At 55.4% G+C, this 57,671-nt stretch carries 27 protein-coding genes (1 of these 27 running past the window's edge); 6 read left to right on the top strand and 21 right to left on the bottom strand.

Translation table 11 applies throughout. From position 1 onward, the window contains the following. Positions 1-2,656 carry the 5' portion of a decarboxylase gene (locus LAO76_24725; GenBank protein ID MBZ5494141.1) on the bottom strand. It extends 155 nt beyond the left edge of the window, so 2,656 of the gene's 2,811 nt are visible here — the first part of the coding sequence; the start codon lies at positions 2,654-2,656; the stop codon falls past the left edge of the window. 33 nt (positions 2,657-2,689) lie between these two features. Further along, entirely contained in the window at positions 2,690-4,171 is a 1,482-nt protein-coding gene (locus tag LAO76_24720; protein ID MBZ5494140.1) for a porin, read from the bottom strand. A gap of 224 nt (positions 4,172-4,395) precedes the next feature. Here LAO76_24720 and LAO76_24715 point away from each other — a divergent pair, with 224 nt between their 5' ends. Both LAO76_24715 and LAO76_24710 read left to right on the top strand, forming a co-directional pair. Further along, the gene (locus LAO76_24715; protein ID MBZ5494139.1) at positions 4,396-4,656 is read left to right on the top strand and encodes a hypothetical protein; all 261 of its coding nucleotides are present in this window, start codon (positions 4,396-4,398) and stop codon (positions 4,654-4,656) included. A 23-nt stretch (positions 4,657-4,679) separates the two neighbouring features. Next, on the top strand, positions 4,680-5,156 hold the full coding sequence (locus tag LAO76_24710; GenBank protein MBZ5494138.1) for an FUSC family protein: 477 nt from the start codon (positions 4,680-4,682) through the stop codon (positions 5,154-5,156). Positions 5,157-5,318: 162 nt separating this feature from the next. Here LAO76_24710 and aspD read toward each other — a convergent pair whose 3' ends face one another. From aspD to LAO76_24665, 9 genes are all read right to left on the bottom strand, one after another. Continuing rightward, positions 5,319-6,953, bottom strand: coding sequence for an aspartate 4-decarboxylase (aspD, locus tag LAO76_24705; protein ID MBZ5494137.1), 1,635 nt, complete (start codon positions 6,951-6,953; stop codon positions 5,319-5,321). Between the two features lie 27 nt (positions 6,954-6,980). Next, complete coding sequence (locus LAO76_24700) at positions 6,981-8,738, bottom strand: aspartate-alanine antiporter family protein (GenBank protein MBZ5494136.1); 1,758 nt, start codon at positions 8,736-8,738, stop codon at positions 6,981-6,983. A gap of 154 nt (positions 8,739-8,892) precedes the next feature. After that, positions 8,893-9,741 (bottom strand): polyphosphate kinase 2, encoded by an 849-nt coding sequence (gene ppk2 / locus LAO76_24695; GenBank protein ID MBZ5494135.1) that lies wholly within the window; start codon positions 9,739-9,741, stop codon positions 8,893-8,895. A gap of 22 nt (positions 9,742-9,763) precedes the next feature. After that, positions 9,764-11,401 carry a SulP family inorganic anion transporter gene (locus LAO76_24690; protein ID MBZ5494134.1) on the bottom strand — a complete coding sequence of 546 codons (1,638 nt, stop codon included), beginning with the start codon at positions 11,399-11,401 and terminating at the stop codon, positions 9,764-9,766. Positions 11,402-11,507: 106 nt separating this feature from the next. Then, entirely contained in the window at positions 11,508-12,479 is a 972-nt protein-coding gene (locus LAO76_24685; protein MBZ5494133.1) for a DUF2950 domain-containing protein, read from the bottom strand. A 34-nt stretch (positions 12,480-12,513) separates the two neighbouring features. Next, a complete protein-coding gene (locus LAO76_24680) occupies positions 12,514-13,785 on the bottom strand; it encodes a DUF3300 domain-containing protein (GenBank protein MBZ5494132.1) in 1,272 nt (423 codons plus the stop codon). Positions 13,786-14,143: 358 nt separating this feature from the next. Continuing rightward, complete coding sequence (locus LAO76_24675) at positions 14,144-14,482, bottom strand: STAS domain-containing protein (protein ID MBZ5494131.1); 339 nt, start codon at positions 14,480-14,482, stop codon at positions 14,144-14,146. A 395-nt stretch (positions 14,483-14,877) separates the two neighbouring features. Beyond that, on the bottom strand, positions 14,878-16,635 hold the full coding sequence (locus LAO76_24670; GenBank protein ID MBZ5494130.1) for an OmpA family protein: 1,758 nt from the start codon (positions 16,633-16,635) through the stop codon (positions 14,878-14,880). A gap of 312 nt (positions 16,636-16,947) precedes the next feature. After that, on the bottom strand, positions 16,948-19,575 hold the full coding sequence (locus LAO76_24665) for a SpoIIE family protein phosphatase (GenBank protein MBZ5494129.1): 2,628 nt from the start codon (positions 19,573-19,575) through the stop codon (positions 16,948-16,950). 171 nt (positions 19,576-19,746) lie between these two features. Here LAO76_24665 and LAO76_24660 point away from each other — a divergent pair, with 171 nt between their 5' ends. Then, on the top strand, positions 19,747-20,289 hold the full coding sequence (locus LAO76_24660) for a hypothetical protein (GenBank protein ID MBZ5494128.1): 543 nt from the start codon (positions 19,747-19,749) through the stop codon (positions 20,287-20,289). A 455-nt stretch (positions 20,290-20,744) separates the two neighbouring features. Here the strand turns inward: LAO76_24660 and LAO76_24655 are convergent, their stop codons facing one another. Both LAO76_24655 and LAO76_24650 read right to left on the bottom strand, forming a co-directional pair. Beyond that, positions 20,745-22,046, bottom strand: a complete 1,302-nt coding sequence (locus LAO76_24655) for a DUF2254 domain-containing protein (protein ID MBZ5494127.1) — start codon at positions 22,044-22,046, stop codon at positions 20,745-20,747. A gap of 9 nt (positions 22,047-22,055) precedes the next feature. After that, entirely contained in the window at positions 22,056-23,747 is a 1,692-nt protein-coding gene (locus LAO76_24650; GenBank protein ID MBZ5494126.1) for an aspartate-alanine antiporter, read from the bottom strand. Between the two features lie 240 nt (positions 23,748-23,987). On the opposite strand from LAO76_24650, the gene LAO76_24645 reads away from it, so the two are divergent. Further along, complete coding sequence (locus tag LAO76_24645; GenBank protein ID MBZ5494125.1) at positions 23,988-24,941, top strand: alpha/beta hydrolase; 954 nt, start codon at positions 23,988-23,990, stop codon at positions 24,939-24,941. Positions 24,942-25,183: 242 nt separating this feature from the next. Beyond that, positions 25,184-26,434: a hypothetical protein gene (locus tag LAO76_24640; protein ID MBZ5494124.1), complete on the top strand. Its 1,251-nt coding sequence runs from the start codon at positions 25,184-25,186 to the stop codon at positions 26,432-26,434. A gap of 162 nt (positions 26,435-26,596) precedes the next feature. Here the strand turns inward: LAO76_24640 and LAO76_24635 are convergent, their stop codons facing one another. Continuing rightward, on the bottom strand, positions 26,597-29,203 hold the full coding sequence (locus LAO76_24635; GenBank protein ID MBZ5494123.1) for a lantibiotic dehydratase family protein: 2,607 nt from the start codon (positions 29,201-29,203) through the stop codon (positions 26,597-26,599). A 104-nt stretch (positions 29,204-29,307) separates the two neighbouring features. Here LAO76_24635 and LAO76_24630 point away from each other — a divergent pair, with 104 nt between their 5' ends. Beyond that, positions 29,308-31,641: a M28 family peptidase gene (locus LAO76_24630; protein MBZ5494122.1), complete on the top strand. Its 2,334-nt coding sequence runs from the start codon at positions 29,308-29,310 to the stop codon at positions 31,639-31,641. Positions 31,642-31,646: 5 nt separating this feature from the next. Here the strand turns inward: LAO76_24630 and LAO76_24625 are convergent, their stop codons facing one another. The 7 genes from LAO76_24625 to LAO76_24595 are packed head-to-tail and all read right to left on the bottom strand — an operon-like array spanning position 31,647 to position 57,633. After that, positions 31,647-34,175, bottom strand: coding sequence for an ABC transporter permease (locus LAO76_24625; GenBank protein MBZ5494121.1), 2,529 nt, complete (start codon positions 34,173-34,175; stop codon positions 31,647-31,649). 57 nt (positions 34,176-34,232) lie between these two features. Continuing rightward, a complete protein-coding gene (locus LAO76_24620) occupies positions 34,233-35,507 on the bottom strand; it encodes an MFS transporter (protein ID MBZ5494120.1) in 1,275 nt (424 codons plus the stop codon). Positions 35,508-35,555: 48 nt separating this feature from the next. Further along, on the bottom strand, positions 35,556-36,332 hold the full coding sequence (locus tag LAO76_24615) for a putative thioesterase (protein ID MBZ5494119.1): 777 nt from the start codon (positions 36,330-36,332) through the stop codon (positions 35,556-35,558). Positions 36,333-36,351: 19 nt separating this feature from the next. Continuing rightward, on the bottom strand, positions 36,352-36,567 hold the full coding sequence (locus LAO76_24610; GenBank protein MBZ5494118.1) for an MbtH family protein: 216 nt from the start codon (positions 36,565-36,567) through the stop codon (positions 36,352-36,354). 16 nt (positions 36,568-36,583) lie between these two features. Then, a complete protein-coding gene (locus LAO76_24605; protein MBZ5494117.1) occupies positions 36,584-49,483 on the bottom strand; it encodes an amino acid adenylation domain-containing protein in 12,900 nt (4,299 codons plus the stop codon). A 3-nt stretch (positions 49,484-49,486) separates the two neighbouring features. After that, positions 49,487-50,710: an LLM class flavin-dependent oxidoreductase gene (locus tag LAO76_24600; GenBank protein MBZ5494116.1), complete on the bottom strand. Its 1,224-nt coding sequence runs from the start codon at positions 50,708-50,710 to the stop codon at positions 49,487-49,489. Between the two features lie 2 nt (positions 50,711-50,712). Next, positions 50,713-57,633, bottom strand: a complete 6,921-nt coding sequence (locus LAO76_24595; protein ID MBZ5494115.1) for an amino acid adenylation domain-containing protein — start codon at positions 57,631-57,633, stop codon at positions 50,713-50,715. Between the last annotated feature and the right edge of the window lie 38 nt (positions 57,634-57,671).

Raw genomic sequence — 57,671 nt, 5'->3', positions numbered from 1 at the left:
CAATGGTCTCAGCGGTAATGACCTGGCCGGGCACCATGATCGGGAACCCGGGCGGGTATGGGATGACGAAGTTGGCCGAAACCAGCGCGGGGCCTTCCTTGATGCGCCGGTCAATCTCCGGGCTGTTGAGCTTGAGGTGTTCGCATTGCTCTTCCCTGTAAGCGCCAAAGAAGCCGGCCCGCATGTTGCCTTCACTGGTGATGCTGGCGGGATTTTCGCGCAGGCTGTCATGGAAGCAGCTGAAATTCGGGAGATCAGGCACGTCTTCCATGAGCGACTTCACGCGCGCCGCAAAGACCTCACGCTCATCCTTGCCCGCTTCCTTCAGCTTCTTCTCGATTGCCTGTGAGATGGTGACCAGAGTCTTGATCAGGTGGGCCACGTCACTCCGGGTGTTGTTGATGTTGGTTTGGAACAGCACGCTGTTGCGCGAGGTTTTATTCAGTTGAATGTCATACTCGGCGGCAAGCATGTTCTTGAACTGCGTGCCGTCGTAGCCGGCAGTGCCGCACACCAGGGTGAGGCGTGTGACGTCCAGCGCAAACTCATCTTCGCGCAGGGCCTTGATTGCCGTTGTCCAGTTTGCGCCGGGGGTGAGGTAATCCACAAAGCCGGAGTTGCGGAAATCTGAAGGGATCATTTCATCCGCGCCCAGAAAGTGGAAATACTTTGAGATTAGCGGATGAGAATTGACTTCACGCCGCAGATCAAGCGCCAGTTGGATAGCGCGGTTGACGAGCTCGTAACCTTCCAGCTCCATCTGCCGCCGCGCAATGTCCAGTGAAGCGATGATCTGCTGGTTCGGCGACGTGGAAGCATGCGTGAAAACCGCTTCATGGAACTGCTCTTCCACGGTGTGATAGTCCTGGTCTTTCACCAGCACCATGGACCCCTGGCGCAGTGACGACATTGATTTATGCGTGGAGTTGGTCTGGTAAACGCGTAGACGCACCTTGTCTGGATTGGCCAGCAGCCGCGTCTTCAGCAGCGTTTCATCTTTGGGATTCAGATCGCCGCCGAGCTTCTTTACCTGTTCGAGGTACGCTGCGCGATACACCGGGTCCTTGAACTTCTTTTCCAGAATCGCTGCCGCGCCCATGGCAGTGCGACGGCGATAGAAAGGACTGAAGCGCGCAAAACCGAACCAGGCTTCATCCCACAGGAAGATGAGATCAGGCTTGATCGCCAGGCACTCTTCCATGACGCGCTCCACGTTGTAAATCTGGCCGTCGAACGTGCAGTTGGTGAGGACGAGCATTCTCGCCCGATCAAGCTTGCCTTCCGCCTTCAGGTCAAGCAGTGCTTTCTTGATTGTGCGCAAGGGCACCGCGCCGTACATGGAGAACTGGGTCAGCGGATATGCCTCAACGTAAAGAGGCAGAGCACCGGAAAGGACCGCGCCGTAATGATGCGATTTATGGCAGTTGCGGTCCACGAGCATGATGTCACCAGGACCGAGCAATGCCTGCTCCACCATCTTGTTCGATGTGGATGTGCCGTTGGTGACAAAAAATACATGGTCGGCCCCGAAGGCGCGCGCAGCCATTTCCTGGGCTTTCTTGATATTTCCGGTCGGCTCCAGCAAGCTGTCAAGACCGCCGGTGGTTGCGGACGACTCCGCCAGGAAAAGATTCAGGCCATAGAACCGGCCCATGTCGCTGATCCAGTTTGATTTGAAGATCGACTTGCCGCGCGCAACCGGCAGCGCGTGGAAGGTCCCGATAGGACGCTGCGCGTATTTTTGCAGGTTGTCAAAAAACGGCGTCTCGAAGCGGTCGGCAACGCCATCCAGGATGCTGAGATGGAGTTCAAGCGGTTCTTCAACCTGGTAGAAAATTCGCCGCAGGCACGTGGCTTCAGGATTGCCCGCGATCTTTTCCACTTCGCGATCGCTCAGCAGATAGATGTCCAGCTCAGGACGAATCAGCTTGATGCCTTGTGCGAGCGAAAGAGCCAGCTCCGGTGAAGTGACATCAATGCCGGTTGCGGCAAGATGATTGGCCAGGAATTCACGCAGCACAGGACTGTTGTGCGCGGACGGGAACGGAATGCCTTCTGAAATGATGACCGCTTCCAGACCTCCGTTCAGGATTGTTCCCAGCACAGCATCTTCAAAGCTGCCAACAAATACGGTTTCATACACGAATGAGTCTTGTGACCGGCGCAGCTTGCGAAATTCCTCTTTGAAAGCAGGCCACGTTTCAGGGCGCGCAGCCGAAACAATCAGGACTTCAAAATAAGGCTTGTGCGAAGTATTTCCATCGCCGGTGATGGGCAACTTCTCACTGATGCTGCCCGGAAATATTTCTTCACTTTCCCAGTCGGCGGCGTTTGTCCGATAAGAGTGTGTGAGCAGCGCGGCGCTGATGGCCTGCACCAGCCTGACCGTGCCCGTGACATCGCCTTCAGAAATGCGCTCTCTCACGACGTTCAATAGCGCGGGGCCGGGATAGGCAAAGAACTCTTCCCACTGCCGCAGTTCGACGAAAATAGCCACCACGTTGGCGCGCTTGGCTTCCGTTGCCGAATTCTGCAGCTTCGCTGCTTCCCACGCACGCGCGGCGCTGAGCAGTGTGCGCCACCGGTCATGACGCGCTTCCGCCACGGTGAAAAACTGGTCAAGCCGGACGTTCTGTAAGTTTGTTGTGTTACTCATAATTGCCGTCCATTCCTTTTCTGAGCGGATGCTCTACTTGTTGGAACTTTTCAGTTGCATGAAGTTGTACTTTGCGCTGATTTGAATTCTGGGCGCGTTGCCCGTGCTGTTGTCTTTGTTGACCCGCCAGCCATAAAGAAATTCTGTGCCAAAGCTCAATTGCGGGATCGGGCTCCAGATCAGGTTCGTCGCGCCGTATTCGCTGCGATGAAACGTTGATGGGGTTTGTGCGGCGGTGTTTTCAGACTGGAGAAAACCATACACCACCGACGAACGCAGCTTCGGCAGCCAGAAATGCTGGTACCCGCCATAGGTGCCAAACATCGGCACGGCTTCAAGGCGGGGATCCTGTAGGCTGATCACGGCAGCATCAATGCCCAGTCCTGACGAGTCATTGATATACCGCGCAATGCCGTTGCCATATGCGCCCTGGTAGGTGAGGTTGTCTTTGCCGATCTTAAACAGTCCGGAAAGATTGAGGCCCCATCCAAAAACGGAATCGCTGCGTCCGTCGGGCAGGAAGGCCGAGATATCGCGCAACAAGGCGGCAAGTTGCACATGGCCGAAATCCATGTCGTGGCGGAATTGCACGGTCCCATCCGGGCTGGGGGTGTTGGGCGAAGCTTTGAACTCAGGGGTTGAGAAGGCCACATCAGAGCTCGGCTTCTCAATGGAAATGCTGGTGGTGGTTGTCTTGCCGAGGCGGAAGGTATACCGCATCATCGGATTACGAATGAATACCTGGCTGTTTGGACCTTGAAAATCCAGCGTATCCGGACTGGCGTCAATATCCATGAAGTTGGAGAAGGTCTGGCCGATCAGAAGATTTTTTCCTTGCGCATAGGCGTGGCGCAGACGCGGCGTGGTGGAGCTCGATCCGAAGAAATCCACTTCAAGGAAAAACCTGAGTGTTCGCGCTGTTTCTGTGGGCACAAGGAAATCCACGTTGATGCGGCTGGGACGGACCGAGATCGTCGAGTTATTTACGTTGGCAGGCGCAGGAATGGGAATGCTGGATGGGATGAACCGTTCCTGGTCGCCCGCCGGCCTTGGATCAAAAGTAACGTCGCTCTTGGCATAACCGCCGATCTTCATGAACGTTTTTGTTCCGGGCAGGCGGAAATAGCCGGGATATTTGGGATCCAGAGGCGCATTGTCATACCGCGGCGCTGCCACCTGGTCCTGCGAACTTGTCTGGTAATCCAAAGTAGCTTTACCGGCGGTCTGTTCTGTTTTTATGTCCTTGGAGGCTTCTGAAACTTTCGTTTCCTGCTGCGTATCCTGGCCGCTGGAGGCTGCTTGCATTGCGGAAGGTTGCGTAACGGAATCGGTTCCCGCCAGTTTCTTGATCTGCGCCTGGAGTTCCGCTACCTGCCTCTGTAAAAGGTCCACCTGCTGCTGCAAAGTTCCAGACTCGGATCCCGCTGTCGTCGGCGCTTGCGCAAAGCTGGTGTACGGGACCGCGATAAACAATGAAATAAAGAATAAGAACATTGCGAGTCGAAGTGCTTTCATAACCCTTCCTTGATTGAGGGCAAGTCGCCCCAGCCTGCACAAATTAAAGATAGAAACCGCGATAAATCGCAGTTGAGCAGCAGCTTATGCCGCACGCCAGGGCCGAGAAACTGTCAAAACTACCAGTCGTCTGGCCCCATGAAGGCGTGTAACTTCAAACTTGCCGGGACGCAACGCCTATTGGCTGGAGTATTCCGATTTATCTGACAAGGATGGCGGGACCGATGGCTGACCGAATTCGAAAAAACCGCACGCAAGAAGCAGAGTGGCAGACGGATGCGTTCGTTTGGAGAGCGATTCGCTATTTGGACTCTGCTACCGATTACCGGGAATACCTGCCCGGTGATCAACACACCGCACCTCTTGCACAGAGCGATTTCGTTGTGCTGGATGACAGTTCCGGCTTCGATTGGCGCGGGCTGCGCGACCTTGCTCTGATCGCACTTCTGGTTACGATCATCCTGCTGCTGGCTCTGCACAATTGACCACGAAGCCTAGAACGGACAACGTGAAATTGCGCAAGCTGACGGGCGCATTTCAAGTTGCCATACGTGCGGCGCTGGCCGCCGGCATCTCCGTGCTTCTGGCTCAGCTCTGCAGATTTGAACATCCCATCTACGCGCTCATCGCAGCGGTCATCGTGACCGATCTTTCGCCCGCCCGGACAACCAAACTCGGTCTGCAACGGCTGGCGGCTACCGTAGTTGGAGCTTCATGCGGCGCAGTCGCGGGAACGGCGCTGGGCGCGGCTGCATGGGCCATTGGCCTGAGCATCTTCGTCGCCATGGCCACATGCCATCTCCTGCGGGCTTCTGACGGAGCGAAAGTTGCGGGCTATATCTGCGGCATCGTTATGATCGCTCACGGCACGCATCCGTGGGTCTATGCTTTTTTTCGACTGATAGAGACCTCGCTGGGCATCGGTGTGGCGTGGCTGTTGAGCCTGGTGCCCAAGCTGATTCACGTTGAGGAACCCGGCAGCTAACTTCCGGAATCAACAAACCAGATATGAAAAAAAGGAAGCGGACTGAGGGTTTTTACGCCTTGCGTCCGCTTCCACTGTTTTCGAAAGTCCGCCCGGCTAACAGGTGAGGAGAAACCGAGCGTAATTTCGAAACATCCTTAAACGCCTCTCCTTGCCGGCTACCTAGGTGGTCAATGCCGGTTCGTGCACCTCTTCACGGTGCTTTGAGGCCTCAAATGCGTCGCGATAGCCGCGCGCGATCGCCCGAACGCCGCGCCCGATTTCCTCGTACACCTCGTCGGGCAGGTTGGCCAGCGAGACGCGCAGCGACCAGTCTGGCGCCTCAAATCCGCCGCCGTTCAGAAGCACGATCCCGTGGTCCTCAGCCAGACGGAAGGCGAGATCGAGCGGATGGACGTTTTTCTTAAGGTACTCAACAGCTTCCGCACCGATGTTCTTGCGCGCCCAGAACTCAAAGTCGATCAAGCCGTAATAGGCGTCATAGAACGGGTTCGGAGGAAGTTCAAGCCCCAGGCCCTCAAGCAGGGACGTAACGCGCCGATAGACAATTTCGCGGCACGCTGTTTGATACCGTTTCTCCGTGTCCATCAGCTCGGTCAGGGAGAACAGGCTCATCATGACCTGCTGCGGCAATGAGAGCCCGGCAGTGTGGTTCAGCGCCACGTCGCGACTATCCGCCACGATGCGGTCAATCAGCTTGAGTTTGCGCGGCTCAAGAGTTATTGGGCCGTAGCGTTTGTCGAGCGCGCGAAGCTCAGTATCCGGCAGCTTCGCGATCATTTTGTCGAAGATGTTGTCTTCGTGGATCGCGATAACGCCGAGCCGCCAGCCAGTTGCGCCGAAATACTTCGAATAGGAATACACGCCAATGGTGTTTTGCGGCAGCTCGCCCAGCAATGACCGGAAACCCGGGACCAACGTTCCGTAGACATCATCGGTCAGCAGCATGAGGTCAGGCCGCTTGGTCTTGACCAGGTTCGCGAGCTTGGCGATCGTCTCCGGGCTGAGCGCAACGCCGGTTGGATTGCCGGGATTCACCAGGAAGAATGCTTTGATCTTTGGATCTTCCAGCTTCTTGAGCTCCGCATCGGTGAACTGGAAGCGGTTCTCCTGAGGGGCCTCAATGTTAATGATGTTCAGGGCATAGTCTTCGAGATGCGGCATCTCGATGTAAGGCGTGAAGATGGGCGTGCCCAGCGCGATTGTGTCGCCGGGAACCAGGAGACGATTGGCTTTCAGCGATTTAAAGATGTAGCACATTGCTGCTGTCCCGCCTTCAACGGCGTAGAGGTCGAACTTGCCAGCGGGGCGCGGATCACCACACATCGCCCACATCAGGTACTCATGTGTGATGCGCTCATTGTGGACCAGCATACGGTCAGGGACCGGATAGTTATCGCCAATGATCGAGTCAACAAGTTCGTGGACGAAGGCATCCGGCTCAAAGCCGAAGTTCTTCACTGCAAACGGTACCATCGCCGCCAGAAAAGATGCGCCTGGCATGTCGGTATGCTTGGCCAGCCACGTCTCAAGACGCGCAGCAATGCCCTGGGCTTGCGGCATGCCGCCGATGCCCGCGGGATGCTCCATCACGCGTTTGCTTTCGGTGATGGCAAACTGACCGAGCAGGAAATAGCCCTCGCGCGGCGTGGTTGCTATCCAGTTGGGGTTGCCGCGACCGGCGTTGAGGAACGCCGACTGCGTAGTCCGGGATGTCTTTTTGGCGAGCTTGATCAACTCGTCCTTGATCTCAAACGGGCTCAGTGTTTCAAAGCTGCGAAGATTTACGAGATCCATGGTTTTTCTCCTCGGTCATTTCCAAAGTCATTTGGCCAGGAGCATGATGAGCACCATGCCCCAGATGGTCAGCAGCGTGTTCCCTACTGCGTAAGTTACTGTGTATCCCAGCGCAGGCACCTGGCTCTCACCCTGATCGCAAACCAGGCCTAGCGAGGCCGTTGTGGTGCGCGCCCCGGAGACGATGCCCAGCAAGAGTGCATCGTGGAAGCGGAAGAGGTATTTGCCGACGGCCATCCCCAGAATGAGCGGTACCGTTGTTGCCAGAGCGCCCCACAGGAAAAGACCAATGCCCTGCGTCTTTAAACCATTCACGAAGCCAGGACCGGCTGAGATGCCGACCACGGCTATGAAGATATTGAGGCCGACGGAGTTCATGAACCAAACCGTCGATGTGGGAATGCGCCCGAACTTTGGATGCACGGAACGCAGCCAGCCGCAAACGAGTCCGGAGATGAGCGCGCCGCCGGCAGTTGAAAGGGTAAGCGGTATCCCGGCTACCTTCCAGACCAGTGCGCCGATCAGAGCTCCGACTGCGATTCCCGCGCCGATGAATGCAACATCAGCAACGTCAGTGGCGCGATCCGGTACGCCCAGCATTTTGATGGTGGTGTTGGTGTCCTGGGTGCGGCCGACCACGGTAACAATGTCACCGCGAAAGATTTTTGTATTCGGCAGAATCGGAATCGACGTGGCAACCGCGCCGCGCACGATCTTCCGCAGGAAGACGCCGCGAGCGCCAGGCGACTCGGCAAGCTCAGCAAGAGTCTTGCCGTCCACTTCTTTATTGGTCACATACACGTCCACGCCTTCTACCGGAACGGCCAGCAATTCGGGATCGTCAACTTCAATTGCGACTGAGCTGGCAACGCTTGCGATGTCGCGTGAACCTGCCACGGCGACCAGCTTCGCGCGTTCGCCAATAATGTTCACCAGCGCTTCGCGAGCGCCCGCAACCGCTACCACGTCGCCTTCCCGCAATACGGTGTCCGCGTTTGCTTCTTCAATGACTCCGTTACGGCGTATGCGCTGTACGAACAAACGCGCACCGGGAAATAGCGCCTCAGCCTCAATGGCGCGGAGACCAACCGCTTTGCCTCCCGGCTGTACACGGAATGCACGCACTTCCCAACGGCGCCACGCAGTACCGGGTCCGCCAATCTCCTTCTTGCCACCCTGCTTCTCTTCGTAATCTTTGCAGGCTTTCTTGAGATCAATGCGGAACAGCGCCGGACCAAGCAGTGCAATCACCAGCGCGGAGCCCACGGTGCCAAACAGATAGCTCACCGCGTAGGCAACCGGCATGGAATCGAGCAGCTTTTTAGCGCCGTCACCGGGAAGACCTAATCGGTTGATCGCATCGGTTGACAGTCCCATGGCAGCGGAAATGGTTTGTGACCCCGAGTACAACCCTGCTCCAAAGCCGAGGTCATAGCCCGCGATCTTGACGATCGCGAAGGGAACAGCCAGGCAGAACACACACTGAACGACCGCGAACAAGGCTTGCGGCATGCCATCCTTAGCGACACCGCGAACGAACTGCGGCCCAACGGCATAGCCAACGGCAAACAGGAACATGAGGAAGACCGTCGCCTTTAAGGGCTGCGAGATCGTGATCCCAAGCTGCCCAATGATGACGCCAGCCAGCAGAGTGCCGGTGACAGCCCCCAGGCCAATGCCTTTGAAAGTGAACTTGCCTACGTAGTACCCAATCGCGAGCGCTAGAAATATGGCAATCTCCGGGTACTGGCGGAGCGTCGCAGCAAACCAGCTTAGTATGACCATATGTGCCTCCTTGCTATAAATAGGTGACGCCTGCGGTCCCGCAAGATCAACCGAAAGGCGTTACGACTGAAGCATAGCGAGGGCGAGAACCCAGATCGACTGTCAGATGTAACAGTTTTCGTTTCGCATGGTGTGAGAACCTGCCCTCTCCTGATCAGAACTTCTCCGGCACGTATTTGTACGGATAGTCCAGTTCACGATAGCCACCCGCATCCTGCCGCTTGGGCAATTTCACCTTGTCTCCAGGGAGCTCTTTATACGGAATCTGTTTCAGAAGGTGGGAAATAATATTGAGGCGCACGCGCTTCTTGTCATTCGCGTCAGCCACGTACCAAGGAGCAAACGGCGTGTCGGTATTGGAAAACATGTCGTCCCGCGCCCGGGAGTAGTCATACCAGCGGCTGTAGGACTTCAAGTCCATGGGCGAGAGCTTCCAGATTTTTCGTCCGTCGTCGATCCGCGATTCGAGCCGTCGAGTCTGCTCCTTGGCGCTCACTTCCAGCCAATACTTGATCAGAATGATGCCGGAATCCACCATGGCCCTCTCAAACAAAGGCACCACGCGCAGGAATTTCTGGACCTGCTCGTCAGTGGCAAAGCCCATCACCCGTTCCACGCCCGCGCGGTTGTACCAGCTGCGGTCAAAAATGACGATCTCTCCTGCCGCCGGAAAGTGCGGCGCATAGCGCTGCACGTACATCTGGCTTTTTTCGCGCTCGGTCGGCGCGGGCAATGCCACCACGCGGAAGATGCGCGGGCTCACGCGCTCAGTAATTGCCTTGATGGTTCCGCCCTTTCCCGCGCCATCGCGGCCTTCAAACACCACGCAGACCTTGAGCCCTTTGTGTACGATCCACTGCTGCAGCTTCACCAGTTCCTCATGTAGGCGGCAAAGCTCTTTTTCATACTGTTTTCTTTTCAGCTTCTTGTGTGCGTGAGCTTCGCCTTCATGGCCGTTCCTTGGCAATTCAGCCACCCTGCCGTTGTGTGCTTCGGATTTCATAGCGTCACCTCATGTCGTTGTGTTAAGCGGCCCCCTGGCCACGCGCGGGAGCAGGTTTTGTCTGCTCGTAGCGTTCAACCGCCCCTTGCAAATTCAAGAACATCCGTTCCCGGCCCAGCTTCTCGCCAAGCTTGGAACGCGATACTGTCGCGAACGCGTTGGGATTGAGCGCGGCAAGCCACAGAGTGATGCCGTCGCGCTCAAGTCTCTCGTCGGCTTCGGCTAGCATCTTCAGCGCGGTGTATTCGATGTCGAAGATCGCGCTGCAATCAATCGTGATGACAGACGGCTTCGCTTGTTCGATCAGCGGCCACATTCTGTCGCCGATGCGCTGTGCATTCGCAAAAAAGACCCGGCCCTCAACTCGCACAATCAGCAGCCCGGGCCATGTCTCATCATCCGGGTGCTCTGGTGAGAGCGGCCTGAATACGTGAGTATTGCGCTTGCGCCCCACCGCATACACCGGCGGACTATAAGCCTGTTGAGCAAGAGCAAGCACGGAGGTGATGACCGCCACCAGGATTCCGCGCAACGTGCCCAGCAGCGCGACGCCCGCAAATGCAACCACAGCCCAATAGAATTCCGTCTTGCGCACGCGGGCGATCTCACGAAACTCGCCAAGCTTGATGAGTCCCACAGAATAGACGACGACTACGGCCGCCAGTGTGGCATTGGGCATCATGCCAATCAGCGGCGCTAGTAACAGAAGCGTGGCAAGCGCAACTGCGGCGGTAACGAGTTCAGCCATCTGTGTATGTGCTCCTGCGCTGCGATTGACGGCTGTCTGCGTGGTGCCTCCGCCGGCCGGCATGGCGCCGAAAAAACCGCCTGCAATATTCGCGGCCCCAACGGCTAGCAGCTCCTGGTTCGGAATCGGGCGCGGCTCTCCCGCTTTGGCGAATGCGCGCGCCGCGGCAATGCTTTCAGTAAAGCTCATTAAAGCAATGCCAACAGCGCCGGGCCACATATCTTCCAGGAGCGCGAGATTTGGCCACATCAAGGATGGAAGCTGGCGCGGGATTGCGCCCACCGTCTCTACTCCCATGTGCTGGAGTCCAAGCAAGGCAGAACCGGCAATGCCCACAGCCACGGCGATCAGCGGCGCGGGCGCTTTCGGCGCGAACCGCTCCAGCGCAACCATCAGCACGATCATGGCAAGGGCAAGTAACAGCGTTATCCGCGATGTCTGGGGCAGGTGCTGGATCATTGCCAGAATGTCTCGAAAGAAACCCGTCTTCGTGATATGGAAACCAAGCAGCTTGGGGACCTGGTCCACCACAATCACCAAGCCAATGCCGGCCTTGAAACCAGCAAGAACAGGGTCGGAAATAAAGTTGGCGATAAAGCCAAGCCGAAGGACCGACGCCAGCAACAGCATCGCGCCAACCAGAACCGCTAGAGTTGCGCCGGCTGCGATCAACTCTCCGGGCCCGCCGTTGGGCGCCACCTTTCCCAGTTCAGCAGCGGTAAGGATTGCGATTGTCGTTGTTGTGCTGACACTGAGCGGTCTTGATGTGCCCAGAAGCGCGTAAATCACCATGGGCACAAAGACCGTGTACAAGCCGACTTGTACCGGGAGTCCGGCGATGGTGGCAAACGCCATCGCTTTGGGAATGACAACCGCGGCCGCTACCAGCCCGGCGATAACGTCTGCGCGCATCCATTGCCTTGGATAGTCGCGCAGCCACGTTATGCCGGGGATAAGGCCGCGTTGGCTTGCTTCACCAGTCAATTTCAAGTGTCCTGGAGACCTTTACAGTCTCTGTTCAGAGCGCGTCCTGGGTTTCCTGCCAACCCTTGTCTGGGTTGAACCGGTCCATCTCTTTCACGATGTTGAGAGAGTTTGGTCCGAGGTCCTTCTCAAGCACGATGCCATACTGGTTCACGATAAAGGTCTTCACACCAGTCACCCGGTATTCAGCCGGGACAGCCACCAGCGCAAAACCGCCAATCATGAATCCATGGATCATGTAATCGAGTTTGCCAAGAGCAGCGTTCGGGCCTTGGCCGTTCAGGATTTTGAAATAGTAGCCATGGTAAGGAGCTGCCTTGTCCGTGTAACCCTGCTCAATAGCACGTGCGATGCCTTCGCTGATAGGCCCGCCCGGTGTGCCGTCTTCGTTCTTCCAGCACAAACCATCGTGCTTTCCGGGAGTACTGATGATCTTTTTGGCATACTCATGAAGAGTTGAGTCGTCATGGAGCGTGGAGACGTATTCCTTTTGCGCCTCTACATATCCATGCGCGATTTGGATAGCATCGAGTTCATTGGCTCCAATGCGCCGGAAGAGAATCTCTTTCCGGCCAGTTTGGGTATCGAAGAACCACTTTCCCTGTCTGAGGACAATCGGGATCGGCAGCGGCCATTGATCGTTCCCCACCAGCAGAGTGGCTTTTGTCTTTTCCACGCTGACCGTGTTCTTTTCATGAGCCTTCTCGATAAATTCCTGCGCTTTGGCCTTGTCTGCAACCGGGTCGGCGGACGCCACAAAGTCTTTGCCCTCAGGGCCAAAGATTTCGAGCAATGCCGGCACATCATAGCTCTCGGCCGCTTTGATCAGCGCGTCAGCAGCGAGTTGTGGAGTTGCAAACGATCTCTGGTTCACTGGCGCAGAAGTACTGGGCAGCAGATGTTTCACCTGCCCTTGTGCCCACACGGTCGAAGAGCAGGAGAGCACTGCCAGCAGAAGCCCGAGAAGGACCGTACGTAGTTTGATATTTAATTGACGCGATTTCATTTTTTCCTCCTTGATTTATCCTTCTTTGGTCAGGCTATCTCCGCCTTCCCCCGCCGCCACGGCCACCGCCGCCACGGAACCCGCCGCCACCACGAGAGCCACCAAAGCTGGAAGAACCCCGTGAACTGCTGGCCCTGGCCGCGCTCCGGCTTGACGAACCGGAAAAAGCGCTGCTGTTTCTGGATCCCATATTTCCGCTTGAAGTTTGTCTATTGCCAATGCGATCTCCGCCGCCACCCCAGTTACCGGTAGGTGAAGCCGATGGTCTGTTCGTGATTCCGCCGCTGTTAAAGCCTTTCCCGGCTCCTCCAAGATTTCCCTGGTTCTGGCGCGCCGCAGATTGCCTTTGGCCCATGTTGTCTCCACGAGCAGCGCCACCGTATTGCTTGGCAGTGGCTCTGTTCCCATAAGGGGCGCCGCCACGATGCTGCGGGTTGTGTTGCCAATTATTATTTGCGCCGCCATATCTGTTCCCGGCATTGGCGCGCTGGCTGTTGTAGTGGTTCACGTAATTGTTGTTGCGGTTGATGTTGATGTTGTTGTTACCGCCCCACCCGGCGTTCCAGCCCCATCCGCCGCCGCCCCATGCCGCGCCGATTGCCATTCCCACACCAAATGAAAGCAGCCTTCCTCCCGTCGGATAATAAGGAGGATATGCAACGGGCGGGTATGGATAGTAAGGCGCACCCCAGATCGAATACGGATCGTAATAGGGTACATAGGCGACTTCCGGACTGGCAGGCTCGATCACAACCACGGTCTTGTTCTCGATAACCTTGGTCTCCACCGTCTGTTGTTCCGTGGTCTTCAACACTCCTTTTTGCGTGGCCTTGGCGCGCATGCGCTGGACTGCTTCCATCACGTCATTCTGCTGCGCCAGAAAGGCATTGCCCAGGTTGTCCGTCCAGGCGATGTTGTCCGACAGTAGCTTTACAACATCGGGAAAAACGGCCATTGCCTGTATGCTTGGATCCCAGTTCTGTTTCAGAACGGCATCTGTCAGCGCCTTGTCTTTCAGGCCTTTGTTCTGTTCCAGCCATTGCTGAAGCTGTACGATTTCCAGCGGATAAGTACAGGCGACGAGGGTCTGGCTGAGCAGCGGATCTGGATAGAGCGCAATCGGAGCCACCAGCGAATCCAGTTGATCGTTGGATATCTTCGCGTCCTGGCTATCTGAAGTCGCTGCGGGCTGCTGTATCGCCCACGACACCGTACTCACGAGCAAAATCAGTACGGCACAAGTAAGAGCGATAAAATTTCGAACGATCTGGTTTGGAGCTCCGGATCGAGTTTGTGTAGGATTCATCACGAACTTCCCTTCTCAATAGCCTGTTGATTTCTTGCCCTTTTGGTCCTCTGAGCGGTTGGTGGCGACCAGTCTTTATGACGGAAACGTGCAGTGCACTCTTCCGGGCTATTGTCCATTCAGATTCTTTTCCGAAACGTGGATCTCTTCAACTGGCAGAACTAACAGTTAGGTAGGTCATCTCCGGTTAGACTCGGCTTGAAGGATAAACAACGCCGGCAAAAGCGACCGCCGACAGGGAAACCCATGCGGTCCGCCAAAATTTGAAACAGAGCACACCCTTGATCAAAGGGTGGCACTGCCGCTCGCGCGCGATCGCGAGACAGATGACCTTTGCGAGCCGGCAGATTAGAGAAGCCTAATTAAACGCGCTGATCGCCGTAGCTTCGTCGTCCTTGATATCGAAAACGGTGTAGAGCTTGGTGATCTGGAGCAGATCTTTGACTTTCTTGGTTAAGTTGAGCAGCTTCAAGTCGCCACCCTGCTTACGCACGGACGTGAAGGCGCCAATCAATTCGCCGATGCCTGAGCTATCAATGTAGGAGATATCGCCCAGGTTCAGCAGGATCTTCTTGTCTCCTTTATCCAGCAGGTCGTGGATTGTTTCGCGGAGCACCACTCCACCTTCACCCAGTGTGATACGGCCGCTCATGTCCACCACCGTTATTCCATTGACTTGTCGACTGCTTGCATTCATGGCATTCCTCCCCGGCATTTGCCGCGTTGCGGTTCCCCCAATAACTTTCGAGAGGCGAAGTTATGAGACAACTCTTACCTTAAATTGCAATCCGACGCACTACCACTGTCACTAGTAACAGTGCCCCCTCGTTCCTGACGAGTCACAAATGCTTTTCACGCACACTCCCCTTTGCTCTCATTGGAAAACCACTCTAAAATGCGCAGGCTTCATGGGCGAGCGGCTCGCAGTCTTAACCATCCTGATGGGAGTGGCGGTTTGTGATGGGAAGAAAACGGCACCAGGAAAAAATACCAGGGCGGAAGCGATTGCTCCGCCCGGTCGCCTGGTGCCGATCTATAAAGTCGATCCGGCCTTCTCAGGGCTTGCGCCGGGAGAAGGCCGGACGTTCGTCGCTATTGCTGTCCTGCCGCGGCAGTCGCACCAACTGGTGTGCTTACCTTCTCGACAGTACGCAATCCCTTGAAGCCGTTGCTTTCAAGGATCTTCGCTTCTTTGCTTCCTCTGGCAGGAAATACTTGCTTGGAGTCCTGCACAGGTTTCGTCGTAGGAATCATTGCAATGTCCACACGACGGTTATAGGCATGCACCAGGGCATCGGTTACCTTGCGATGCATCCCAGCGGCATCTTCCAGGGCCTTCACCGCAGCTTCTTCCAGCTGCGGTGTTTCTCCCTCTGGCACCACTTCTATCTTTGCTTCCGCGATGCCAAGAGCTACGAGAGCGTCTTTTGCGATTTTCCCGCGGCGCTCGCTCAGGGACTTGTTGTAATCATCGCTGCTGCGATGGTCCGTATGGGCCGTCAGCTTCAATTTCGCGTCAGGATCATACTCCAGGAACTTCTTAAAGCCTTCCACTGCCTCTTTAAGAATGTCGTTCTGACTGTTCAGCAATCCGATCTCCGGACGCTTCTCCGTTGGATATGCGGTCGGGAAAAAGATGCTGGTAAGCGGGACCACGGGCAAAGGCTCAATGGTGCCGGAGATGTGGACTGCAGCCAGGCTCTTGTCAGAGCCGCCGCAATTATTGCTGGCTACCAGGATATAAGTCGCCATTTCATCCACAGTGCCAACGTCGGTTTTCTTGGGCGCCGCAGGTACGGTCTTGTCACCATTGGTGGTGACCGATCCCAGCGGATCAAGGGAGGCCGTCTGAGCATTGGCGGCGGTCCAGGTCAGGGTCGAATTGCCGGGATCAATCACTTTGTCGTCAATCCGGCGATAGTGAACTTCGGTCGGCGATGCCTTCAGTGCTGTTTGCACTGTTGGGTCAACGTGGACTGTGGCTGTATGGGTCACAATTCCGCCGGGGCCTTTGGCCTGGAATGTGTAGGTGGTGGTCTGCGTGGGCGAATCCGTCCGCGAACCGTTCAGTGCCACCTGCGCCTCTGGTGATGCGGCAATAGTCACTTCGGCCGCTTCAGTGGAAGTCCAGGTCAATACTACGGGCTCACCACATTTAATGTCGTTCTTGTCTGTGGTAAAAGTTCCCGTTACCGGAGCAACGGTGATTCTGGCGCTGTTCGGTCCCGTGTGGAACCGGCTTAGCGACTCTTTGTGGCCTGCCTTGTCCCAATCGTGGTATGAGGTTGTATTGGAATCAACATGCACTACAACGCGCTGGTTGTTCTTTACCTCAATCGACTGTGTGAAAGCCGGCTCTGTTTCCTTGGGATTCACAATGAACAGCTTGTACGTTCCAACCGGGACCACGAGCTTCTGCGTACCCATTACCTTTTCATTGTTCATCTCATCGACATAGCCAACAAAAAAGTCTGGCTTCATTTCATTGAGGAAAACCGCGGCCTTGTCATTGGCGTTGCCTTCAATCTGGATGCGTCCCCATGGGCCGCTTACGTTGGCTCCAGACTTTTCCAGGCGGGCCACGATCTCAGGATTTTTTCCCGGCTGCAGCGTTACTGTTTGTACCTGCGGCGTATAGCCATAATTGTAGACGCCGATCGTATGCTCACCGGCGGTTAAAGTAATGGTCTGGCTGCGATGTGCGAACGGCTGCCCGTCCACAAAGATGTAAGCTTCTGGCGGACCGACTCTTACTTTCACGGTCGCCATATCTTGCGCCATTGCAAATGTCATGCCGAAAGCAAGAAACACAGCAACAGCAACGAAGCGACGAAATCCTGTGTGATACATTTACGAACCTCCTGCCGGTCCGACGAAGCGTGCGCTTCATCGGCGGTTATTTTCAATTGAGAAATTTTTCTGATCCCTGGACGGCATGAAAACCGTCTCCACCTAAGGATGGGCTGTGGCGAGGCTGAGGGATACTGGCAAAAGTACCAGTTGGGATATGACGAGGCCCGCAGCGCGAAAGTGTGGAAGCTATCTCTTCTTTTTCTTCTCGTGACTTGGCTAGAACCCAGCGAAATTGGCCGCTATACAGGAAAGTACTTCCCAATCTAAGAGCCGTCTTAATTAAGCTCGTGCCTTGGCCTAACGATGCCGTTATTTGCAGATCGCTATGATAGTAGTCAAATCGTCAGCCTGCTCGCCCGGGGCGAACTCCTGAACAGACTGCAGTATCTTGTGAAGCGACTCAGAAGAATGAAGGCCATGGCTCTGCCTCAACAATGAGATCAGGCGCTCCTCGCCAAATTCTTCTTCGTTGTGATTTGCAGCTTCAGTAACACCGTCCGTGTAGATTGCCAGAATATCGCCTGGAAACATCTGTATTTCAGCGACCGAACATTCCCATGGCTCAAAAAGACCCAGAACAGTTGCGGTCGCATTCAGTCGTTCGACTTCCCCGCTGGCACGCAACAGGAGAGGCGGATTGTGTCCACAGTTAACGTACAGCAATTTGCGGCTCGCATCGTCATAGACACCAAAGAACACGGTAGCGTAGTGGGTTACCTCAGTGTTTTGGACGAAAAGATGATTCACGGAATGCAGAAACCGGGGCAGTTCACGATCTGCTCCGGGATACAAGCTGCGCAGGCTGGCCTGCAAATTGGCCATTAGCAATGCGGCAGAGATTCCTTTGCCGGAAATGTCCGCCAATACAAATCCCACCCGCCCCGGCCCGAGATCGAGAAAATCATAGTAATCGCCGCCCACTGCGCGTGCCTGAATGCAGGCTCCTGCATAATCCAGAGTAGCCAGCGGAGGAGATTGCTGCGGCAATAGTTTGCTTTGCACGGCGCGCGCGATCTGCAGCTCTTGTTGCGCGCGGCGATCAGCATCAATGCGTTCCGCAATTTTTTCCGCCATTGCGATGCTCTCCAGCACCAGACCTGTCTGGTCCGCAACCGAGCCAAGTAATTCCTTGTCCTCGTGCGAATAAGGCTCCTCAGACCGTTTTGCGCCGAGCACAATCAACCCCAGCAAATCTTCACCGCGAGAGAGAACTGGCACCAGACATTCAGGCCGTAAAGTCGCGAGAGCGGGAATCAAGGCGCTGAAATCGCCATATTCCAATGCATCGATCGGCTGCTTGATTTGCAAGAGATGATTTGCAGAAAGCGACTGCCCGGCGATTGCAGGCAAAGGCGGCGTTTGTGGCGGAGGCTGCAGGTTCGACTGCGAATCACGCAAATAAACTGCAATCATGCGGGGATGCAGCGCCAGTTCGAGCTCCTTTTCTATCAACTGCGGCAGTTGCTCCCTGCTCTGGATGCTGCGAACGCTCTGCGCGAGTTTCTGCAGGATCACGCGGGCATCATACGAGCCGCGGAAGAATGCGCGATCAATCCGCTCCGCCGTTCGGCGGACACCTGGAGCAGAGATCCATGCCAGGGCAATACCAAGGCTGGTGCCGATAGACATGGCCAGACCAGGCCGCATTTGAAACAACCGAGAGAGCGCAATCCCCAGAACTACGTTCACTGACAAACCCATCAGCAGCAGCAGAAATGCGAACCCACGCCGTACCAGAACGTAACGCGCGCTTTGTTTCAGGAGCACCGGAATTTCCAATACCCTGTACCTCACCACCGCATACGCAAAAGAAAGCGGGAACAGCGTGAGGAATATCACGTCAATAAAATCCAGCCAGAATGGAACGCGGATGTTGCCGAAATCTGAAACAAGTTTGACCAGGGTGATTGGCCCCATGCCGACAAGTGTGCCCCACGTGATCACCCTGAACTTGCGTTTTGCCTCAGGATCAGATGTGCTCAGCCCGCTCCAGCACAGCGAGACCAGCGTCAACACCAGCGTGCCGTAGATGTACGCCAGCGTTCCATATTGCGCTGCGTTGGCCCCTGCAATCCTGGAAATCGCTGACCACGGCTGTGGGTGGCCTACCGGTATGCCTGGGACCGCAATTACCACGGCCAGCAATCCAAGCAACCATTTCAACCATGGCGCCCGTCGATCGAGCGGAGATCGTTGCGGGAAACCTGCGAAAAACAGGTAAAACGTAAGAGCCAGCACGCCAATAAAAATGGCCCGATACGCAAACATAAATGCCTGCAAGCTTGCGCTCATGGCCACAGTAGACGGCGGTAAAGGAGAAGCGGCAATCAATCCTGCGCAGAGGACAGCCAGCAGCCACGCATTGCGATCTTGAAGGCGCAGAAAAAGCACCGCCAGTCCCACCACCAGAAAGACTATGGGATATGAACCAACCACCTGCTCGGCGATCCCATGGATAGAGCCTGGCGTGGCGACGGCGCGAAATGTCGCTGTGATATTCAGAGGCGCTTGCTGGCCCGGCCGGCGGATCGTGAGAGTCACTGTTTCGCCGGGGCGGCGATGCAGCCAGGTTTTTTGAAACAAGTTCGGATCAGCCGTAGCCAGGCTCGTGCCATCAATGGCAATAATTTCGTCGTGGACCTTGATCCCGGCCCGCTCTGCCGGACCGCCGGGATAAAGGTTGATGATCTCAATGCTGTCTGTAACCGGAGAAGAAGTCTTTGTGTCCAGCCCGATCTCAGCATCGAAGTCCCAGCGGACGTAATACATCCATACAAAGCTGTAAGTTAGAGTCGCAGCGGCAAAAAGCAATCCTAAGACGATCAGGAGAGTCTTTTGAATGAGCGGTTTCGCTTGTGTGCCATTGCGCGGCAAACCCGTCGCGTTCATGGGCGTGACTTCGCGTTCAACTGCCGGTAGCGAGCTGCTTTGGGCCATCTCTGACCCGAATTATAAGCACATGGATAAAATTTCGGGCCTGTCACCTTTAACAGTTACTGTCCGGACATTGCAACCCGAAAATGGGAATACGAGTGTCCGTACTTGTGAGCGTTGGTTTAGTCAGGAGAAAAGGAGAGAAAAATGTTTTCCCGAATGAAATCATATTTTATGAGTTGGTTGATTTTAGTTGTGGTGATGGTCATTACCGGCGGCCACGCAAGCGACCATCAAACCATTCAAGCTCAGGCCTTTGGGACCTCAACCATGGCAGGCAAGACTTTCGGCGTGACCATTACTATCGAGGAATACTCGACCCCAGCCGATCAGAAAGCCCTCATTGATGCTTTCAACAGCGGCGGCCATGACGCGATGATGAAGGTCCTGAGCAAAATGAATTCCAAGGGTCGCGTGAGGCTTAGCAGCGGCGGCGTTGGCTATCAGATTGTATACATCAGGAACATTCAGACTCCGAACGGCCGCACCATCCGCCTTCTCACAGACCGGCCTATCGGCATTGGGGAGGCAATGTTCAACACTCGCAGCGAGGACTACGACCTTTCTATTATTGAAATCCAACTGGGCGACAGCAAAGGAAAGAAGTCAGGAAGCTTGATTCCAGGCTGCCGGATTAAGCTGAACAAGAAAAATGAGATCGAGATTGAAACCTATCATGCTTCGCCCTGGCGGCTGGCCGGGATCATGGAGCGATAAGCGGCATTTCGGGATGAACAAGGGAACGCTCGTTCCCTTGTTGCTTCCTGGATGAATGGACGAACATTGAGGCACGACTTACAAGAGAACTTGCTATGGCCCGTCTCTCCTCGGTCTTGGTTCTAACGGCGTCGCTTCTGCTCGCTGCCTGCGGAGGGGTCTTTGTCGCTTTCGTTTCCCATCCCAGATTCCCTCTTCAAGCGTCAGTGGCATTGTGATCGTCGTGCACCTTGAAACGTGAATGACAGAGCCGGTCAACTTGTCACACTTACCGCAGTGACACTTTCAAACGGAGGGCTCTCCAGCAACGTCAATTTCTGCGGTGATCAGCAGAGCCAATTCCCGCTGAACCGCTCCGTGCGGGCGAACTTCAACACGGGAACCGTATGCTCTAATCTGGTAAGTGTGGTGAGCCTGTAGTTGAGGGCCGATTCGCTTTAGCAGAAAACCACACGCTACGCCTTCGTGGCAGTCCGTGTGATTCCCAGCCCCTGGCGATCTTCCATGGATGCGCTGAGCTTCTCCTCTGCGTCTTCAAATGAGCGGCTGATGCTTGCCTGCATCCGCTGTTGCCAGTACTTAAGACCGGCATGGCGCTCAACCGGTAAAACTGTAAGCAGATCGGCGACGAGCGCTTTCATCCTGCGCATGACCTGAACACTCTTTGCGCCACACGAAAGGATCTCCTCGAAGGCGAGATGCAAAAAGTCATTCCACGATGGGAATGGGATCACCAGCCTTACCCGCCCGGAATCATCTTGAAATGAGTCAACTTCCAATCGCCGGCCGCCTAGACGCAGCAGAAGATCGCCAATCTGGTCCAGCGCCTGCACCGCCGTCGTTGGATCATTGATTGCCGGAGACAGCGCCTTGATGGCGATATCCACCAGCAGCCGGATCGCATATTTTGGGTCCTGCTCAAACGTGCGTTCTTCTCCCAGTTCAAGCGCGTTACGGAGCGCTTTTTCATCCACCCGATGCTGCGCGCCGAAAACATGCAGCAGAGGCATTCCCTCCAGCACTGTGTCGCCAACCGCCGCCACTACATCAATGCGCCCGTCGCAGCTCCTGGCCAGTTGCACCAGTTGCTCCAACGCGACCGCCTCTAATGACAGAGGATGCCCACGATGAAGCAACGTTTGTGCCGACAACGATCTGGTGTAATTATCCGGCTGCGGCGTGACTGAAGACGATCCGAGTGGCTCGTATAAAGTTTCAATCACATTGCGTCCCTGGTCACCCGTGAAGATCAGCATGCGGTTGATCTGGAGCATCCCGATACGATTGATAAGACCTACGAACATTCCCACGCTCGCAAGCAGCAGCGCGATCACAATCCAGGCGCTGAAGAATGGGGCCTTGCCGGACCCGCCCCGGTCCAGCCATGCCAGCGCGGAGATTGCATAGAGAAACGTGGCGCTGAAAATGCCAAGTGCGTGTGACACAACAGGATCGCGGGCAACCCACAGGACCAGGCGAGGCGAATAAGCGGTTGCGCTGAACTGTACCATGACGAACGCCAGCGAGAATACGATTCCGGTAAGCGCCATCATTCCTGAAGCGATGGAAGAATAGATGGCAATTGCGGAATTGACCGTGAACGCAGCGGCCATATGCGGAAACAGCCGGTTTTCAACACGCGGGAAGATGAGTCCGGCGAGAATCGCGGCCACAGCATACACCAATGGAATGAGCCACGGTCCCAGGCGGGCTTTGCGAGTTTTGCTGAGCATGCGCATATCAGTTGGAAACTGCATCTATGGCCATCAACTCAACAGGGCGATGATGAGCGTTCCGCACGTCGTAAGCAGAATGTGGCCGAACGCCACTGTCCCGGAATAACCCAGGACCGCTACTGGGCTTTCCGATTTCTCCTGCACGGCGGCAAGGCCCGCTGTCATGGTCTGGGCGCCAGCCAACCCTCCAAGCAAAAGAAGGGGATTGAGCTTGAGCACATAGCGGCCAAACAAGAGTCCCAGAAGCAACGGCATGAGGGTGACAACTGCGCCGCCCAGAAGCAGCACATATCCAACATCTTTTAGCGAAGCGAGAAAAACGGGACCTGCTTTGAGCCCGATCATCGCCACGAACGCCGCAAGCCCGATAGAACGCATAAAGAGGACGGCTCCTTCCGGAATGCGCCCGAACCATGGAACCACAGATCTGCCCCAACCCACCAGCAAGCCGGCGAGCAACGTTCCCACGCTTGTGCCGAGGTTAATTCTCAAATGCCCTATGGGAATAGTGATGATGGCTCCCACAAAAACGCCGGCGGCAATGGCAAGCCCCAGCGTCCCAAGGTCGCTTTCCTGTACCGGGTTGATCGTGCGGCCGGCGATCTTTGCAAAAGCTTCTACCGCCGGCTCTGTTCCGGTCACCTGCAATGTGTCACCGCGCTCCACCGTTGTGTTCAAACCAACTGGAATAGGCTCTGAGTTACGAGTAATTCCGCGAAGCATAACCGCACGTGTCTCATCAATCGTCGCGACGATCTCCTGGAGCGTCTTTCCCACCAGGCGCTTCCCTGTCACATAAATGTCGAATGAAGCCACTGGAATATCCAACAGCTCCGGATCGGCAATTTCTTGCGCGGCCGTTCCTACCACGTTCACCAACACGTCGGTCTTGCCCAGCAGAGCTACCCGATCTCCTGCCTGGAACACGGTGGCCGGGGCCGTGGCAAAGACTTCACCGCCGCGCCGGATGCGCTCGGCAAAGATGCGTGAACCCGCTACTCCACGTTCAGCCTCTGCAACGGTTTTTCCCACAATCTTGCCTCCCGCGGCAATCAGGTATGCGCGCATCGCAATCGGCTGCCATGCCGGGACGACCCCGAGTTTGGTACGTTTCATGCCAAGGCTCGTTTCAACCTTCTTTGCTTCTTCGCGCAGGTTGACTCTAAGCAGCTTCGGTCCCAGGCTGCTGCAAAACCAGATCAGCCCGGCGGTGCCAAAGATGTAACAGACCGCGTCCGCAACAGCGATATGACTAATGAGCAGCTGTTTCTGCGCATCACCCATGGCGAGCCCACGAATGGCTTCACTGGCAGTGCCGATCGCAGGAGATTCCGTCAATGAGCCTGAGAGCACGCCGGCGGCGAAGCCGAGATCGAGTTTCAAGACGCGCGCTACAACGTAAGCCGTCATGAGGCCGACGAATGGCATGAACACGCCCAGCACGCCCCATCGCCATCCGTCTCCTTTCATGCTGCGGAAAAAACTTGGCCCCACGGAATAGCCGATGCCAAATAGGAACAGAAGAAAAAGGATGGACTTGGCCGTATCGGAAACAGGTACGTGGAAGAAATTGCCAATGAGAATTCCACCTAGCAGCGATCCTGTTACGGCGCCTATTCCGGCGCCACGGAACTTCAGGCCACCAATCAAATATCCCAGGCCAATCGCAAGATAGACAGCCATTTCCGGATACTTCTCAAAGAGATGTCCAAGCCATTCCATACGGCCTCCAAAGCCAGCAGACTGCCAAAGGATGTTGCCGCCCTAAGTTTGTTGGGGGAGAAATCCATTTATCCACGCTCCACTGTGCCTTTACCGAGCTTTAGGGGGAACTAGTACTTTTGACAGTTCTGCTGGTCAGGCCCAGGGCGAATGCTGCTGAACGTCGGTCGGAAAATCCATAAAGCAAATGGGCCGCTCTACCTTTATCATGGCGCAGTAGTCATGATAGAAAAGCCTACGATGAGCCGGACTTCCAATTTCACGCTGACCACTCCAGATGGCATTGATCTGTTTGTCTACTGCTGGCTTCCAGCGGAGCAACCGAAGGCGGTGGTCCAGATTGCGCATGGCCTGGCAGAGCATGCGGGACGTTATGCGCGTCTGGCGGACGCTCTCACCTCAGCAAGCTACGCGGTATATGCCAATGACCATCGCGGTCACGGCAGAACGGTGAAATCAGCGGACGATCTGGGCTTTTTTGCGGACCGCGACGGCTGGCGAAAATGTGTGGACGATATGTGGCAGCTCAATCGGCATGTTGCCGTCACGCATCCCGGATTGCCGATTGTAATGCTGGGTCATTCCATGGGATCAACCCTAGCGGAGCAGTTTATGGGAGACCATGGCGATGTGCTGGCGGGAGCAGTGCTTTCAGGCGCCAATGGAAAGCCCACATTTCTGGCTAAAATCGGCGGCGCTGTTACGTGGGCAGAGCGCGTTCGGCTGGGACGGCGAGGAAAAAGCAAGCTGGTCCAGTCGCTCACCTTTGATGCCTTCAACAAACAATTTGCGCCCACAAGAACGGCGTTCGATTGGCTGTCGCGAGATCCGGCGGAGGTGGATAAATATGTTGCCGATCCACTGTGCGGATTTTCCGCGACCGTGCAACTTTGGATTGACCTGCTCAGCGGATGGGCCACAGTGTCGCGCAGGCCCCATCAAAACCGTGTGCCAAAGGCATTGCCCGTGTATCTGATTGCTGGCGGGCGCGATCCGGTGAGCGGCAACACCCGCCAGTTAGGGCCGTGGATGGCCGAACATCGCGCCGCGGAGCGCGTGAATTTGACGCACAAGTTCTATCCTGACGCCCGCCACGAGTTATTCAATGAGACGAACCGCGATGAAGTGACTGGTGATCTGATCGGCTGGCTGAATAAGGTTGTTGTGAAGTCTGCTGGCAGCGCTGCGGAGTAATACAAGTCTCGCGCACATTCTTACGCTTTGTCCGTAGCACCTGGCGCGCATCTATGAGTGAAGATCGCGCTGAAATAACCATCGGATCCAGGAAGCCCTGGTCTTTCAAGCCGCACCGAAACCTATAACTTTTGACAGTTCCTCCATGGGCTGGTTTCTCCTATTTTTGTAAATAACGGAAACCAGAACATGGTGGCGTACGCCCCGTTAGAAGGCAGGAGATTCAGCACAACGGAGAGTGCATGACAATATCTGAAAAAACGGCTCGTTGGGCAAGCCGCGCCGTCGTGCTTCTGCTGTTGGCAGTCTGCGGATGCGGTAGCTCTCCCAGGATCGTGGTGGTTTCTCCGCAAGCGAATATTGCATTCACGTCTTCGCGTTCGCTCAACGGCATTGACCAGGCCAATTCAGCTACCAACATATGGCTCACGGATTCCACGGGTGCCGCGTTAAAACCGTTGACCGCACTCACCAATGGTTCGTCCGCTTCGCCGGCGTGGTCTCCCAATGGCGCCAAGATCGCGTTTGAGTCATTTCGGGCCCTGGACGGAAGCAATCTGGCGATCCCGGCAGCAAACATCTGGGTCATGAATGCTGATGGCTCCAATGCAATGCCGCTGACAAGACTTAATGCCGAAACCGTTTCAAGCACTCACTCAGCCTGGTCGCCTGACGGAAACAAGATCGCCTATGACTCCACGCGCGCACTTGATGGGCGGAATCTCGCGATAAACAGCGTGAATATCTGGGTGATGAATGCTGATGGAACTGGCGGGGTGCCGTTGACGACGCTCAGGGCCACCGCGGCGTCCAGCGTTTCTCCCGTGTGGTCGCCTGACGGAAAGAAGATTTTGTATACGTCTTCGCGCGCGTTCAACGGATTTGATGTTGCGATTGCCGTAAGAAATATCTGGGTGATGAATGCCGACGGAAGCGGTTCGCAACCCTTAACAACGCTTACTGCTGCTTCAAGTTCCGATCCGGCGTGGTCTCCTGACGGAACAAGAATTGCGTATATGTCAGCACGCGCTCTCGACGGCAGCAACGATGTGGGCGCAGCCAACATCTGGGTGATGAATGCCGATGGTTCCGGCGCAACGCCGCTGACCAGAATTACAACTGTTTTCGATCTGACCACGGTGTCTCCGCTGTGGTCACCGGATGGCCGCAAGATTGCCTATGTGTCTTCACGCGCGCTGGATGGCAGCGATAATGGAAGCAGCATGCTCAATATCTGGGTGATGAATAATGATGGTAGTAACCCCCGGCCTCTTACCAGGTTGATCGCGGCTTCCAGCTATCAGCCGGCCTGGTCATCGGATGGCAGCACAATATTGTTTTGCTCAACGCGCGCGCTCGATGGCAGTGACGCTTCCACTACCTATGGAACATTGAACATCTGGATGATGAACAGCGACGGCACAGGCGCTAAACCTCTGACCAGAAGCATCGCTTCTGGAGCCGACAGCGCCGGCCCGCAGTTGAAGCCCTAGCACGCGAAATACTGCCTAATATCTTCTTTGCACGACGTGTCGTTGAAATGCTGGCGCAAGAATTTGATAGCGACGTGAAATATGACTCCTTCTCTGTTTCGAGTAACGGAGCATAGACAGATTGCAAAATGAAGAGTCCAAAGCCAGCATCATTAAGAGCAGCTAGCAACCCGAAAACAATGGCGGATCGAACCCGGCATGCTTTTGCCCGATCGCGGACAACGACCGTGCCTTAAGATCTACCACGGCAAAGCGCAGTTCGCTCGTGTAGCTGCTGCCCTTCGCGTCCCGCAGCCATAATTGTTGGGAACCGGGAAGCATCTCTGAAAAGATGATCTCTTCACCTTCTCCGCTCGAAGAATTCATGCGGCGGATCGCGCGGCACAGAATTTCCACCAGCACGGGGCTTTCCATGTCCACATAGAACGGTTTTACCTCCAAAGCGCTTTTCACAAATAATTTCCGCGGCAGGCTGTGGCTTTTCATCCATCTTCTGGCCTCCAGAAAACGTTTGCCTTCATCTTTTTCCGCTGCGAAATCCAGGTCGCCGTTGCGAAAGCGCCACGTTTCGCGATGAATCACCAGCTTATCGATCAATACGCGGGGAGCATGCCGCAATGGCGGAATCCACGACGCCTTATTCATTACAAACGCAAAAAGAAGATCGGAAAACGCTTCAAGAATGTGAAAACGCCGTCCATCAGCAACGCTGACCACTTCAATCGTTTCATCGTGCTCAGTCAGCACGAGTCCGCTGATAGGGTGGGAATCGTGTCCGCTGGGAGCAATGGCATCCGGCGTGGTGGCCAGGAAGTAATCTGCCGGGCGCAACACGCCTTCACTGGTTCTGACCGTTGTGAATGGGTTCGCATGCGTGTTGAGAATTTTGAAACAGCTGGAAGCCAGGTCCCATTGCGTCGCTTCAACCAGTTCGTGGCGGTTGGGATGTTGCTTGACCAGCGCGGCATGGCACAGAGTATTTTTTCCCGCATGCACTTCACCTAATACATATAGCAACTCGCCTCTGCTAGCAGCCTCCTCATCCTCCGCTGCCAGCATAAGGTCAGGACAAAAATAGCGCACAGGATAATATCCGGCGCCGAGTTCGGGGAACAGCTGTTCCACCTTTTCCTTCAGATCATCGCTTTTAAGTTGGACCATCGAATCTTGTTGCCCGATCGCCAAAATTTCGTCCCACTTCTGGCGAAAGAGTTTCTCTACTTCGTCCAACGATGAAGCGTTGAGAAGTTTTGGCTCCGTATAGTTCCACCAATCCTGCAATCGAACGCCGCTGCTGGATTGGGCCACAGCAAGCTCACGATATGTCTGCACAAACAATCGCTGAAATTCCAGCGCTGTTGATTGCATGAACCAGCGCAAACTTTTCAGAAGAAGCGAGAGGGCCGGAGCAATTGGGCTGAGTAGATCGGGCGCGATTCGGATTCCTAAATCTCTCTGGCAATCTTCATAGACAACTGTTCGTCCGCCATAGGTGGTTCCTGGATTTCGATTTCCCTGAACATTTGTGATCTCTTCAAAAACAAACTCAACGTTGCGCATTGCCCGATTCAGTCGGTTTGGATCGCCGGCAGTGCCCTCTACTTCCCTGCGCGCCGCTTCAATCTTGTCCAGATGGTTGAGCGCTGTTGTGCGAAGCTCAGGGTCACCAACCCTGAGCAGTTGCTCGCGCAGAGCGATTTCTGAATTGACTTCAACCGGAACCAGAAACCGCCAGACGAGGACACCCTCGTCGGCTTTGGCTTTTAGCACCGCACGCAGGTCCTGCTGACTGCAATCGCAAAGTCGCGGATCGGCGTGGATTGCATGCAATATTTCTTGCGGTAATACTTTGCCATTGCATCGGGATAGTATTGCCTGCTCCAGTTCAGAAAGCGCGACAGGCGAGAAACCAGGACGCTGCAACATTCCCTTCTCGATGAAAGCGTCGGGAATAAGGCGAGGGGAAATCCACCAATCCATGCCCTTCAGCTGCGAAATGCCGGCTGCAACTTTATCGATTGCCCAATTTTCAAAATAGGTCTGGCGTCGTTTGGTCAGCGAAGGCCCATAACTGAGTTCGATCACGCGCGAGCCAGACTCAATCCTGCCCCAGGCCACCGGTCCAAAGAACCCGATGGTGTCATTTTTCACGCAATATCGCTGGGCATAGTTGGCTACAAGTTCCTCATGATTGCGTTGCCGCTGATTTCTCAGCACTCCTCCGTGCTCACGCGCAACAGATTGCAGGGCGGTTTCAAATGCCTGCCGATTTTGCCAGACAACTGCTTCCTGGAACTTCGGGTCGCACGCAAATTGCCGCAATGTTTCTGTTTGGGCGGATAGAGACTGCTCGAAGCTCTGGACCCATTCGGCATTGAGACGCTCACACGCCTGCATCGCATCAGAGATTTCATGGAACATCCGCTGGATCTCTGGAAAAAAGTCTTCGGTGCGCGGTATCTTGCCTTCCGCGAGCCGACGCCGCGCGTTGAGCACAGTCTTAAACATTGCGCTATAACGATCTTCGCCTTGCCGGCGCAGCTCGTCCATTGTTTTATTTAAGGTGCGGATGGCATTTTGAAATAGCGATTGGACACGCTCCTCTGCCAGTATCAGCGCGTCTGCTGCAGCAGCGCAGGCCGGCGCAAGTCCCTCAATCCGTTCTGCCGGAAAACCGGCTCCGCGCAACACAAACCAGCGCCAGATCCCCCATTCAAAGGGAACCAGTATCTCTAAGTGCGGCGGCAAAGCATGGCTCGGACCGGGCATCAGTAAATCCCCGGATCGCAGCGATTTCCCAAAATGATTTTCGCCATATCTTATTAAACAATTACCCTGCAATTTCAAACTATTCCCTTTATATACTGTTCCGCATGGCTGACTTGAAGCAGGATGGCATCGCCTCCAGGGGGCAGCAAGGTTCTGTCCCTCCTTCGTTTGTAAAGGTCTTTATACTTTGGATTTCGATCATCGCGCTGGCCATCCTCTCTATAAGAGCATTGCATGCGCCTCAGCCGTTACCCGCAACCGCTCCTGAAAATGAATTTTCTGCAGAGCGGGCGCTCGTCCACGTGCGAGAAATTGCTGCCGTACCCCATCCTCTCGGCTCACCAGCGGATGCCGCGGCGCGCAATTATTTGGTGACGCAGCTTACCAATCTTGGTTTGCAACCACAGATTTTTCCATCCATTGGCGTGGATCCCACCGCACGCCTGATCATAGCTGGAAAAACAAATGACATTGTGGGACGCCTTCCCGGCACAGCATCTGGCCCGGCAATTATCTTAATGGCGCACTATGATTCAGTTTACCGCGCTCCGGGCGCCGGAGATGATGCATCTGGCGTAGCTTCTATTCTTGAAATTCTTCGGGCACTCAAGCAGGGCCCGCCCATCCAGCGCGACGTCATCGCGCTATTCACAGATGGAGAAGAGGCTGGACTCCTGGGGGCTGAAGCCTTTGCCCATTCGCACCCCTGGATGAAAGATGCTGGTCTCATCCTGAACTTTGAGGCGCGTGGTAATCGTGGGCCCTCGCTTCTTTTTGAAACCAGTAGGAATAACCGGCCGCTCATTGAGGCCGTTGCCCATGTCGCGCCGTACCCCGTCGGTTCATCCTTGTTTTATGAACTGTACAAAATCCTTCCCAATGACACTGATTTCACTGTTTTTCGTCCGGCCGCAATTCCCGGGCTGAATTTCGCTTTTGGTGAAGGTCTTGAGGCCTACCACTCTCCCCTTGATACTTCCGATCATCTCAGCCTTGCTTCTCTCCAACACCACGGCTCCTATGGATTGGCGCTGACTCGTTATTTCGGGCAGGTCGATTTAGCAGCGCTGCGGAATTCCCGAGACGACGACGTATTCTTCGATTGGTTTGGCAGCAGGCTGGTCACATACTGCCAGCGTTGGGTGCTTCGCGGACAGATATTCGTCACACTCTTGTTCGCAGTGACGCTCATTCTTGCATTCCGCCGCCCTCAATTTAGCAGGCGGCAATTTTTTCTTGCCCTGCTTGCTTGCCTCGCGATTCTTATTCTGCTGGCTGCCGCCGTTGCCGCCGCGTGGTGGCTCATTTCCTTCGTTCTTGCCGGTCGCCGGATCATTGGCGATTGTCCTTCAAATCTTTTTCTTCTAAGCGCACTCATGCTTTTCGGCGCGTGCGTGGGAATGCTCCTGGTTGGCTTTTTCCGCAGACGTCTCGGCGGCCAGGAACTCTCTCTAGCAGCTTTGTCGCTGTGGTTCGTTTTGAGCTGGCTCCTCGCGCTTAAGATCTCCTCCGGAAGTTACCTTTTGTTCTGGCCTTTGCTGCTCGGACTGCTGGGCAATGCTGCTTCCAACTTTGGCAAAAAATCCACAACACATCCATCCACAACACACTGGATACGCAATCTCCCTGCCCTCGTGGCAGCCATTCTCCTGTTTGCGCCGGTCATTTATCTGGTGTACATATTCCTGACTTTGCAGATGATCTCCGCGGTAGCGTCGGCCCTGCTGCTCGCCTTGTTCCTCCTGATATCGCTTCCCACACTTGGGTCATCATCTGTCGCATCCAGGGGATGGGCGTCGGGATTTCTTGCGGTCGCCGCGGTGGTTTGTCTCGGCTGTGGCGTTGCTCTTTCGGGATACAGTTCGGAACATCCTCGACCAGACAGCATTGTTTACAGTCTCAATGCAGACGACAATAGCGCAGTCTGGATCAGCTACGATCGGAAGCCTGACGATTGGACGCATCAGTTCTTCGGCGCCAACAAGCCTGCGCCGCATCCTTTGCCGGACTATCTGGCTGGATTAACGCGACCGCTGATCTCGGCCGGCACGCCCGCGATTCCCCTGCTGCCGCCTCTTATCGAAAATGTCGAGCACAAGCAGGAGGACGGCCTCCACCGGCTGAAGCTAAGACTTAGATCGCAGCGAAAAGCCGAAATGCTGTACGTGAGATTTCCTGACGATGTTCAACCCGTCGCGGCAAAAGTGGCGGGGAGAGATGTTGCGGTGCATAAAGGCAGCCGCTTTGGCCTGACCTTGTACGCAATGGGAGATGAAGGCGTGGAACTTGAACTCACGGTCCAAGGTCCTTCCGCTCTTTCATTCTGGGTAATGGACCGGTCCTATGGCCTGCCAGTAAATACGCAGCCGCGTCCATCCAGCATCATTGGAATGGATGGCAGCGATGCAACCTATGTTTGTCGCAAATATGTTTTGTAAATACTCTATTCGTGCCGCAAAGCTCTGATTGGATTCACGCGGGCAGCGCGGGCAGCGGGAACGAAAGCGGCAATCGCGGCCACAATCGCAAAAAGTCCAACGGCGCTCAGGATTGTAAGCGGATCGAGTGTGCTGAGACCGTAAAGCCGGCCGGCAATCAGTCGAGCGCAGGCAAATGTCAGCACGATCCCGAACACCGATCCGATAGCGAGCATCATTCCAGTCTCTCGCAATACCATGCCGATTACCCTTCCCGGCGCTGCGCCCAGCGCCATACGGATGCCAATCTCATTCGTTCGCCTGGCTATGCCGTAGGAAAGGACTCCATAGAGACCTCCGGCGGCCAGCAATAATCCCACCATACCAAAAACGGCGCAAAGCCTTGCCATCATTCGCGGTTGAGACATGGTGCTCTCCAGCGACTCCACTAGGGGGCGCTCCTTGGTCGGATACAGTTTCGCATCAGCATTTACGATGGTCTTGCGCACCGCATCCAGCATATATTTAGGATCGCCCGCGGTACGGATCTCAAACGTGGCCCACTCGTTTGGCCCACCCATTCCCTGATCGCCGGGAACGTAAAAGCGCGGCGGCACGTCTCCACGCAAAGCGTGGTCACGGACATTCCTCGCCACTCCCACTACCTCCATGATATTTTTCTCGTTACCTGGGTCCTGTGTAATGTGCCTTCCAATCGGGCTACGCCCGGCAAAAAATCGATTGGCGAATGCTTCATTAATTACGGCTACATGCGGCGCGGCGGGGCCATCAGACACTCCGAGTTCTCGGCCTCGCAGCAGAGGCACGCCAAGAGTGGAAAAATAACCGGGGCCTACCATGTCAAACCGTGACGTTTTTTCGTCTTCGTTTTGTGGAGTGAATCCTTCCACGGCAATTTCATCGTCAGCTTCAGACCCGCTGAAAAGTCCATTGATGGAATAACTCACGGCTTGCACGCCGGGCAAGGCCTGCAATCTGGCATTCAGGTCACGCCACAGGTTGGATAATTGCGGCCCCTTATAACCGGCCGTTACGCCATCCACCGTTATGAGCAAGAGCTTCTCTTTTGGATAACCTAACCCGACCGATTGCAGATTCCAGATGGTACGCAGAAATAATCCGGCCAGAATTACCGCAAGCAATGAGAGCCCAATCTGCCCTACCACAAGGCCCTGCGTAAGTTTCACCTTCCCCGTTGAAGCGGTGGCATGACCGCTATCGCGCAGGCTATCGTTCAAGTCAATGTTTGTTCCGCGAAGTGCGGGCGCCAATCCAAAAATGATTCCAGAAAAGACCACAGCAAAGAGAGTGAACCACAATACTTTCCCATCCAGTGCTGGCGTAAGTTCCAGGCCATTCGGCCCACTGGCCAAAAATATGATCAGAAGCCGTGAAGCACCCCAGGCCAGCAGCAGAGCAAAAAGACCTCCAAGGAATGAGAGCACAAGGCTCTCAGTCAGGAATTGCCTTATGATGCGTGCCCGGGTGGCGCCGATGGAAAGCCGGAGCGCCACTTCTTTGCTTCTGTTGGAGCCTCGAGCCAGCAGCAGGTTGGCTACATTAATGCATGCGATTGCCAGCACCACAATTGCGGCTCCCAGCAACAGGAACAGTTGTTGTGAAAAATCGTTCCTGTTTGCGAAGACGCCCGTGCGCGCTTCATGCAGCACCAACCGCTGGTCCAGTGCCTGTCTCCGCAATTCAGGAGAAAGTGAAGTGGGATAACTGTTTTCGATAGCCTGCCGGAAGAGAACATTTATTTCAGTCTGCGCCTTGCTTGAACTCACGCCGGGCTTAAGACGTCCGAACGTGTGCAGCCACATGATTTTTTCAGCACTCTGTGACAAATTTTCACTCAGCCAGTCTCGCCCGGGAATGACCATCGGCTGCATCATCACGGGCATCCAGAAATCGGTACTCTCTCCCACCGTTTCACCGCGAAACCCACGCTTAGCAACAGCGATCACCGTCAGACTGGCGTTCCCAACCTGAATCGCCGTGCCCAACACTGTCGGTTTTCCGCCAAACCGGCTTTGCCAGTAATCGTAGCTAATCACGGCATAAGGATCCTGCCCGGGACCTTTTGCGTCGCTGGATGTAAAGAACCTTCCTATCGCGGGTTGAAGACCCAGGACTGAAAAGTATCCTTCAGAAACCAGGCGTCCTCGCGCTTCTTCAATCGGGCCACCGCCAATGCGCACGTGCCAGCGATTGAGGTCCGCCTCTGTTGCGAACATCCCGGAGAGGCTGGTGGCATGATCGCGCAATTGAGCAAACTCGGCAAAGGTCATGAGGTGCCGCTCGCCCGTATTTAGTCCGGTAGTGACGCCTGACGCATTAGGATCAGTAAACATGACCAGTTCCTGCGGATTGGCCACCGGCAACGATTTCAGCAAAGCTGCATCCATCACACTGAAGATCGCTGTGTTCGCGCCTATTCCAACGGCTAGAGAACTCACCGCGACAATCGTAAACAGAGGATTTCGGACGAACTGCCGAAGCGCGTAAAGCACGTCGCGCAGAATGGTATTCAACCAGGAAACTCCTTGCATTGTTCGCTTTCCTCAAAGAACAATTTTTCGCGATGCTGACTACGGGCGAAAGCTCTCTTCCAAAATGCCCTCGTTTTTGGCTTGAGCACCTTGTCCTCTTCGAATCCAGAAATGAGCGACGATTGCGGTCAGGACCACGACTATGACGGCGATATAACAAAGGTTGCGCATTCCCAGCCATGTCGCCAGCAATCCGCTGCTGCCAAATGAAGCAAGCTGCACAATAAGAAAGACGGACGTAGCTGTGCTCGTCACACGCCCCAGCATCTCAGGAGGGACTTCTTCCAGGGCGAACGTCTGAGCGCTCAGGAAAACCAGCGCTGCGCCTGCACCCAATCCCACGCTGGCGGCCAGGGTTGTGATCGGCATTGCCCAGACCCCGAGGACGAACACAGAAACTGCCTGAACCAAAAACCCGGCATTGATAATGCGCGGTCGCGGTTGTCTTTGGGCGAACCTGCCTACAAGCATCGCGCCCAGGATGGTGCCGACGCCCAGCGCTGAAGTCACGCTTCCAAACATCTTTGCGCCGCCCCCAAGCAGGTCCCTGACATATACCGCGAACAAAGCCTCGAAGATCGCCACCGCGCCGTTGGCAATGGCAATTGTAAGCACCAGTACGCGGGCCACTGGGTGTCCGGCAATAAATTTGAGACCAGCCTTCAGGTCCACCCAGATGCTCTTGCTGGTGGGAACATCGCGAATCGTTTTGCGTTCAATGCGAATCGTAGAAACCAACAGCGCCGAAACGATGAATGATGCAGCATCCAGGTAAAAACAATTCCTCACACCGAGCCACGCTACGGCAAATCCAACAACTGCGGGAGCGAATACCTGGTTCAGTTGCAGCGTCTGCACGTTGATGGAGTTGGCAACCAGCAGCTCATTCTCACCGAGGATCAAGGGAAGTAATGCGGTCTGGCCTGGAAGAAAAAAGCAAGAGGCAGCGCTGAGCCCCGCCATGAGCAGATACATCTGGTACAAATGTCCTGAGAATGCCAGCAGCGCCGCAAGCACCGCGCAGATAAGATCGCAAATAATCAGTGTCCGCTTTAGACTTGAGCGATCAACTACAGCTCCTGCCAGCGGGCCCAGAAGGATTACCGGAACGGAGAAAGAGACCATCACCATGGACGTTTCAGCCGCGCTGCCATGGCGTTGAAAAGCGATCAGGCTGAACAAGGGCAGCACGGCAAGCCAGTCTCCGATGCTGCTGATAAAACGGGCCAGCCAAAGCGCAAAAAAGGACCGCGTTCGCAGCACCTGGCTGAATGTGACCCGGGTTGTTCCAGCGCAAGCCTTCAGCGGCTCCATAAATAGAATCTCTGTTTCCCTGTCCGCGTCTGCTGTTCGACGTCTGGATCAGGAATTAAATTGCTCCCGCAGTTGGTAACCAGTGGGAGCTTCATGCAAAAGATCCAGCACATCGCGCCGCAGGGCATGCAGAAGGTCATTGGAGGTGTGGATATAAAAATGATCACCGGGAAACATCCGGACCTTGAATGCTCCTGAGGTTTGTTTCTGCCACTCCCTCAGGTTTGCCGCAGGCACATGAGCATCCTGCAATCCACCATAAGCGCAGATATTGCAGGTAAGCGGCGGCTCAGGCTCATACTCATATGTTTCCACAAGTTCAAAATCCGCCCTGATGGTCGGCAAAAAGAATTCCTTCAGCTCAGGACTGTCGAGCAACTCCAGGGGCGTGCCGTTCAAGCGACGCAGCTCGGCTATGAATTCCGAATCTGGAAGATTGAAAACAGGAGGATCGGGATCGGGAACCTGTGGCGCGCCACGTCCGGAAAGAAACAACGCAAGCGGAGCAGGTTGACCTCGACGGCGAAGTTCACGTGCAAGTTCAAAGCTGATGACAGCGCCCATGCTGTGTCCCCAGAACGCGAATGCGGGAGGGATTTCAGGAATAATGGCGTCAGCCAAAGCGGTTATCAGCGGTTTATATTGCTTGAACGGCGGCTCCCCGATGCGCGTCGCCCGGCCTGGCAAACACGCAAGCGAGAGCGCTGCTTTTGGCGCAAAATGCCGTTGCCAGCTGCGGAATACCTGTGCGCTTCCCCCAGCATAGGGAAAGCAGTACAGCCGGAGCGCGCCGTCTCTTCCTCCCGGAAGATTTTCAAACCACATTGATTTCTTCATCGCGCTCCTAGGATTTCTTGCTCATCGCTTCGATCAGGCTTTTTGGACGCATATCAGTCCAGTTCTCTTCCACCCAATCCAGACATTCTTCTTTCTTCCCTTTTGGACCCACTGCGGACCAGCCCGCCGGAACTTCCTTAAAGGTGGGCCACAAGGAGTACTGCCCCTCATGGTTCACCAGGACCATGAACTCACCGTTCTCATTTTCAAATGGATTTGCCATGCAATTCACCTTTCTCTTAATTTATTTTCTTGTCTTTATGTGCAGCCTGCGCCGAAGCTGTTATTTCCTTGAGCTTCTGGTTCAGGATTTTTCCAATCATTTTTATCGGCGCTGGCTCCGTCATCTCATAGTGCTTACAGTGAACGGTATGGGTTTCCAGCTTGCCGCTGATGTAAGGCTGCCAGGCGCTGGGCAATCGGTACTCGCCTTCCTTAACGTCCGCAAAAAAGAACAGGATGTCACCGTCGTAATGGCCGGCCCTGAATTTCTGCTCCAAAATCGAATTGTGCAGAAGCATCTGCATGTTTCGCCGCGCGATTCTTTCATCGAAGTCGGCTGGAATCTGCCCCGCACGCTTGGCCGCGAGGTAGACAGCGGTAAAGTCCAGCGGCCCGTCACCCATGTCGCCTAAATCCAGACCCAGCATGGGCACGATCTCTTTCATCAACTTCTCTTCCGTCATTGGGGATGATTGCCGCTCTTCTGTCGATGGATAACTATCCATGATGCCGAGCAGTGCTACGCATTCTCCCATCTGCTGCAAACGGCACGCCATGGCATACGCCACCACGCCTCCAAAGGACCATCCCAGCAGGTGATATGGCCCTTGCGGCTGGATCCGCTGAATCGCATTTACATAGTCTTCAGCCATCTCCTCGATGGTGGCTGCATAAGGCACATCGTGTGCAACACCAGGGGCCTGAAGACCATAGATGGGTCGCTGCACTTCAAGTTCTCGCATCAGTCCGGCATAGTTCCAACTGAGTCCGCCTGCGGGATGCGCACAGAACAGTGGCGGCAGATTTCCCTGCGACCTTAATGGCAAGAGCTGCTCAAAGGCGCTTTCAGGAGAACTCTGCGCATTGAGCCGTGGCGCAAGCTGTGCGACCGTGGGGGCTTCAAACAGCGTGCGAATGCGCAGTTCTACTCCGAACGCCGCGCGTATCTGGCTGACAAGCCGGGTTGCGAGCAGTGAATGGCCTCCTAGGGCAAAGAAATTATCCTCAATCCCCACTCTGCGCACCCCAAGAACCTCACCAAACATCTGGCATAGCAAATTTTCGTCAGGCGTGCGCGGCTCGCGATAGCTCTCATGCAACTCATGCGCCGGTGTGGGCAATGCTTTGCGGTCTACTTTGCCATTTGCATTCAATGGCCATGAGGGCATCGTGATGATACTTGCAGGCACCATGTACCCTGGGAGAATTTGTTGCAGATGCTCTTTGAGTTCAGCAGCCAACTCCAGGTCATCGGCCGCCTGCGCGGGCCAGTTGGCAAAACGCAGATAAAACTCAGGGGTTGCTTCCTCCAATTTTCTGCTCGAATCCCATCTGGGATTGAAGATCGCGTCATACACGCCGTCGCTCCCAAATCCCTGCCATGCCAACTCGACTCCTAGTTCATGGGACAGCTGCACTAGAGTATTCGGGTGCTCGCCTGCCGCCGCTTCCACAGCCGCCTGAATCTGGCTGGCATTAGAATTGCCCTCGCCACTCGATAGCATTCGAAACGCTGCAACCGAACTTGATACGCGGGAGTCAGGAATTCCACGAACTCCGATCAAACTCTCGCCGCTGCTCGCAAATCGCTCGCGTAGTTCTTGCCGCCACGCACCAGCCTTGTCCCATTCGATCCATCCGTTCGGCTGCGTTATCAGGTATTTTTCGCCGATGCCAAGAGCCACGTCGTAGCGGTAACGGCTCAATTCGTTGTCATAATCGCCGGCTTTCAAGGCGACGGTTGCGCGGCCAATTCGCGGCCACCGTTGTGCGAGTTCCTGAAAGATTGCCGCATCCAGAAGCAGCTCTTCTTCCTTCTGCGTGGACTGAAGCACCAACTGACGCAGCCGCTCCGACGTCATGGATCCGGGAGCTTTGTGCATTTGTACCGACGCGGCAAATGCTTCGAGCAGCGCAAGGTTGCGGACATCGCCCAGGAAGATATGCCCACCCTCGCACGTGACACGCACTGCCTGCTCAAGCACCTTAAGGAAGTAAGTGATGCTGGGAAAATACTGGACCACCGAATTGAGGATGACGAGGTCAACACTGCCATCCTGCAGGAACTCAAGTTCGTGGGCCAATCCCTGGCGCAACTCCACTCTAGAGAGATCAGGCCGCTGACGAACATATCCGCCAAGCTGCTCAATCACAGAGGCAGAAAAATCAATGCCGGTATAGCTCTCGCAGCTCGGGGCAATCCGGGTAAGCAACAGGCCGGAGCCACAGCCAATCTCCAGCACTCGCCGCGGCTGTAATTCCTGAATACGAGAGACAGTTTCCGCCACCCACAAACGCATTTCCTCCGCAGGGATGGGTTCGCCTGTATAGCTGCTATTCCAGCCGGCAAGGTTAAAGTCGCCGGCAAAAGAAGAGCTTTCACCGTAGGTGGATTCATACAACTCGCGCCAATGTTCCACCTGACCCGACTGCGATTCTGCGGAATCTGCAAGGCGCGGGACCACGTATCCCAGCAACTGCTTGCTTTCGTGCTCCCCGCTGACTACAACCAACGCGTCCGCCACGCGCTGGTGCTGCTTCAGCGCCGCTTCAATTTCCGCTGGTTCGATTCGATAGCCGCGAATCTTCACCTGGTGATCAGCGCGCCCCACATACTCCAGCAGACCGTCTACGCGTCTGCGCGCAAGGTCGCCAGTGCGGTACATCCTGTCGCCGGGCTCGCCAAATGGATTTGCGACAAAGCGCTCCGCCGTCAGCCCCGGTCTGCGCAAATATCCTCGCGCCAAATTTGTGCCTGCAATGTAGAGCTCTCCAGTAACACCAAGAGGCACTGGCTGCAGAAACGTGTCGAGCACGTAGAGTTGTGTATTCGCGATTGGACCGCCTATCGGCACAGCCCCAGTAAACGGGTCGTCTGCTGCTACCTGATAGACGCAGCAACCGACTGTCGCTTCAGTAGGTCCGTATTCGTTGATCAGCCTTGTATCCGGAGCATTGATGCGCCAAAGAGTGAGGCTTTCGTAATTCAGGGCCTCGCCGCCAATCACAAGCGCGCGCGAACTTTGCTTCATCTGTTCAGCCGTAAGGCTGTTGTTGAGCATCTCCATGTGAGCGGGCGTCAACTTTACCAGCGTGAGATCTTTGCTGCCTTGCACAATTTCAACCAGATTCTCCACATCGCGCTGCCCGCGCGTAAAGATCACAGCACGCCCCGTCAATAGCTGAGGAAAGATGCTGGTAACCGTCAGATCAAAGCCGATTGAGCTGTGTACGGGCGCGCCGCTTCCCTGCGATGCATTGTATTTTTGTGCGCTCCATTGCAGATAATTGTTAAGCCCCTCATGAGTCACGACTACGCCTTTGGGCGCTCCAGTTGAACCTGACGTATAGATAACGTAAGCAGGATGCCCTGAACACAATGGCGCAACGCGGTCAGCATCCACAGGGTCGTGGTGAGGCAATTTTTTCAAGTGCGCGATTGTATCTGGCGCATCCACCATCAGCAGCTTCGCTGTTTCCGGTATTGCCGTGCGCATTGATTCCTGAGTGAGCACTAGAGCAGGGCGAGCGTCGGACAGCATGTACTCAAGCCTGCCGCGAGGCATTTCAGCGTCAAGGGGCAGGTATGCGGCTCCGGATTTCAACACCCCGAGAAGCGCGACGATCATCTCCGACGAGGGTTCCGGCAAAATCGCCACCGTGTCTTCCGGCCCAATTCCTTCACCAATTAAATGATGAGCCAACTTGTTTGCTTGTTCGTTCAACTCGCGATAAGAAAGGATGGTTTTACCGCATACCACCGCCGCAGCTTCGGGGCTCTTAGAAACCTGCCGTTCAAATGTGTTCAGCAGAGACGTCTCCGCCAGTGGTTGCGCCGTCGCATTCACATCACGCAGCAACAGCTGCCGCTCGTCGCTGGTAAGCATGTCCAGCGCATGGAGAGGAGCGGCTGGTACCGCCACAATTTCATCCAGCAGCTTTACGTAATGCTGCGCCATCTGCTCCATGCGCGGATGATCAAACAGTCCCTTGTTGAAGAGCCAGTAAAAGCCTATTTCATTTTCAAATTCAAAAACGTGTAACTCCAGGTCAAACCGGACCAGCAGCTCGTCGCCGCCAATTCGCTCCACCTCTAAGCCCGAAAGTTGCTGGCTGCCCATGGGCGCGTTTTGCAGCGCGAAGACCACTTGGAAAATGGGCGTCTTATTCAGGCTGCGCTCCGGCGAGAGCACTTCGACCAGGCGCTCAAATGGCACATCCTGATGCTGGTACGCTTCGAGCGCAATTTTACGCACGTCGGCCAGCAGTTCCTTGAAACTCTGCTGCGGGTCCAGCCGTACACGCATGACCAGCGAATTCACAAAGAACCCGACCAGGTCTTCCAATTGCGCTTCACGCCGATTGGCAATTGGCGAACCGACGACGATGTCATCCTGCCCGCTATACCGGCTGAGCAGCACGGCAAACGCGGAAAGCAATGTCATGTAGAGAGTGGCCTGGTTCGCCTGGCTGAGCTGCTTTACCGCGTTCACCTGGTGGCCGGAAAGCGTGGCACTGCAATAATCCGCTTTATAGGTTTGCATTGCCTGCCGCGGACGGTCCCTTGGCAATTCAAGCTGCTCCGGGATTCCTTGCAGTTGTTTCTTCCAATAATCCACGTCGCGGGCCAATGCGTCTTCATCCAGCCACTTTCTCTGCCAAAGGGCAAAATCGGCGTACTGGATTGCCAGCGGACGCAGTGGGTTCTCGCGGCCTTGCTGAAATGCTTCATACAGCAGCATGAACTCACGGTTGAATACGCTTTGCGACCACCCGTCAGACACGATGTGATGAAAATTGCGCAGCAGGACGTGGTCGCGCTCGCTGACTTTGATGAGCTTCATCCGCAGCACCGGACCGGTTGCCAGATTGAATGGCTCTTCCCATTCCCGGCGCATGATCTCAAGAGCGCGATCGCGTTGCTCTTCTTCGCGCAAGCCGCTGAGATCTTCAAGCGGAAGTTCCAATGCGCGCGGCGGCTCGATAATTTGCGCCGGCTCGCCTTCAATCTGGGCAAAGTGCGTGCGCAGGCTTTCATGGCGTTCAACAATCGTGTCAATGGCGCGCTGCAGCGCCTGAAGATCAAGTGTGCCGCGCAACCGGAGCGCCTGCGGCATATTGTATTCCGCACTGCTCCCCTCAAGCTGGTCAATAAACCAGAGGCGGCGCTGCGCATAGGAGAGAGGAATGCGTTCCGGCCTTGTCTGCGGAACGAGCGGAGCGCGCACCTTATCGGCCTTGCTGACATGTTCCGCCAGCAAACGAACCGTTGGCGCTTCAAACAGCGTGCGCAGAGGGAGTTCGACTCCAAAACTTGTTCGGACCTGGCTCACCAGCCGAGTTGCCAACAGCGAATGACCACCCAGCGCAAAGAAATCATCCTCAGCGCCCACGCGCTCCAGTGACAACACGTCAGCGAATATCGAACATAGAATCTCTTCCTGCGGGGTGCGTGGAGAAACGTAGCTTTCCCTGCGCCGGTCCGGAGCAGGCAGTGCGCGCCGGTCAATCTTGCCGCTCGGCATGAGCGGCCATGAGCCAACCAGGACCAGTGCTGAAGGAACCATGTAGTCCGGCAAAGATCGCCGCAAATGGTCCTGCAATTCCGGCGCCAGCTTTGCGTCTTCCGCTGCCAGAGCGGGATCGTTTCCATACTTCCGATAGTAAGTCGGCGGCAAATCTTTCTCTGCCTTCTTCTCTCGCCAGCGTGGATTAAAAATGGCGTCGTATGTTCCGGTGGAAGAAAATGCGCGCCGTTGCATTTCCACACCCGTCTCAGAAGCCAGCCGCATCAGCAGATTTGGATCTTCGCCGCTTGTCGCAGCAGAAGCCTCCACAATCTCTCCCGCCGTGCTCTTGAGGTTCTGATCGAGCATTTCCAATGCTGCAACTGCCGGTGCAGCGCGGCCATCTCTTATTGCTCGCACACCGATCGAACTATTCGGAGTCGCGCTCAATATGTTGCGGAGATCCCGCTGCCAGCGTCCGTCCTGGTCCCAGGTCAGCCAACAGTCAGGATCTTCGAGACTCTCTTTGTCACCAATGTGCAGCGTCACGTCATAACGGAAGCGGCTCAGTTCGTTGTCATAGTCACCGGCTTTGAGGCCGGCGGTGACATGGCCTACGCTTGGCCAGCGATTGCCAATCTCGTGAAAAAGCACAGGATCGAGTGCCAGTTCTTCTTCCGATTGCTGCGCCTTGTTGATTCTCTGCCGCAACTCTTGCAGCGGCATTTCCGGAGACGCCTTGTAGAGCTGAACCGACGCGTGATAAGCGCGCAGCAGTGGAAGGCTGCGCACATCGCCAATAAATATATGGCCGCCCGGCGAGGTGGCTCGCACTGCCTGCTTCAATACTTGTAAGAGATAATCCGTGCTAGGGAAATATTGCACAACTGAATTGATCACCACCAGATCAACACTCTGATCGGCTACAAAATCCAGTTCGTGGGCAAGCCCCTGTCTCAGTGTGACGTGCGTGAGATCTTCGCGTTGTTCAACGATCTGGCTAAGCTGTGCGAGTGCCGCCGCCGAGAAATCCAGTCCGGTGTAACTCTCACAATGCGGCGCAACTTGCGTGAGCAGCAATCCAGTTCCGCAGCCGATCTCCAGCACTCGCCGCGGACGCAATTTCAGCAGGCGCGCCACCGTTTCATCAACCCATTGCTGCATCTCGTGCGCAGGAATCGGGGCGCCGGTGTAGCTGCTGTTCCAACCGGCAAATTTTCCGACGCCATTGTTCCCAGTGCTTTCCTTGCGATAAGAGTCGTAGAGCTGCTGCCAGCGGCTTATCTGCTCGGTCTCTGCTTGCTCCTGGCGATCGCTGGGTGGACGTGCAATGACATAACCGACCAACTGTTTTTGCCCTGACTGGTCTTCGCGCGCAATTACCAGAGCTTCACGGACCCTTGCATGCTTCAATAAGGCAGATTCAATTTCTCCCAGTTCCACACGGAAGCCGCGGATCTTTACCTGTTGATCCGTTCGGCCAATGAATTCCAGATCGCCATTCGCGCGCCAGCGCACGAGATCTCCGGTGCGATACATTCTGGCGCCTGCGCTTCCATAAGGATCGGCAAGGAACCGCTCCGCGGTGATGGCGGGGCGCTTGAGATAACCGCGTGCTAACCCCGCGCCTGCTACATACAGTTCGCCGGGCACGCCGATGGCAACCGGACGGAGACGCTCATCCAGCACATACACGCGGGTATTCATGATTGGGTTGCCAATGGGAGGAGCCTGGAGGCCTGAAAGCGGCGCGCTCATAGTAGAGACAATGCTCGTTTCCGTTGGGCCATAAGCATGGATCAATATCCTTCCGTGCGACCACTTTTCCACCAGTTCAGCGGACAAAGCTTCACTGCCCACCACAAGGTGCGTGAGCGGTAGTTCCTCTTCGCCATCCAAAGTAGGCAGCACAACCGGCGGAAGCGAAGCATGAGTCACCCCATGCTGGACAAGCAGCTCCCGCAAAGACGTGCCGCTTCTCTGATCGTCGCGCGGAACCACAAGCGCAGCGCCAGTGGTGAACGCCATGATGATTTCAACTACGGAAACGTCAAAGCTGAGCGATGAAAATTGCAGCACGCGTGATGCGGGCGCAAGCGCCAACCGCTCCAGCCGCGTTTGTGCGATAGATGGCAGACCCGCGTGAGTTACAACCACTCCCTTGGGAGTTCCAGTAGAGCCAGAGGTATAAATCACATAAGCGGGATTGGTCGAACGCAAGGGGCTGGTGCGCTCATTGTCAGTCGGGTTACGATCAGATTGCTCGACCAAGGCTTTGGTGAATGCGTCATCGTCAAGCAACAAAATGCGGGAATCGTCAGGCAATTTCGACGCCAGTTCGGACATAGTTATAACGCACGAAGGCCGTGCATCATTCAGCATGACTCCCAGCCGCTCCGCCGGAAGCGTGGGATCAAGAGGAAGATAAGCCGTGCCAGCTTTCAACACCGCGACAAGAGCGACCAGCATCTCCGCGGAACGCGGCACCGCTAGGCCGACAAAATTTTCAGGTCCAATACCAAAGCTAATCAGCAGGTGCGCAAGGCGGTTGGCGCGTGAGTTAAGTTCCTGATAGCTGAGTGACTCTCCACCAAAGATGACAGCGGCAGTTTCGGGAGTCTTTTCTACTTGGTTTTCAAACAACTGTGTCAGGGTTGTGTCAGGAATTTCGCGGCTGGTCTGGTTCCATTCCTTAATTACCTTTGCAAGTTCGCTGCTGCTCAGCAAGTCAAAATCCGCAACCTGCTGCCAGGGATTACCCGCCACTGCCTCAAGCAGGCGGAGATAATGCGCAGCCATCTGCTCCATACGCCAGCGGTCGAACAGGTCCCGACTGTACAGCCAGTGAAAATCGAGTACGCCATTATGTTCCACCGCATGCACTTCAAGATCAATACGTACGCGTGGCTCATCCGCCGCTACAGCTTCCACCTGCAAATCCCTGACCTCTTCTGCCGCCATTGGCGCGTTTTGCAGTGCGAATACCACCTGAAAAATGGGTGCTGCATTCAGGCGCCTTTCTGGAGAAAGTTCCTCCACCAGCCGCTCAAAAGGAAGGTCCTGATGCTGATAGGCTTCAAGCGCCGTGCCACGCACTGCGGCCAACAGTTCAGGAAAGCTTTGTCCCGTATTCACGCGTACCCGCATGATGAGTGAGTTCACGAAGAACCCGATCAGAGGTTCAAGCTGCGAATCCTGGCGGTTGGCAATTGGCGAGCCAACCACAATGTCATCCTGCCCGCTATAGCGCTGGATCAACAGCGCAAAAGTGGATAGTAGTGTCATATAGAGAGTGGCATCATGATCGTGGCCCACTCGCTTGAGTGCCGCAAGAGTTGTCGCCGACACAGTAACGCTGCAAACATCCGCGCCATAGGTGCGGCGTGCCTGGCGCGGCCGATCTTTGGGCAGTTCCAATTGTTCAGGAATGCCGGCGAGTTGCCTTTTCCAATACTGAAGATCACTCGCTACTTTTTCTTCCGTCAGCCAGCGCCTCTGCCAAATGGCATAATCCGCATACTGCACGGTAATCGGCTGCAATGGGTTTGCCTCTCCCTTGTGAAAGGCCTCGTAAAGCTGCATGAATTCATTGTTGAAAACGGCCTGAGACCAGCCATCGGAGATGATGTGGTGGAATGTGCGCAAAAAGATGTAATCACGCTCGCCCAGTTTGAACAACCTCATGCGGAATAGCGGGCCTCGCGATAAATTGAATGGCCGCTCAAATTCCTGGTTCAGGGCCGCAAGTACCAGGGCTCGTTGCTCGCCCTCCGGTAAATTACTAATTTCTTCAATTGGCAGCTCAATCTTCAACTCTGGCTCGATGATCTGGAATGGCGTGCCATCCGCGTAAGCGAAATGTGTACGGAGCGTTTCATGTCTCTGAACGATGGTTTGGATCGACTGCCGCAATGCCGTGACATCCAGCTCCCCACGAAGGCGCAATGCCTCCGGCAAGTTGTATTGCGCGCTGGAACCCTCGAGCTGATCGATAAACCAGAGACGTTGCTGAGAATTCGAAAGTGGAAGCCGCTCAGGCCTCTCCTGGGGCAGCAACGGAATGCGGGCTTTGTGTGCGCCGCGCAGATGGGGCGCTAGCTGTGCGACGCTGGGAGCTTCAAAGAACAGCTTCAGGGGAACATCGATTTCCATTTTCGCGCGAATCTGGCTGACCAGCCTTGTCGCCGTGAGTGAATGTCCGCCAAGAGCAAAGAAGTTATCGTCCACGCCAACGCGGTCGAGAGAGAGCACGTCACCAAAAATGCCGCACAAGATCTCCTCTTCCGGTGTGCGCGGTGCGCGATAGCTCTCCGTCTGGCGCTCAGGAGCAGGCAGGGCGCGGCGGTCCAGTTTGCCATTAGGCGTGAGCGGCAAGGCCGGCAGCGATACAAATGCTGAAGGAACCATGTAATCAGGTAAGCGCGCGCCTAAATCGCTGCGCAAGGTTGATGGATCAGGAAGTTCTTCGCCGGAAGGCACCAGATAGGCAACCAGTTCTTTGCCGGAAGCGCCATCCTCGCGCACGATCACCGCAGCTTGAGCGATTTGCGGTTGACACTTTAGTACAGCTTCAATCTCGCCCAACTCAATGCGGAATCCGCGAAGCTTGATCTGCTGGTCGCCTCGGCCAAGAAACTCAAAGGTACCGTCGTAGCGCCTCCGCGCCAGATCACCGGTGCGATACATGCGCGAACCAGGTTCACAAAACGGATCGGCAACAAAACGCTCCGCCGTAAGACCGGGCCGCTTCAGGTAACCGCGCGCAAGAGCCTCGCCTGCTATGTAGAGATCGCCTGCGACTCCTTCGGGTTTCGGCTCCAGACAGTGATCCAGCACATACAGTCGATAACCGGAAAGAGGCTTCCCAATCGTGACAACCGGTGCGGCATTGTTGGTGACATCTGATCCCGCAAGCTGGTGCACGTTGGACCAGATGGTGGCCTCGGTGGGACCGTAGAGGTTGTAAACCTCACGGCTTGTCGCGCGCAAAAGCTCGCGCGCCAACTCGCGTGAAAGCGCTTCTCCGCCGCAGAGAATGCGCAAATCGCGCAAGCATGTTGGATCCTCCCGCAGAACCATCTCCCAGTGGCTGGGTGTGGCTTGCATCGAATCCGCGCCAGACGACGCAATTAATGCGCACAGCCGCGAGGCATCGCGAGCTTCATCTTTCGAGGCCAGCACCACTCGTCCGCCGCGGCAGAGAGGAAGGAACAGCTCCAGAATGGAAATATCAAAGCCGATGGTAGTGATAGCTAGATGGGTCTGACCAGGATCGAAACGTATCTGCCGGCTAATGCTGTCAAGGAATGCTGAGAGAGCACCGCGCGGAACCGCGACTCCTTTTGGCCTGCCGGTTGAACCCGAAGTATAGATAACGTAGGCAGCGTGCTCCAGCGACAACGGCTGATTGCGATCAGACTCGCGGATGTTCGATGCCCCCTGCTCTTGCACCTCAAAGACAACGTCAGGCGCATCAAGAAGAACCTGTTTCACTGTCTGCGGCAGATTCGACGCTGATGACTGAGTGGTAACCACCGCCAGCGGAGCTGCATCGGCCAGCATATAAGCTATCCGCTCTTGAGGAAATGACGGATCGAGGGGCAGATATGCGCCACCGGCCTTCAGGATGGCCAACATCGCGGTAAGCATCTCCGCGCTCCGGTCCATGCAGATTGCCACCAGAGTTTCCGGCCCTGTTCCGTGATTGATCAGATAACGCGCCAGTCGATTGCCTCGCTGATTCAATTCCGCGAACGTGAGCGATTCCTGAGCGAAGGTCAACGCCAAAGCATCAGCGGTGCGAGCAACCTGCGCTTCGAACATTTCTGTGATGTCCGTTTTGCTCTTTGACGCGACCCTGGGATTGAGATCTTCAATGATATGGCGTCGTTCCTCGGGGCTGAGCAGTGGAAGCGTTGCGATTGGCCGCTCGGGTTCGCTGAGCGCGGTCCCCAGCAGAGAGATAAGATGGTTTGCCAACCGATCAATGGTAGCCGCCTCAAAAATATCAGTATTGTACTCAAACATGAGGCTGAGCTGGTCAGAAGACTCGCCAAAAGTTATCTGTAAATCGACAGGAGAAGTTTTTCGATCAATGCCGAATACCGAGAACTCAAACCCAGGCAGCGCAATCTTCCCTTCCGGCAAGCCGGGATTGTTTTGCATGGGGCTTTCCGTGCTGATGTACAAATATTCAATCTGGTAGAGCGGCATGCGGCTCATGTCGCGCTCCACTTTTAGCCGGTCCACCAGATGCCGGAACGGATACTCCTTGTTGGCAAAGGCGCCAAGACAGGTATTGCGGACACGTTCAAGCACCTCAAGAAAACTTGGATTGCCGGAAAGATCTGCCCGCAGCACCAGCGTGTTCAACATGTAGCCGATAAGGTTTACGGTTTCTTCCGAATCACGATCGGCAGAGACCGGCGTGCCCACGACAAAATCTTCCTGACTGGTATAGCGCCAGAGGAAAACATTCAAGGCGGCAAGCAGCGTCATGAAGGAAGAAGTACCTGCCTTGCGGTTCATGGCGCGCAAGCGTCGCAATGTGTCGTGAGGCACGTCGAAAGGCGAGCGGGCGCCACCGTGAGATTGTACCGACGGACGTGGCCGGTCCGCAGGGACCTCCAGAATGTGCGGCACTCCATGCAGTTTGGTTAGCCAATAGTTTTCTTTCGTGCGGAAATCTTCTGTCTGCTCCCATTCGTCCCGCCATGCCGCCCAGTCTGCATATTGGATCGGCAAGTCGCTTAGCGGATTTGGCAGCCCCTGGGAAAAAGCGTGATAAAGGCCCATCAACTCACTGTAAAAAACATAATAGGACCACCAGTCGGTGACGATGTGGTGCAGTACGCCCACCATGACGTAATCGTCATTGGCAATGCGCACCAGCGGAACGCGGGCGAGAGGCCCTTTCTCCAGATCGAATGGTTCCCTTATCAGGCGCGTAACAACTTCATGCGCTGCTGCTTCAGGATCCGGCTCGCTTCGCACGTCAATTACCGGAGCTGAAAGCGTCATGTCGGTAACAAACTGGAACGGTTTGCCGTCAATGGTTTTGAAAATCGTCCGCAGTATCTGGTGGCGTTGCGCGACAACGTTCAGGCATCTTTCGAATAGCGCTACATCAAGATTTCCTTTTACGCGAAAGCCATTTCCGATGTTGTACGCCGAGGTAGTAGGCTCAAGCTGCTGGATAAACCACAGCGCTGTCTGGTCCGTGGAAGCAGGCCACGGACCGTTACCCTCCAATCGCGGAATGCGAGGACTGGCCGCTTTCTTTTGCAGCTCACGGCGTTTACGCTCATACACGGCCCGCTGCTCGGGTGACAGACCGGCAATTCTTTCCGCCAGTGTCTTCTTGCCGGTACTTTCCAGTGCCTGTATATGTCCCGTGTCCTTAACGCTCATGAACTACTCTCCCTGTCCCGTTGCTGCAATCTGGGGCTGCATGCTCCGGCGAAGCTCCGCAAGGTGCCTCAGCCCTTCCATCGTGGTTTCATGATCGAGCCCAAAATCCAGCAGGCAAGCCAGATCGTTCACGCCCGCCGCTGCCACTTTTTCAATGACGGCGGCACATTTATCAGGCGTTCCCAGCAGAGAGCTCTGTTCAAAATAATGATCGAAGACCGCATCAATCAGGCTTTGCATCTCCAGCGAAGAAGGGTCAACGACGCTTTCTCCTGCCATGGGCCGGAACTGATTGATGTAAGTCTGCAAGTAGGCTTTCATCGGCTCTTTCACAATCTCGCGGACCTGTTCCAGGTCTGTTCCCACGTAGGTGTGCAACATCAGGGAAACGATTCCGGTTCGTGGATCGTGGCCGTTTTCCATGCGGGCTTTGCGATAGCCGGCGATATTCTGCTTCAACTCCTCCAGTGACGTAGAGAATGCAGTGAGCACATTTGCGCCAACTTCCCCCGCCCGTTGCCAGGTCCGCGTGGATGCCACCGTAACCCAGAAAGGCAATTCTTTTTGAACCGGACGGGGAAGAGTCCTGACAGCAACTTTCTTGCCGCCGACACCCGCGATTTCTACATCGTCACCGGCCCACAGCCGCCGTACTAAAGAGATGTTCTGGAACATGAGTTCGCGGCGATCTTCAAAATTCCCGGGAGCAATCACATAGTCGTGCTCATGCCATCCTGTGGCAAAGGAGATGCCGACGCGTCCATGAGAGAGGTTATCCACCAGCGCCCAATCTTCCGCGACGCGCACCGGGCTATGCAGTGGAAGTACAAGGCTGCCGGCGCGAATCTGCACGTGCTGCGTGATCATGGCCAGTGCGGCGCTCAGCACAGACGGATTTGGATAGAGTCCTCCAAAAGCCTGGAAGTGCCTCTCCGGCGTCCATATGGCGGCGAACCCGTTGGCATCCGCAAAGCGCGCGCTCTCAAGCAACAGCCGGTAACGTTGGTCCTCTTCGGCGTTGCCATCAGCAGAAAAGAAAAAGATGCTAAAGTCCACCTTCTGCCGCAAATTTGGACGAGCGGGCACAGGCGTAACATCCGCAACAGCGAATCCCCCGGAAGCAGGTACAGTTTGCGACTGCTGGTTGGCTTCACGCTGCATGCGCCGGCGCAATACTTCCTGCTGCTCCGGAGTAAGATTTTGAATGCGTTCTGATAGTTTTGACATAGCTACTCGGTGTTGATTCCCTCTTTGCTTCCATCCAACTCTGCCCGCAAGTCATCTGCGGACATGCCTTCAATTTCCGCCAGCAGCGCCTCTAATTCGGCGGCATCGTCGCTATCGGCCGACATGCCTGAGATCTTTGCGGCAAGCTGCGCAATAGTGGGTCCGTCAAACAGGTCTTTGAGGGTGATCCTGGATGAAAAAGTCTGGTTCATGTTCTTAAGCAGTTGCACGGCAAGAAGTGAGTGCCCGCCAAGTTCAAAGAAATTGTCGGCGACGCCGATTTCCTGAATGCGGAAAGTTCCCTGCCAGAGTTCCACCAGCAGCGTTTCAACTTCATTGCGAGGGGCGGTATAGGAAGTTGAAACATCTGGGCGGCCGTGTGATGCGCCGTTGCCATTGCCATTGCCGGCGGCTGAGTTCCCGATTTGCTGCTGAAAGAAATCTGTAGTGAATAGATGTTGCTGCTCCATCAGAGCATTGAAGTCGCGCGTGGAAACAATTACATCTGGGACTGACAGTGAGAGAGCGCGCTGCAAAGCAGCAACGCACTCCTGGGCCGTCATGCCGAAGCGCTGCCGTTTCTCTTCAAGTTGTTGTGATAAGAATGAGCCGGAATCAGGATTTTCGTCAGTGGTTTCCGTCCAGGCCCTGGTACCCAACTCCAAAGCCATGGTGGGCCGCCCGGTTGCGGCACGCCGCTCGGCAAAATGCGCGATTACTGCATTCCGAGCGGCCTGGTCCACTTGCCCAATGCCGCCGCTCTCAGCCAGATTACTGGAAAAAATCACCAGCAAATCATTGCTAAATGTCTGGTCCAGAGCGGCCAACTCAGCAAGATCATTGCGCAGCGAGTCCGACGGCGACATGGCCTTACCTAAGATGAGTCCCGTTCTTGTCGACTTATCGAGATGAAACACGCCTTGCAGGGCGCCCACTTCGCGTTCGATCTGTGCCTTGACTCGTTTCAGCCGCTCGGGATCCGAAACGTCGACACTCAACAATGTCAGCGATTCACCAATATCTCGTAATCGCGCGATGCTGCGCGATATTGGATCGTCGTCAGCTTGTTCGCGAACCCACTGGTCCCACTCCTGCGGATGCGGGAAGAACGAGCGGGCAAGCATCACCACCTTGCATGCGAACTCGCGCACGAGGTGCTCCGCAAGAGCAAAGCCAATCTCTTGCAACGCGTGGATGATTACATATACTCCGCCGCGTTTGAATTGATACCCGTCGCCGGAACGTGTTGATGTCTGTTCGGCAATCGGCAGCCAGCGATGCCCACGACGGCAGGCGACAATCGGATCGGAAATTTCATTGGCGAACTCCGCCAGCACCTGCTCCGCCAGCCTGCCAGCATCGGGCTGTTGCTTGTCTAGATCAATGTTTTGGCATTTGATGGCCGGCACTTCCTTGGGCAGCACATGAACAATGCCAAGCTTGGCCGCTTCATGGTCAGAATCCAGTTCTTCATCCAGGACACGATGCAAGCCTGAGGTAATTAATGCCATGCGCACAGAAGCAGCTTTTTCTGACGCGGCCGCTGCCTGAGCGAGATAAATCAAACTGTCAAAGCCCGCAGCCGGGGAAATCGCGCCATCGCGGCTGAAATCCCACGCATAAATGATTCGCTGCGGAAAATTGTCAACCAACGAGTGCAGCAGCCGCTGATAATCTTCCGGATTACTAGCATTGAGCGTGATAGAGTCCGCTCCATTTTGCTGGAAGACTTTGCCTCGCCGCGCTTCATATACTTTCTGGCCAGACTGTCGGAGCCTTGATGCAAGCTCCGCGCCAATGCCGTCCGGCTCAGAGAAAATCAGCCAGCTACCCGCGAAGGAGTTGCTGCTAAAGTCTGGTTTGGGCAGGGGATTCGTTCGTTTCCAGTTTGTTGCGTACAGCCATTTCTCAGGAGCATCTTTAAGCGCTAAAGGATCTGACGATGTAGCCGCGTTCGGTAACCCGTTTGTGCTGACCCAATAACGCTGCCGCTCAAAAGGATATGTGGGCAGCGGAATGCGGCGCCGATCTTCTGTCTCGTAATACTTGAGCCAATCAATGGCAATACCCTCACACCACAATCTGCCAACAGCCTGCGCCAGGGCGCGTCCGCATGGCTCGCCGGCCATGGAAGCAAAAGTGACGCTCTCCGGATAGCTCCTGCGCGCCAATTCACTGAGCACCTTGCCGGGCCCAACTTCCAGTAGAACGCTGTTCGGCTTTTTTAGCCCTTCGCGCAGACTGTCGTTAAACCGGACCGTGCTTCGGAGATGGCGCGCCCAGTAACCGGGATCCAACGCATCCTCGTCGCTCATCCACGAGCCGGTAACATTGGAAAGATAGGGAATCCGGGGAGGGCTCAACCTCATCCCGGAAGCAGTCTTGGTCAGCGGTTCCATGAGGGGTTCAACCAGCCGTGAGTGGAAGGCATGGCTGGCATCCAGACGAATGGGGTTCAGGAATGCAATTTGCTGGTAAACTCTTTCGATCTCGTCAGTTGGGCCAGCCAGGATACAGAGCTCCGGCCCATTTACCGCCGCCAGGGAGATTCCATCCTTTATATAAGGATGGATTTCATCTTCGCGGGCAGGGACGGCCAGCATAGATCCTGCTTCCAGATCCTCCGTCCGGCGAGCCCGTTCCACTACCAGCAGCAAGGCATCGTCTAGTTCAAAGACTCCGGCGAGTGTGGCTGCCACATATTCGCCCAGACTGTGGCCGATCATCGCTGCGGGCTTGATGCCCCAGGAAATCCAGAGTTGCGCCATCGCATACTCAACCGTAAAGAGCGCGGTTTGCCAGAAAAGAGGCCGGTGAATGCTGACATCCATTCCGCCCTGGCGCCCGAACATGAGATCACGCAGATTAGCTCCGATCAGTGGAGCCAGCCGGTTGCAACAGTAATCCACCAGTTCTCGAAAGCGCGGTTCATCGCGATAGAGATCAGACCCCAGATCGGTATAAGCTTTGCCTTGGCCCGGAAAAAGAAATATCAACGGACGTTCCTGCGCGAGCGCACGGACTGGCTTTTCCTTTGAGTTGGTAAGCGCCGCAATTGCGTCTTCAGCGTTAGCACAGATAAAAAACTGGCGATAAGAAAAGTCCCTGCGACCAACATTCAGCGTGAATGCTATATCGGCAAGGCCAACGTCTGGCCTTTCTCGAAACGCGTTTGCCAGGTCTGCTTTGCGGCGTTCTAATGCAGATTCACTGTGGGCCGATAGAGTCAGCACCTGCCATGGACGCGAGCGGCCCGGAGTTTCACTGGATGGCGCTTCAGCCAGAATCACGTGCGCATTGGTGCCGCCAATGCCAAAGGAACTTACGCCCGCCAGACGCGGTGTCTGTTTCCATGCCGTCGTCTCCGTACTCACGTAGAATCGGCTCTGATCAAGATTGAGTTGCGGATTCGGTTTCTCAAAATGCAGGCTGGGCACAAGTGTCTGGTGCTCCAGGCAAAGCACCGCTTTAATGAGCCCGGCAATCCCTGCGGCCGAGTCGCAATGCCCGATATTGGTTTTCACCGATCCGAGCGCACACAACTTCTGGTCGGTAGCTGCGCTCTCTTCAGCATTCGAAAACACCTGGCGCAACGCTTCTATCTCAATGGGGTCGCCCAGCGGTGTGCCGGTGCCGTGCGTCTCAATGTAGGAAATCTGCTGCGGCGCGATGTGCGCATTGGCAAGCGCCTGCTCTATCACGCGCCGTTGTCCTTCAACACTCGGCGCGGTATAACCGACTTTCAGGTTCCCATCATTATTAATAGCGGAGCCTTTGATGACCGCGTGGATGTAATCGCCATCCGAAACAGCCTGATCTAACGGCTTTAACAACACCAGTGCCGCGCCGCTGCCGGGAACCGTACCGCGCGCGTTCTCGTCAAATGCGCGGCAAATGCCGTCGGGAGCAAGAATTCCATTTTCCTCAAAGATGTATCCATTTTGCGACGCGAGTGAGACACCTCCCGCCAGCGCCATCTCACACTCCCCATTCATCAGGCTCTGACAGGCGAGATGAACAGCAACCAGAGAAGTTGAGCAGGCCGTATTCACTGGCACGCTTGGGCCGCGCAGATCAAGCAGGTAAGAAAGCCGCGGTGCAACATGGTCCTTGCCCGTGCCAATGGTTAATTGCAACTCGCCCAGAGATTGCAGAAGACCGGTATCGCCGCGCAGAAGATCACGATAAAGACTTTCTCCTGCTCCGGCAAACACTCCAATATTTTGTCCTCGTGGGTTATAGCCGGCAGATTCCAGCGCTTCCCAGGCGCACTCCAGCATCAGGCGCTGCTGTGGATCGGTGGCGGTAGCTTCCGCAGGATTAAGGTTGAAGAATGCAGCGTCGAAGAACTCAATATTTTCCAAACGTCCCGTGGCATTCACAAAGCCAGGATCGTTAACGAGTTCTGGCGGCAAAGAAGAAAGATCTTCAGCAGAGAGAGCCGTGATGGATCCAGTACCGCGGGTCAGATTGTCCCAGAAATGGCTAACCGAAGGAGCGCCTGGAAAACGGCATGCCATGCCGATAATGGCGATATCTGTGCATGTGCGATTTTTGACACCTTCAGCTTTTCGCTTTGCGTCATGTGGGCTGGGAGAGTGGCGCTCTTCGGCTTCCAGATAAGCGGCAAGCGCAGCAACCGTGGGATGCTCAAACAGCTTTACCATTGGCAGACGCGCGTGCAAGAGCTTCTGCAATCTGGCGTGCACCTGCGTGAGCAGCAGAGAATGGCCACCCAGATCGAAGAAGTTGTCATGAATTCCAACGGTGGTGCGGCCCAACACCTCTTTCCATATCCCCGCAATCTTTTTCTCGAATCTGGTTTGCGGGCTTGTCGGCACTTCCAGTCTACGTTCTTCAATCGGACGTTTCGATAACGAGATGCGGTCAATCTTGCCGCTAGCGGTGAGAGGTAATTCTGCCACAGCAACAATGGCATCAGGCAACATGTGCGTCGGAAGCCGATGAGTGAGTTTGCCGCGCAACATCGCGGAATCCACAGTAGACCCGCTGTCCAGCACTACGTAAGCAACAATGTGCTTTCCGCGTACCGCTTCGTCCCGCATCACAACTGCTGCGTCATTAACTTCCTGTAATGACCGCAGCGTCGATTCGATTTCCCCAAGTTCAATGCGGAATCCGCGCAGTTTCACCTGCTGATCGGCCCGCCCAATGAATTCAAGGCTTCCATCGTTCCGCCAGCGCACCAGATCTCCTGTGCGGTACATCCTCGCGCAAGGACCGTCAGCATTGGGATCGGCGATAAATCTTTCTGCCGTGAGCGCGGGCCGATTCAAATAGCCGCGAGCCAGTCCTGCGCCGCCAATATACAGTTCCCCGGCAACTCCCACGGGCACGGGTTCAAGACGGGCATCCAGCACATAGACGCGAGTATTAACAACCGGGAACCCGATCGGCGGAATTACTGAGCCGGATAGCGGACGGCTCATAGTGGCGCAAACAGTGGTTTCCGTGGGACCGTAAGCATTGATCATGCGGTGTCCGGGAGACCAGCGCGCGACCAGTTCACCAGAGCACTGCTCACCAACGACGATGAGAGTTTCAAGACCAGACGTTTGACTCTCATCTAGCGTAGAAAGCACCGAAGGCGTCAAAGTAGCGTGCGTAACTCTCTGTGAGCGCAAAATCTCCTGTAGCGGAATGCCGCCGCGTTCGTCTTTCAGTAAAACCAGAGCTGCGCCCGTGGTCAGTGCCATCACCAGTTCCCAGAAGGAAGCGTCAAAGTTCAAAGAGGCGAACTGCAACACACGCGAGCGTCGCGTCAGATTGAGGTTCCGCACGTGGCTGCGAGCCAGGGAAGGAATGCCCACATGTGTGACCAATACTCCCTTGGGCACCCCGGTTGAGCCGGACGTGTAAATCAAGTAGGCAGGATGCTGCGGCAGCAACGGCATATTGCGGTCGGCCTGCGATGGATTGTGCGCAGGCGACGACGACAAATCAGTCTGGATATTAGCAGCGTCAAGGCAGATAAAATCGGCAGAGAAATTCCGTGGCAATTTTTCTTGTAGCTTTCCAACCGTGATCACTAATCGCGGCTGTGCATCGGCCAGCATGTGTTCCAAGCGTGCCCGTGGATACTCAGAATCCAAGGGCAAATAGGCCGCTCCGGACTTCCACGCCGCAAGAATCGCTACCACCATTTCCGACGAACGGTCCAGCGCGATTCCCACCAGCGATTCCGGGCCCACGCCCTTGGCAATCAAATAATGCGCCAGACGGTTGGCCTGCTCATTCAGTTCTTGATAGGTAAATGATCTTTCACCCTGAACGATGGCCGTTGCTTCGGGCGTCTGCGTCACCTGGCCTTCAAACATCTCACTGACTGTCGCTTCCGGTACGTCTTGCGCGGTAGCATTGAACGTTTCCAGGAGAATATGTTTTTCTTCGACACTCAAAATTTTCGCGCGATGCAAGCACGTGCCGGGAGCTTGCACCATCTCTTTGAGTATCCAAACCAAGCGCGTAGCCAGTGATCTGACTGTCGCTTCATCGAAGAGGTCGATGCTGTAAGAGACTTCTCCCTGAATTCCCAGAGGGTCTCCGGTGGGACCCAGAAGCTCACTCAGGCCAAAGGCCAAATCAAACTTAGCGACATTAAACTCAGCAACCTCAACGTGGGTGGAGAGCAGTGGTAGATTCAAACTTGCAGTGCGTATATTTTGTAATGTAAGAGCTACCTGAAACAGGGGATGGCGGGATTGCGAGCGCGCCGGCTGCACCGCCTCCACCAACCGCTCAAACGGCACTTCCTGATGGCTGTACGCCTCCAGCGCAAACCGTCTTACCCGCTCGATCAGTTCACTGAACGTCGGATCACCCGATACGTCCGTCCGCAGCACCAGCGTGTTCACAAAGAACCCCACCAGCTCTTCCAACTCCGCTTCACTCCGTCCCGCCACCACCGTCCCAATGGGAATGTCTTCGCCCCCTCCCAGCC

The sequence above is a fragment of the Terriglobia bacterium genome (assembly GCA_020072645.1).
Taxonomy (GTDB): Bacteria; Acidobacteriota; Terriglobia; order Terriglobales; family Acidobacteriaceae; genus Angelobacter.
Note: the sequence above shows the minus strand (reverse complement) of the source record. Positions and strands in the feature narration are given on the sequence as shown.

Coding starts and splice junctions, on each gene's coding strand:
- LAO76_24720 (MBZ5494140.1), bottom strand. CDS start 4,171: ATGAAAGCACTTCGACTCGCAATGTTCTTATTCTTTATTTCATTGTTT.
- LAO76_24715 (MBZ5494139.1), top strand. CDS start 4,396: ATGGCTGACCGAATTCGAAAAAACCGCACGCAAGAAGCAGAGTGGCAG.
- aspD (MBZ5494137.1), bottom strand. CDS start 6,953: ATGGATCTCGTAAATCTTCGCAGCTTTGAAACACTGAGCCCGTTTGAG.
- LAO76_24700 (MBZ5494136.1), bottom strand. CDS start 8,738: ATGGTCATACTAAGCTGGTTTGCTGCGACGCTCCGCCAGTACCCGGAG.
- ppk2 (MBZ5494135.1), bottom strand. CDS start 9,741: ATGAAATCCGAAGCACACAACGGCAGGGTGGCTGAATTGCCAAGGAAC.
- LAO76_24690 (MBZ5494134.1), bottom strand. CDS start 11,401: ATGCGCGCAGACGTTATCGCCGGGCTGGTAGCGGCCGCGGTTGTCATT.
- LAO76_24685 (MBZ5494133.1), bottom strand. CDS start 12,479: ATGAAATCGCGTCAATTAAATATCAAACTACGTACGGTCCTTCTCGGG.
- LAO76_24680 (MBZ5494132.1), bottom strand. CDS start 13,785: ATGAATCCTACACAAACTCGATCCGGAGCTCCAAACCAGATCGTTCGA.
- LAO76_24675 (MBZ5494131.1), bottom strand. CDS start 14,482: ATGAATGCAAGCAGTCGACAAGTCAATGGAATAACGGTGGTGGACATG.
- LAO76_24670 (MBZ5494130.1), bottom strand. CDS start 16,635: ATGTATCACACAGGATTTCGTCGCTTCGTTGCTGTTGCTGTGTTTCTT.
- LAO76_24665 (MBZ5494129.1), bottom strand. CDS start 19,575: ATGGCCCAAAGCAGCTCGCTACCGGCAGTTGAACGCGAAGTCACGCCC.
- LAO76_24660 (MBZ5494128.1), top strand. CDS start 19,747: ATGAGTTGGTTGATTTTAGTTGTGGTGATGGTCATTACCGGCGGCCAC.
- LAO76_24655 (MBZ5494127.1), bottom strand. CDS start 22,046: ATGCAGTTTCCAACTGATATGCGCATGCTCAGCAAAACTCGCAAAGCC.
- LAO76_24650 (MBZ5494126.1), bottom strand. CDS start 23,747: ATGGAATGGCTTGGACATCTCTTTGAGAAGTATCCGGAAATGGCTGTC.
- LAO76_24645 (MBZ5494125.1), top strand. CDS start 23,988: ATGAGCCGGACTTCCAATTTCACGCTGACCACTCCAGATGGCATTGAT.
- LAO76_24640 (MBZ5494124.1), top strand. CDS start 25,184: ATGACAATATCTGAAAAAACGGCTCGTTGGGCAAGCCGCGCCGTCGTG.
- LAO76_24635 (MBZ5494123.1), bottom strand. CDS start 29,203: ATGCCCGGTCCGAGCCATGCTTTGCCGCCGCACTTAGAGATACTGGTT.
- LAO76_24630 (MBZ5494122.1), top strand. CDS start 29,308: ATGGCTGACTTGAAGCAGGATGGCATCGCCTCCAGGGGGCAGCAAGGT.
- LAO76_24620 (MBZ5494120.1), bottom strand. CDS start 35,507: ATGGAGCCGCTGAAGGCTTGCGCTGGAACAACCCGGGTCACATTCAGC.
- LAO76_24615 (MBZ5494119.1), bottom strand. CDS start 36,332: ATGTGGTTTGAAAATCTTCCGGGAGGAAGAGACGGCGCGCTCCGGCTG.
- LAO76_24610 (MBZ5494118.1), bottom strand. CDS start 36,567: ATGGCAAATCCATTTGAAAATGAGAACGGTGAGTTCATGGTCCTGGTG.
- LAO76_24605 (MBZ5494117.1), bottom strand. CDS start 49,483: ATGAGCGTTAAGGACACGGGACATATACAGGCACTGGAAAGTACCGGC.
- LAO76_24600 (MBZ5494116.1), bottom strand. CDS start 50,710: ATGTCAAAACTATCAGAACGCATTCAAAATCTTACTCCGGAGCAGCAG.